The sequence below is a fragment of the Klebsiella sp. TF21-TM genome (genome assembly GCF_019753495.1).
GTDB classification, from domain to species: Bacteria; Pseudomonadota; Gammaproteobacteria; order Enterobacterales; family Enterobacteriaceae; genus Klebsiella; species Klebsiella quasipneumoniae.
Genome location: NZ_JAIJYL010000011.1, coordinates 55,924 through 113,110, shown reverse-complemented (window position 1 = coordinate 113,110; position 57,187 = coordinate 55,924). Strand labels below are relative to the sequence as shown.

The 57,187-nt window shown below is 58.2% G+C and carries 53 protein-coding genes, 3 pseudogenes and 1 riboswitch (1 of these 57 cut by a window edge); of the genes and pseudogenes, 27 read left to right on the top strand and 29 right to left on the bottom strand.

Annotated features, from left to right (window positions below; translation table 11 throughout):
* Positions 1-157 precede the first annotated feature (157 nt).
* The 9 genes and pseudogenes from K5R89_RS12875 to hpxU form a co-directional block, all read right to left on the bottom strand.
* A complete protein-coding gene (locus K5R89_RS12875) occupies positions 158-646 on the bottom strand; it encodes a hypothetical protein (protein WP_032452914.1) in 489 nt (162 codons plus the stop codon).
* Positions 647-734: 88 nt separating this feature from the next.
* Positions 735-887 (bottom strand): annotated as a pseudogene (locus K5R89_RS12870) (LysR family transcriptional regulator); the annotation flags it as partial.
* 63 nt (positions 888-950) lie between these two features.
* Positions 951-2,210 carry an allantoate amidohydrolase gene (gene hpxK, locus K5R89_RS12865; RefSeq protein ID WP_221853865.1) on the bottom strand — a complete coding sequence of 420 codons (1,260 nt, stop codon included), beginning with the start codon at positions 2,208-2,210 and terminating at the stop codon, positions 951-953.
* Positions 2,207-3,448: an alanine--glyoxylate aminotransferase family protein gene (locus K5R89_RS12860; RefSeq protein ID WP_044523339.1), complete on the bottom strand. Its 1,242-nt coding sequence runs from the start codon at positions 3,446-3,448 to the stop codon at positions 2,207-2,209. Before K5R89_RS12860 ends, hpxK begins: the two co-directional genes overlap by 4 nt.
* A gap of 15 nt (positions 3,449-3,463) precedes the next feature.
* Positions 3,464-4,201 (bottom strand): amino acid ABC transporter ATP-binding protein, encoded by a 738-nt coding sequence (locus K5R89_RS12855; RefSeq protein ID WP_002905293.1) that lies wholly within the window; start codon positions 4,199-4,201, stop codon positions 3,464-3,466.
* On the bottom strand, positions 4,182-4,838 hold the full coding sequence (locus K5R89_RS12850; protein ID WP_217259416.1) for an amino acid ABC transporter permease: 657 nt from the start codon (positions 4,836-4,838) through the stop codon (positions 4,182-4,184). The genes K5R89_RS12855 and K5R89_RS12850 overlap by 20 nt, the downstream gene beginning before the upstream one ends.
* Positions 4,838-5,503, bottom strand: coding sequence for an amino acid ABC transporter permease (locus K5R89_RS12845; protein ID WP_135733145.1), 666 nt, complete (start codon positions 5,501-5,503; stop codon positions 4,838-4,840). The genes K5R89_RS12850 and K5R89_RS12845 overlap by 1 nt, the downstream gene beginning before the upstream one ends.
* Positions 5,504-5,512: 9 nt before the next feature.
* Complete coding sequence (locus tag K5R89_RS12840; RefSeq protein WP_023289755.1) at positions 5,513-6,298, bottom strand: transporter substrate-binding domain-containing protein; 786 nt, start codon at positions 6,296-6,298, stop codon at positions 5,513-5,515.
* A gap of 214 nt (positions 6,299-6,512) precedes the next feature.
* Entirely contained in the window at positions 6,513-7,352 is an 840-nt protein-coding gene (gene hpxU / locus K5R89_RS12835; protein ID WP_124074051.1) for a MurR/RpiR family transcriptional regulator HpxU, read from the bottom strand.
* Between the two features lie 179 nt (positions 7,353-7,531).
* Between hpxU and hpxW the strand changes: the two genes are divergently transcribed.
* Genes hpxW through hpxZ form a run of 4 tightly spaced genes read left to right on the top strand, consistent with a single transcriptional unit; the run spans position 7,532 to position 11,091 of the window.
* The gene (hpxW, locus tag K5R89_RS12830; RefSeq protein ID WP_217259403.1) at positions 7,532-9,118 is read left to right on the top strand and encodes a gamma-glutamyltransferase family protein; all 1,587 of its coding nucleotides are present in this window, start codon (positions 7,532-7,534) and stop codon (positions 9,116-9,118) included.
* Positions 9,119-9,128: 10 nt separating this feature from the next.
* On the top strand, positions 9,129-9,314 hold the full coding sequence (gene hpxX / locus K5R89_RS12825) for an oxalurate catabolism protein HpxX (RefSeq protein WP_023289758.1): 186 nt from the start codon (positions 9,129-9,131) through the stop codon (positions 9,312-9,314).
* Complete coding sequence (locus tag K5R89_RS12820; RefSeq protein ID WP_023289759.1) at positions 9,311-10,708, top strand: AtzE family amidohydrolase; 1,398 nt, start codon at positions 9,311-9,313, stop codon at positions 10,706-10,708. Before hpxX ends, K5R89_RS12820 begins: the two co-directional genes overlap by 4 nt.
* Entirely contained in the window at positions 10,705-11,091 is a 387-nt protein-coding gene (hpxZ, locus tag K5R89_RS12815; RefSeq protein ID WP_023289760.1) for an oxalurate catabolism protein HpxZ, read from the top strand. The genes K5R89_RS12820 and hpxZ overlap by 4 nt, the downstream gene beginning before the upstream one ends.
* A 172-nt stretch (positions 11,092-11,263) precedes the next feature.
* On the opposite strand, the gene asd is transcribed toward hpxZ, so the two are convergent.
* The gene (gene asd / locus K5R89_RS12810; RefSeq protein WP_072413229.1) at positions 11,264-12,382 is read right to left on the bottom strand and encodes an aspartate-semialdehyde dehydrogenase; all 1,119 of its coding nucleotides are present in this window, start codon (positions 12,380-12,382) and stop codon (positions 11,264-11,266) included.
* Between the two features lie 323 nt (positions 12,383-12,705).
* Here asd and K5R89_RS12805 point away from each other — a divergent pair, with 323 nt between their 5' ends.
* The 3 genes and pseudogenes from K5R89_RS12805 (at position 12,706) to fabF (ending at position 14,774) form a co-directional block, all read left to right on the top strand.
* Positions 12,706-13,263: a helix-turn-helix domain-containing protein gene (locus K5R89_RS12805; protein WP_049014063.1), complete on the top strand. Its 558-nt coding sequence runs from the start codon at positions 12,706-12,708 to the stop codon at positions 13,261-13,263.
* 24 nt (positions 13,264-13,287) lie between these two features.
* Positions 13,288-13,480 (top strand): annotated as a pseudogene (locus K5R89_RS12800) (EmrB/QacA family drug resistance transporter); the annotation flags it as partial.
* 19 nt (positions 13,481-13,499) lie between these two features.
* On the top strand, positions 13,500-14,774 hold the full coding sequence (gene fabF, locus K5R89_RS12795) for a beta-ketoacyl-ACP synthase II (protein ID WP_101989563.1): 1,275 nt from the start codon (positions 13,500-13,502) through the stop codon (positions 14,772-14,774).
* A gap of 261 nt (positions 14,775-15,035) precedes the next feature.
* On the opposite strand, the gene K5R89_RS12790 is transcribed toward fabF, so the two are convergent.
* Entirely contained in the window at positions 15,036-15,527 is a 492-nt protein-coding gene (locus K5R89_RS12790) for a DMT family transporter (protein ID WP_032452927.1), read from the bottom strand.
* Positions 15,528-15,536: 9 nt separating this feature from the next.
* The gene (locus K5R89_RS12785) at positions 15,537-15,971 is read right to left on the bottom strand and encodes a DMT family transporter (RefSeq protein WP_023289765.1); all 435 of its coding nucleotides are present in this window, start codon (positions 15,969-15,971) and stop codon (positions 15,537-15,539) included.
* Positions 15,972-16,070: 99 nt separating this feature from the next.
* Here K5R89_RS12785 and K5R89_RS12780 point away from each other — a divergent pair, with 99 nt between their 5' ends.
* The 3 genes from K5R89_RS12780 (at position 16,071) to K5R89_RS12770 (ending at position 18,717) form a co-directional block, all read left to right on the top strand.
* Positions 16,071-17,006, top strand: a complete 936-nt coding sequence (locus K5R89_RS12780; RefSeq protein ID WP_032456087.1) for a LysR family transcriptional regulator — start codon at positions 16,071-16,073, stop codon at positions 17,004-17,006.
* A gap of 251 nt (positions 17,007-17,257) precedes the next feature.
* A complete protein-coding gene (locus K5R89_RS12775) occupies positions 17,258-17,614 on the top strand; it encodes an ASCH domain-containing protein (protein WP_072199053.1) in 357 nt (118 codons plus the stop codon).
* Between the two features lie 203 nt (positions 17,615-17,817).
* Entirely contained in the window at positions 17,818-18,717 is a 900-nt protein-coding gene (locus K5R89_RS12770; protein ID WP_072013422.1) for a hypothetical protein, read from the top strand.
* A 461-nt stretch (positions 18,718-19,178) separates the two neighbouring features.
* On the opposite strand, the gene K5R89_RS12765 is transcribed toward K5R89_RS12770, so the two are convergent.
* A complete protein-coding gene (locus K5R89_RS12765) occupies positions 19,179-19,979 on the bottom strand; it encodes a helix-turn-helix domain-containing protein (RefSeq protein ID WP_171005070.1) in 801 nt (266 codons plus the stop codon).
* A gap of 92 nt (positions 19,980-20,071) precedes the next feature.
* Between K5R89_RS12765 and K5R89_RS12760 the strand changes: the two genes are divergently transcribed.
* The 4 genes from K5R89_RS12760 to K5R89_RS12745 all read left to right on the top strand — a co-directional run bounded on the left by K5R89_RS12760 (position 20,072) and on the right by K5R89_RS12745 (position 24,132).
* Positions 20,072-20,797 carry a type 1 glutamine amidotransferase gene (locus tag K5R89_RS12760; protein ID WP_044523381.1) on the top strand — a complete coding sequence of 242 codons (726 nt, stop codon included), beginning with the start codon at positions 20,072-20,074 and terminating at the stop codon, positions 20,795-20,797.
* 518 nt (positions 20,798-21,315) lie between these two features.
* Complete coding sequence (locus K5R89_RS12755) at positions 21,316-21,849, top strand: Pycsar system effector family protein (RefSeq protein WP_048297553.1); 534 nt, start codon at positions 21,316-21,318, stop codon at positions 21,847-21,849.
* Positions 21,850-21,858: 9 nt separating this feature from the next.
* Positions 21,859-23,226 (top strand): adenylate/guanylate cyclase domain-containing protein, encoded by a 1,368-nt coding sequence (locus K5R89_RS12750; protein ID WP_227523334.1) that lies wholly within the window; start codon positions 21,859-21,861, stop codon positions 23,224-23,226.
* A gap of 357 nt (positions 23,227-23,583) precedes the next feature.
* Positions 23,584-24,132 carry an AAA family ATPase gene (locus tag K5R89_RS12745; protein WP_048297554.1) on the top strand — a complete coding sequence of 183 codons (549 nt, stop codon included), beginning with the start codon at positions 23,584-23,586 and terminating at the stop codon, positions 24,130-24,132.
* 155 nt (positions 24,133-24,287) lie between these two features.
* Here K5R89_RS12745 and K5R89_RS12740 read toward each other — a convergent pair whose 3' ends face one another.
* The 5 genes from K5R89_RS12740 to K5R89_RS12720 all read right to left on the bottom strand — a co-directional run bounded on the left by K5R89_RS12740 (position 24,288) and on the right by K5R89_RS12720 (position 29,818).
* Positions 24,288-25,565, bottom strand: coding sequence for a DUF2254 domain-containing protein (locus K5R89_RS12740; RefSeq protein WP_087827294.1), 1,278 nt, complete (start codon positions 25,563-25,565; stop codon positions 24,288-24,290).
* Positions 25,566-25,627: 62 nt separating this feature from the next.
* Entirely contained in the window at positions 25,628-27,625 is a 1,998-nt protein-coding gene (locus K5R89_RS12735) for a choline BCCT transporter BetT (protein ID WP_137910588.1), read from the bottom strand.
* Positions 27,626-27,858: 233 nt separating this feature from the next.
* Positions 27,859-28,488 (bottom strand): histidine phosphatase family protein, encoded by a 630-nt coding sequence (locus K5R89_RS12730; RefSeq protein WP_217259417.1) that lies wholly within the window; start codon positions 28,486-28,488, stop codon positions 27,859-27,861.
* Positions 28,489-28,631: 143 nt separating this feature from the next.
* Positions 28,632-28,856 carry a hypothetical protein gene (locus K5R89_RS12725; RefSeq protein ID WP_086075864.1) on the bottom strand — a complete coding sequence of 75 codons (225 nt, stop codon included), beginning with the start codon at positions 28,854-28,856 and terminating at the stop codon, positions 28,632-28,634.
* Positions 28,857-29,050: 194 nt separating this feature from the next.
* Positions 29,051-29,818, bottom strand: coding sequence for a helix-turn-helix domain-containing protein (locus K5R89_RS12720; RefSeq protein WP_101867396.1), 768 nt, complete (start codon positions 29,816-29,818; stop codon positions 29,051-29,053).
* A 109-nt stretch (positions 29,819-29,927) separates the two neighbouring features.
* Between K5R89_RS12720 and K5R89_RS12715 the strand changes: the two genes are divergently transcribed.
* Positions 29,928-30,719, top strand: coding sequence for a sulfite exporter TauE/SafE family protein (locus K5R89_RS12715; protein WP_032452938.1), 792 nt, complete (start codon positions 29,928-29,930; stop codon positions 30,717-30,719).
* Positions 30,720-30,806: 87 nt separating this feature from the next.
* Here the strand turns inward: K5R89_RS12715 and puuE are convergent, their stop codons facing one another.
* The 3 genes and pseudogenes from puuE to K5R89_RS12700 all read right to left on the bottom strand — a co-directional run bounded on the left by puuE (position 30,807) and on the right by K5R89_RS12700 (position 33,211).
* On the bottom strand, positions 30,807-31,706 hold the full coding sequence (gene puuE / locus K5R89_RS12710) for an allantoinase PuuE (RefSeq protein ID WP_223171644.1): 900 nt from the start codon (positions 31,704-31,706) through the stop codon (positions 30,807-30,809).
* A pseudogene (gene hpxA, locus K5R89_RS12705) lies at positions 31,630-32,495 on the bottom strand (allantoin racemase). Before hpxA ends, puuE begins: the two are co-directional and overlap by 77 nt.
* Positions 32,495-33,211, bottom strand: coding sequence for a GntR family transcriptional regulator (locus K5R89_RS12700; RefSeq protein ID WP_002905523.1), 717 nt, complete (start codon positions 33,209-33,211; stop codon positions 32,495-32,497). The pseudogene hpxA and the gene K5R89_RS12700 overlap by 1 nt, the downstream one beginning before the upstream one ends.
* A 144-nt stretch (positions 33,212-33,355) precedes the next feature.
* Between K5R89_RS12700 and K5R89_RS12695 the strand changes: the two genes are divergently transcribed.
* A complete protein-coding gene (locus tag K5R89_RS12695; protein WP_023289774.1) occupies positions 33,356-34,852 on the top strand; it encodes an NCS1 family nucleobase:cation symporter-1 in 1,497 nt (498 codons plus the stop codon).
* Between the two features lie 101 nt (positions 34,853-34,953).
* Positions 34,954-36,264 (top strand): guanine deaminase, encoded by a 1,311-nt coding sequence (gene guaD, locus K5R89_RS12690; protein ID WP_217259404.1) that lies wholly within the window; start codon positions 34,954-34,956, stop codon positions 36,262-36,264.
* A 64-nt stretch (positions 36,265-36,328) separates the two neighbouring features.
* Here guaD and K5R89_RS12685 read toward each other — a convergent pair whose 3' ends face one another.
* Together K5R89_RS12685 and K5R89_RS12680 are read right to left on the bottom strand one after the other, a co-directional pair.
* Entirely contained in the window at positions 36,329-37,270 is a 942-nt protein-coding gene (locus tag K5R89_RS12685) for a hypothetical protein (protein WP_023289776.1), read from the bottom strand.
* Between the two features lie 89 nt (positions 37,271-37,359).
* A complete protein-coding gene (locus tag K5R89_RS12680; RefSeq protein ID WP_124074042.1) occupies positions 37,360-38,616 on the bottom strand; it encodes a sensor domain-containing diguanylate cyclase in 1,257 nt (418 codons plus the stop codon).
* A 396-nt stretch (positions 38,617-39,012) separates the two neighbouring features.
* Between K5R89_RS12680 and K5R89_RS12675 the strand changes: the two genes are divergently transcribed.
* The 3 genes from K5R89_RS12675 to K5R89_RS12665 all read left to right on the top strand — a co-directional run bounded on the left by K5R89_RS12675 (position 39,013) and on the right by K5R89_RS12665 (position 42,352).
* The gene (locus tag K5R89_RS12675; protein ID WP_032429163.1) at positions 39,013-40,053 is read left to right on the top strand and encodes a LacI family DNA-binding transcriptional regulator; all 1,041 of its coding nucleotides are present in this window, start codon (positions 39,013-39,015) and stop codon (positions 40,051-40,053) included.
* Positions 40,054-40,243: 190 nt separating this feature from the next.
* The gene (locus K5R89_RS12670; RefSeq protein ID WP_217259405.1) at positions 40,244-41,167 is read left to right on the top strand and encodes a TIM barrel protein; all 924 of its coding nucleotides are present in this window, start codon (positions 40,244-40,246) and stop codon (positions 41,165-41,167) included.
* 12 nt (positions 41,168-41,179) lie between these two features.
* Positions 41,180-42,352 carry a Gfo/Idh/MocA family protein gene (locus K5R89_RS12665; protein ID WP_023289780.1) on the top strand — a complete coding sequence of 391 codons (1,173 nt, stop codon included), beginning with the start codon at positions 41,180-41,182 and terminating at the stop codon, positions 42,350-42,352.
* 36 nt (positions 42,353-42,388) lie between these two features.
* Here the strand turns inward: K5R89_RS12665 and K5R89_RS12660 are convergent, their stop codons facing one another.
* From K5R89_RS12660 to K5R89_RS12650, 3 genes are all read right to left on the bottom strand, one after another.
* Positions 42,389-43,495 (bottom strand): DUF4056 domain-containing protein, encoded by a 1,107-nt coding sequence (locus K5R89_RS12660; protein WP_023289781.1) that lies wholly within the window; start codon positions 43,493-43,495, stop codon positions 42,389-42,391.
* Between the two features lie 65 nt (positions 43,496-43,560).
* Complete coding sequence (locus K5R89_RS12655; RefSeq protein ID WP_217259406.1) at positions 43,561-44,505, bottom strand: hypothetical protein; 945 nt, start codon at positions 44,503-44,505, stop codon at positions 43,561-43,563.
* A gap of 18 nt (positions 44,506-44,523) precedes the next feature.
* The gene (locus K5R89_RS12650; RefSeq protein ID WP_124074039.1) at positions 44,524-45,645 is read right to left on the bottom strand and encodes a BamA/TamA family outer membrane protein; all 1,122 of its coding nucleotides are present in this window, start codon (positions 45,643-45,645) and stop codon (positions 44,524-44,526) included.
* Positions 45,646-45,865: 220 nt separating this feature from the next.
* Positions 45,866-45,967: riboswitch (TPP riboswitch) on the top strand.
* Between the two features lie 68 nt (positions 45,968-46,035).
* On the opposite strand from K5R89_RS12650, the gene tenA reads away from it, so the two are divergent.
* The 7 genes from tenA (at position 46,036) to K5R89_RS12615 (ending at position 53,433) form a co-directional block, all read left to right on the top strand.
* Positions 46,036-46,731 (top strand): thiaminase II, encoded by a 696-nt coding sequence (gene tenA, locus K5R89_RS12645; protein ID WP_217259407.1) that lies wholly within the window; start codon positions 46,036-46,038, stop codon positions 46,729-46,731.
* Positions 46,728-47,456: an ABC transporter ATP-binding protein gene (locus K5R89_RS12640; protein ID WP_043519611.1), complete on the top strand. Its 729-nt coding sequence runs from the start codon at positions 46,728-46,730 to the stop codon at positions 47,454-47,456. Before tenA ends, K5R89_RS12640 begins: the two co-directional genes overlap by 4 nt.
* Positions 47,453-48,193 (top strand): ABC transporter permease, encoded by a 741-nt coding sequence (locus K5R89_RS12635; RefSeq protein ID WP_032452953.1) that lies wholly within the window; start codon positions 47,453-47,455, stop codon positions 48,191-48,193. The genes K5R89_RS12640 and K5R89_RS12635 overlap by 4 nt, the downstream gene beginning before the upstream one ends.
* Positions 48,194-48,217: 24 nt before the next feature.
* The gene (locus K5R89_RS12630) at positions 48,218-49,153 is read left to right on the top strand and encodes an ABC transporter substrate-binding protein (RefSeq protein WP_032452954.1); all 936 of its coding nucleotides are present in this window, start codon (positions 48,218-48,220) and stop codon (positions 49,151-49,153) included.
* Positions 49,154-49,459: 306 nt separating this feature from the next.
* A complete protein-coding gene (locus tag K5R89_RS12625; RefSeq protein WP_072096675.1) occupies positions 49,460-50,845 on the top strand; it encodes a diaminobutyrate--2-oxoglutarate transaminase in 1,386 nt (461 codons plus the stop codon).
* 9 nt (positions 50,846-50,854) lie between these two features.
* Positions 50,855-52,336, top strand: coding sequence for an aspartate aminotransferase family protein (locus tag K5R89_RS12620; RefSeq protein ID WP_072413243.1), 1,482 nt, complete (start codon positions 50,855-50,857; stop codon positions 52,334-52,336).
* Between the two features lie 203 nt (positions 52,337-52,539).
* Positions 52,540-53,433, top strand: a complete 894-nt coding sequence (locus K5R89_RS12615; protein ID WP_135718651.1) for a LysR substrate-binding domain-containing protein — start codon at positions 52,540-52,542, stop codon at positions 53,431-53,433.
* Between the two features lie 706 nt (positions 53,434-54,139).
* Here the strand turns inward: K5R89_RS12615 and K5R89_RS12610 are convergent.
* The 3 genes from K5R89_RS12610 to K5R89_RS12600 all read right to left on the bottom strand — a co-directional run.
* Complete coding sequence (locus tag K5R89_RS12610) at positions 54,140-55,330, bottom strand: cytochrome c biogenesis protein/redoxin (RefSeq protein WP_217259408.1); 1,191 nt, start codon at positions 55,328-55,330, stop codon at positions 54,140-54,142.
* A gap of 102 nt (positions 55,331-55,432) precedes the next feature.
* Entirely contained in the window at positions 55,433-56,776 is a 1,344-nt protein-coding gene (locus K5R89_RS12605) for a HAMP domain-containing sensor histidine kinase (protein ID WP_023289792.1), read from the bottom strand.
* Positions 56,773-57,187 carry the 3' portion of a response regulator gene (locus tag K5R89_RS12600; protein WP_017900551.1) on the bottom strand. The gene runs 326 nt beyond the window's last position, so 415 of the gene's 741 nt are visible here — the last part of the coding sequence; its start codon lies beyond the right edge, outside the window; its stop codon occupies positions 56,773-56,775. The genes K5R89_RS12605 and K5R89_RS12600 overlap by 4 nt, the downstream gene beginning before the upstream one ends.

Genomic DNA, 57,187 nt, shown 5'->3' with positions numbered 1-57,187 from the left:
GGGCGGCGGCAACGCCTTGCCCGGCCTACAATACCCGATCATTGCGCAGCCAACTCGCCCCGCTTGCAGGCCCGCGCAAGCGCAGCGCCGTCGGGCGCGATATCAGGCTCCACGCTCTGTTTTTACGGATGGCGGCTGGCCAGGCAAACACCGCGAGTTACTGCTGGGCGGCCGGTGGCGTAGCGTTCTGTTTATCCTTCGCGATACTGTCCTGAATGGCTTTGGTTTTGCTCGCCGCTTCCGCTGAAAGCTGATTGGCGTCGCCGATGGCGTTGTCTTTGATCTGACCCGCCTCTTTGACGATGCGGTCACTTTCCTGCTTTGCGTTCTGCTTCACCGCATCGGCCTGGGCTTTCGCCTGCTCGGCGATGGCATCCGCTTTCTTGTCCGCCTCCGCCTTGATGGCGCTGGCCTGATCCTTCAGGCGATCGGCCTCGGCGTCGGCCTGGCTTTTCAGCGTATCAATTTGCTTATCCGCATCCTGCTTAATCGCCTGGGCTTTGTCCGCCGCGGCATCCTTCATCTGCTCCGCATTATCTTTCGCCTTATCCAGTTTGTTATCTACTTTCGACGCATCGTCGCAGCCAAACAGGGTCAGGCACAGTGCGGAAGCGAGCAGTGTTTTATTCCAGAGTTTCATCAGCATTCCCTTACAGGTTGAGTCATTATCCAGCCTTGTGATTTATTGCTTTAATAGCATTCACATTTTATATATAAACGCTCAGCCAGCAGAGTCAAGCCGGCGGCGTCCGCTCCAGGGTCGCCACCAGCCCCTGCAGCCAGTCGGCAAAGACCCGCACCTTGTGCGAAAGATGCCGGTGCGGATAGAGCAGCGACAGCGGCCGACGCGGCGCCGGGAAGTCCGGCAGAATTTCCACCAGCTGGCCGGGAATGGCGGCCCGCCGGGGTCTGGAATCGCCAGGGCATAATCTGAACGGCAACCGGCGCGATCAGGCGTCGGCCACCTGCTCTACCGCCCGGGAGAACGCGTCGATGGCCAGCCCGACGTCGGCAGTGGTGACCGATTCCGCCGGGTGATGGCTGACGCCCCCCAGGCAGCGCACAAACAGCATGGCCGATGGCCAGCGCTCGGCGATGGCGATGGCGTCATGCCCTGCGCCGCTCGGCAGCGTCAGCGACCGCCCCTGCACTGCCACCACCGCCTCGCTCAGCACCGCCTGCAGCTGGCTGTCGCAGGCGGTGGCGGGGATGCGATAATACTCCTCGGCGCTGAAGCTCAGCTGGCGGCGCCCGGCAATGGCCTGCGCCTCCGCCAGCAACTCCTCCAGCAGCGCCGCCAGCGGCGCATCCTGCGGGCCGCGAATATCCAGCGTCAGCTGCACCTCGCCCGGTATCACGTTCACCGCGCCCGGCGCACAGCGCAGGGTGCCGACCGTCGCCACCAGATTGCCGCCGCGCTGCCGGGTCAGGCTTTCCACCTGCACCATCCATTCCGCCGCCGCGGCGAGCGCGTCCTTACGATGGAGCATCGGCACCGTGCCGGCATGGCCGGCTTCGCCGGTAAAGCGGCAGTTCAGGCGGCGGGCGCCATTAATCGCCTCCACTACGCCGAGCGCCAGACCCGCCTGCTCCAGGCACGGCCCCTGCTCGATATGCAGTTCCAGATAGGCGGCGATATCCTGCGGGCGGCGGGCGGCATGGGCGATCCGCGCCGGATCGAGTCCGGCATTCACCAGCGCCTGGGCGACGCTCACCCCGCCGGCATCGCACTGCGACAGCCAGCTTTCGGGCCAGGTGCCGGTGACGCCGCGGCTGCCAAGCAGGGTGATGCCGAAGCGGGTGCCCTCTTCATCGCCAAAACCGACGATCTCGATAGCCTTTGCCAGCCGTCGCCCCTGCTGGTGCAGACGCTGCACCACCTCAATCGCCGTCAGCACGCCGAGCATGCCGTCGTAGCGCCCGGCGTTGCGCACGGTGTCAAGATGAGAGCCCAGCAGCACCGCCGGCGCGCCCTCCTGCACGCCTTCATAGCGACCGCAGATGTTGCCGACGCTGTCCTGCCACACCATCATACCGGCGGCCTGCATCCACTGACCCACCAGCTGGTTGGCCTGCAGATGCTCCGGCGACAGATAGACCCGGGTCAGGGCGTCGGCGGTTTCGCTGAGGGCGGCCAGCTGGTCGGCGCGCGCCATTACCCGGCTGGCGGCCGCCTCTCTCTCCGCCTGCTGGCGGATGGTATCACTCATAGGTTGCCCTCGGTGCGGTAGTGATCCCAGGCCGCCTGCATCGCCGCGCCCTGGGTGGTGGTGAACTTGAGGTAGTTCAGCACCGCCTCCAGCGCACTGAGGGTCTGCATCACACAGTCTTTACGCGCGTTATAGCCCATGGTGCCAATGCGCCAGACTTTACCGTGCAGCGGGCCGAACGAGGTGCCAATCTCAATGCCGAAATCTTCCAGCATCAGCTTACGCACCTGGTCGCCGTTGACCCCGTTGGGGATCACCACCCCCAGCACGTTGTTCATTTTGTGCCGCAGGTCGCCAAAGGTCTCGAGACCCATCGCCTGGATCCCTTTCAGCAGCGCGTCGCCGTGCAGCTTGTGGCGGGCGATGCCGTTGTCGAGTCCCTCCTGAAGGATCAGGCGCGCGCACTCCCGGGCGGCGAACAGCGCCGAGGTCGCTTCGGTGTGGTGGTTAAGGCGCTCCGGCCCCCAGTAATCCATCACCATGCCGAGATCGAAATAGTTGGAGTAGATCATCTCGTCGACGCCATCGTGGTGGGCGTCGGTGCGGATCCCCTGCTCAATGCAGCGGCGGCGGCGGATCGCCTCTTCCATCCGCGGGCTGAGGGTGATGGGCGAGGTGCCGGAGGGGCCGCCCAGGCACTTCTGCATCCCGGCGGACACCGCGTCCAGCTGCCAGGCGTCGGTTTCCAGCGGGTTGCCGCCGAGCGACGCGGTGGCGTCAGTATAGAACAGCACGTCGTGGCGACGACAAATCTCCCCCAGCTCCGCCAGCGGCTGCAGCATGGTGGTCGAGGTATCGCCCTGCACGGTAAGCAGCAGGCGCGGGCGCACGCGCTTGATCGCGTCCTCAACCTGGTCCGGGCTAAAGACTTCCCCCCACGGCACCTCGATGGTGTGTACCTCTGCCCGGCAACGGCGCGCAATCTCGCACAGCAGGTGGCCAAACCGGCCGAACACTGGCACCAGCACCTTGTCGCCCGGACGGATCGCCGACACCAGGATCGCTTCGATACCGGCGCGGGAGGTACCGTCCACCAGCATCGTCCAGCGGTTTTCGGTGCGAAACACGCCGCGGTAGAGCGCCATCACTTCATTCATATAGTGGGTCATCGCCGGATCGTACTGCCCCACCAGCTGGCTCGCCATGGCGCGCAGCACGCGCGGGTCGGCGTTGATCGGCCCCGGACCCATCAGCAGGCGCTGCGGCGGGTTAATTTGCGAAAACTGAGTGATATCCATCTGCCATTCCTTACGTTAGTTAAGACCGCGCACCGAGGAGATAAACTGTTTCAGTTCGGTTGTCTGCGGACTGGCGAACAGCGTTTTGCTGTCACCCTGCTCCCAGACGCGCCCCTGATGCATAAACACCACGCGGTCGCCCACTTCGCGGGCAAAATTCATTTCATGGGTGACGAGGATCAGCGTCATGCCTTCCGCCGCCAGCTGCTCCAGCACCTTCAGTACTTCGCCCACCAGTTCAGGGTCGAGCGCCGAGGTGATTTCGTCACAAAGTAAAACCTTTGGCGACATGGCCAGCGCCCGGGCGATGGCCACGCGCTGCTGCTGGCCGCCGGAGAGGTTGGCCGGGTAGTAATCCAGACGGTCGCCGAGCCCGACCTTCTCCAGCATCCGCTGCGCCAGCTCGCGGCATTCGGCCTGGGACTTCTTCAGCACCCGCCGCGGGGCCAGCATGACGTTCTCCAGCGCCGTCATGTGCGGAAAGAGATTGAAGTTCTGGAACACCATGCCGATGGAGCGGCTGATCTCCCGGGCCTGGGAATCGCGGTCGGTGATGGTCATGCCCCCGAGCTTGATGCTCCCCTCCTGGTACCCCTCCAGGCCATTGATGCAGCGCAGCAGAGTGCTTTTGCCCGAGCCGCTGCGGCCGATGATCGAGATCACTTCCCCCATGTCGATATCCAGATCGACGCCCTTCAACACATGGTTGTCGCCGTAGTACTTCTGCATCTGATTAATGGTGATGAGAGGCATTGAATTTGTTCTCCAGATAACGGCTGTAGCGGGACAGCGGATAGCACAGAATGAAATAGCCCAGCGCCACCAGGGCAAACACTTTAAACGGCTGGTAAGTGACGTTGGTCAGCATGGTTCCCGCCTTGGTCAGCTCCACAAAGCCAATAATCGAGGCCAGCGCCGTACCTTTGATCACCTGCACGGCGAACCCCACCGTCGGCGCGATGGCGATGCGCAGCGCCTGCGGCGCCACCACCCGGTACAGGGTCTGGCCGAAGCTCAGCCCGAGACAGCGCGAGGCTTCCCACTGGCCTTTCGGCAGCGCGCGAATGCTGCCGAACCAGATATCCAGCAGAAAGGCGCTGGTGTAGAGCGTCAGGGCCACCGACGCCGCGGTCCATGCCGAGACGTCCATGCCGAACAGCGCCACGCCGAAAAATGCCAGAAACAGCTGCATCAGCAGCGGCGTCCCCTGAAACAGTTCGACGTAGCCGCGGATCAGTCGTTTTACCTGCCGTCCGCCGGTCAGGCGCAGCAGCAGCAACGGTAAGGTCACCAGCGCCCCGCCGGTAAACGCGACCAGCGACAGCAGCACCGTCCAGCGACCGGCCAGCAGCAGGTTGCGGATAATGTCCCAGTCGGTAAAGGTGGTCATCATGCCTGCACTCCCAGCCATTTACGCCCCGCCGCCATCAGCAGCTGACGCATCGCTATCGATAACGCTAAGTAGATCCCGGTGGTCACCAGATAGACCTCAAAGCTCAAAAATGTCCGCGACTGGATCAGGTTGGCGGCGAAGGTCAACTCCTCATAGGAGACCTGCGACACCACCGACGAGCCGAGCATCACGATGATGCACTGGCTGACCAGCGCCGGATAAATCCGCTGCAGCGCCGGGGGCAGCACGACGCGAATGAAGGTTTGCGTCCGGCTGAGTCCGAGCACGCGTCCGGCCTCCCACTGGCCTTTCGGCGTCACCTGAATGCCGGCGCGCACGATCTCGGTGCTGTAGGCCCCAAGGTTAACCACCATCGCCAGCAGCGCCGCTTCGCCGGCGGTCATCTTCAGTCCCAGGTTCGGTAAACCAAAGACGATAAAAAAGAGCTGCACCACGAACGGCGTGTTACGAATGATTTCCACATATCCGCCCCACACCCGGCTGAGGGCGCCCGGGCGGCCGCTGCGGATCGCCGCCCCGAGGATGCCGATCGCCAGTCCGCCGATCGTCGCCAGCACCGTCAGCTGCACCGTCACCCACAGGCCGGCCAGCAGCTCCGGCCAGTGCGGCCAGAGCTCAGAAAAATGAAGTTGCTCCGTCATCCACAGACCTTACGCGCCGAGGCTGGCAGGCAGCGGCGCTTTCAGCCACTTCTCAGACAGACCGTTGAGGGTGCCGTCCTTAATGCCCTGCTCAATGAGGGTATCCACTTTCGCCTTCAGCGCTGGTTCGTTCTTTTTCAGCCCGATAAAGCACGGCGAGTCCTTCAGCATAAAGCTCGGCACCGGCGCTTTGTCGGCGTTCTGCCGGGCGATGGCCGCCACCACCAGGTTCCCGGTGGCGACATACTGCACCTGGCCTGACAGGTAGGCCGACAGGGTGGTGTTATTGTCCTCGTAGCGCTTAATCTGCGCCGCCTGCGGCGCCACGCTGGTCAGCACCATGTCTTCCACCGCCCCGCGGGTCACGCCGACGCTTTTACCGCTCAGCGCGGCCGCGTCCTTCAGCTCCGCCCCTTTCGGGCCAAACACCCCGAGGAAGAACGGCGCGTAGGCGCGGCTGAAGTCGATCACTTTCTCACGCTCAGCGTTTTTGCCGAGGCTGGAGATCACCAGGTCCACCTTATCCGTCTGCAGATACGGCACGCGGTTGGCGCTGGTTACCGGGACCAGCTGCAGCTTGAGCTTCATCGACTTCGCCAGATAGCGCGCCATGTCGATGTCATACCCCTGCGGCTGCAGGTCGGTCCCCACCGAGCCGAATGGCGGAAAATCCTGGGGTACGGCAATGCGGATGACGCCGCGTTTTTCAATATCCTGGAGCTGGTCAGCCTGAGCGGCGGAAACAGACGAAAGGAGACAAGCGGCCCCGGCCAGTGCGATCAACAGTTTCTTCATGATGTTTACCCGTTACGTTAGCATGAAACAAAAGATTCTTTGAATCTGTTTTTGCAACTAATGTGCCAGATACGGTCGATGCGCGGGTTGGCGAGGAATTAAGGCAAAAAGTGAGAACGGACAGGGAGTAAGGAGCAGAAGAGTAAAAATCGACGGCGCCAGAACGCGGAACCAAATGCACCATATTGATGCACAGCACCACGCTGGCGCCCCATCAGCGTTGTTCCAGCTCGTCCAGCTGCTGATAAAGCGTAGCGATATCGTGGATCCGCGGACGACCGCTGTCGAGCGTTTCATGCAGAAAGGCATTGGCCAGCAGATTGATCAGACTGTTGACCGAGGCATAGCTGTCGTAAGCCGAGACGCTGTCCAGCGGCGCGCAGAGCTGCCAGCGAGAGAGCGGGAACAGGCTGTGGGCCTGCGGCTCGCACATTAACAGAACCGGCACCCCGTCGCGCTGCAGCTGCTGCAGCAGCGGGCGCACGATCCGCGGCCGCCGGCGAAACGCCATCATCACCACCAGGTCATCGGCGGTCAGGTCGACCAGCTCTTCGCTGAGGCTCTGCCCCGGCTGGGGCAGCACCAGCACCTGACCGCGAGCCTGCAGCAGCTGCTGGCGCAGGTGCAGCGCCGCCGGATAGGCATTGCGCATGCCAATCACCACAATGCGGCGCGCGGCCACCATCGCCGTCAGCGCCTCGGCGAACTGGTGAGCGTCAAGGGTATTGACCCATTGGGTGAGGTTCGCCATCTCCTGCTTATAATGACGCGCCAGCAGCGTGTTACCCTGCACCGCGTCGCGCTGGTCGGTCAGCGGCATTCCGCTCTGGCGCAGGGTGCGCAGTTCATCGCGCATGTCCTTATATTTGTCATAGCCCAGGCGCTTGAACAGCCGGCTGACGGTGGCTTTCGACACGCCGCTCAGCTGCGCCAGCTCGGCGCTGTTGTAGCTTATCAGGTCATCAAAGTGGTCAAAGATGAAATCCGCCACCCGCTGCTCCTGCGGCGACAGCGAGGCATATTGCCCTTTCAGTCGTTCATCGAGTTGTTGCATAGCGCCCCTGTAACTTTCGTTTCATCATCCATCCCTCATCATACTGTATCTGCTATGCCTTACACATAGCGTGCCAGCGGGAAAATTCCGGTCATTGTTTTTATCAATGAAACGAAACGTTCAGAGATGGAACAGCTTTTGCAGTGTTCTGCGGGTGATTCGTTCAGAAAGGATAATTTATGCACAGTAGCAACGTTTCGACCCACGGCATGGCGGTCGCTCCTCACCACCTCGCCAGCCAGAGCGCGCTGGCCATCCTGCGCGAGGGCGGCAGCGCCATTGAAGCGATGGTGGCTGCCGCCGCGGCCATCGCCGTCGTCTATCCGCACATGAACGGCCTGGGCGGGGATGGTTTCTGGTTGATCGTGCCTCCCGGGGGGGATCCCATCGCCCTTGACGCCAGCGGGGCGGCCGGCTCGCTGGCCACCCTCGAGGCCTATGCCGGTCAGCGGCATATCCCCCACCGGGGGCCGCAGGCTGCGCTGACCGTCGCCGGCACCGTCAGCGGCTGGGACGAGGCGCTGCGAATTTCACGGGACTTAACCGGCCGCGCGCTGCCGGTGGCGCGCCTGCTGGCCGATGCTATCGGTTATGCCGAAGACGGCATTCCGGTCACCGCCTCGCAGGCCCATGCCACCGCCAGCAAACTGGAAGAGCTGCGCCACCAGCCGGGCTTCAGCGAAACCTGGCTGGCGGCAGGCGAGCCCCCCCGGGCCGGCAGCCGCTTTCGCCAGCCCGCCCTCGCCGGAACCCTGCGCATGCTGGCCAGCGACGGTCTCGACAGTTTCTATCGCGGCCCGCTGGCCGAACGTCTCGCCCAGGGGATGGCCGCGCTGGGGATGCCCGTCACCCTCGGCGACCTGCAGGCCCACCGCGCCCGGCGCCCGGCGCCGCTGACGCTCCAGCACCGACAGGGCACGCTGTGGAACCTCGCCCCGCCGACGCAGGGGCTGGTGTCGCTGGCGATCCTCGGCATCACTGACCGTCTGAACATGGCCGACGCCGACGAGGCGCAAACGGTGCATCGCATCGTCGAAGCCACCAAGCGGGCATTTGCCCTGCGCGATGCGCATATCACCGATCCGCGCCATCTGGATGTCGACGTTCAGCAACTGCTGACTCCGGAGGCGCTGCAGCCGCTGGCCGACAGCATCGACGACGCCAGCGCTTCGCCCTGGGGCGGCGGCAAAGGCCCGGGCGATACCGTCTGGATGGGCGTCGTGGATAACAGCGGCCTGGCGGTGTCATTCATTCAGAGCATCTATCACGAGTTTGGCAGCGGCGTGGTGATCCCGGACACCGGGATCGTCTGGCAAAACCGCGGGGCGGCCTTCAGCCTCGATCCGCAGCATCTTCTGGCGCTGGCGCCAGGCAAACAGCCGTTCCATACCCTCAACCCCGCCGCGGCGCGCCTGAACGATGGCCGGGTGATGGTCTATGGCTCGATGGGCGGCGACGGTCAGCCGCAGACCCAGGCGGCGCTGTTTACCCGCTATATCCTGCAGGGGGCGCCGCTGCAGGAGAGCATCTCCCAGCCGCGCTGGCTGCTGGGCCGCACCTGGGGCCAGTCCTCGGATTCACTGAAGCTGGAGGGACGCTTTGCCCCCGCCTGCATCGCTCGCCTGCGCGAGCTGGGGCACGAGGTGGAAGTGCTGGCCGATTTCAGCGAGGCGATGGGCCACGCCGGGGCCATTGTCCGCCATCCCAACGGCCTGCTTGAAGGGGCTACCGATCCACGCAGCAACGGCGCCGCCGCCGGATACTAAGGAGCAGACCATGACCACACAGCCAGACTGGAGCGAGTATCTGACGCAGATGACCCACCTGTTGCGCCTGGAGCTGGATGCGCCGCGCCGTGAGGAGCTGGAGCGCCAGTTTGCCCGCATCGCCGCCATGGCGCAGCCGCTGATGGACTATCCCCTCGGGCCGCGCGACGACATTGCGGGGGTGTATAAAGCATGACACTTCACCATTTCACCATCGCCGAGATCCAGCGTGCGCTGCACGAGGGCGAACTGAGCGCCCGGGAGATCGCCCGCCAGACGCTGGACGATATCGCCCGCGTGAATCCGCAGATCAACGCCTGGACCGAGGTCACCGCCCAGCGCATGCTGGCGGAGGCCGACAGCATCGACGCCCTGCGCCGGGAAAAGCGCCCCCTGCCGCCGCTGGCGGGCATTCCCTACGCGGTGAAAAATCTGTTTGATGTCGCCGGGCACACCACCCTCGCCGGCGCGGAACTGCTGAGCGACCGGCCGCCGGCAGCCAGCGACAGCTGGGCGGTGCGCCAGCTGCATAGCGCCGGCGCCCTGCTCAGCGGGATGCTCAATATGGACGCCTACGCCTACGGCTTCACCACCGAAAACAGCCACTATGGCGCGACGCATAACCCGCACGATCTGTCGCGGATCGCCGGCGGATCTTCCGGCGGTTCGGCCGCGGCGGTGGCGGCCGGGCTGGTCCATTTCAGCCTCGGCAGCGATACCAACGGCTCGATCCGCGTCCCCGCGTCGCTGTGCGGGATCTTTGGCCTGAAACCCACTTTCGGCCGCCTCTCCCGCTCCGGCAGCCATCCGTTTGTCGCCAGTCTGGATCATATTGGTCCCTTTGCCCGCCGGGTGGCCGACCTCGCCGCGGTGTATGACGCCCTGCAGGGGCGCGACCCGGCCGATGACTTTCAGGCCGATAAAGCCAGCGAGCGCACCGGCAACCTGCTGGAGCGCGGGCTGGACGGTCTGCGCTGCGCGCGGCTGGGGGGCTATTTCACCACCTGGTGCGATGACGACGCCCGGGCGGCCGTGGATCGGGTCGCCCACGCGCTGGGCGCCGACAGCGAGCTGCAGTTCGCGGATGCCGCCCTGGCCCGCTCGGCGGCCTTTATCATCAGCGCCAGCGAAGGCGGCAATCAGTATCTGCCGGATCTTCGCCACTCGCCCGAGCGCTTTGAGCCTCACTCCCGCGAGCGGCTGCTGGCCGGGGCGATGATCCCCTCCGCATGGTATCTGCAGGCCCAGCGCTTCCGCCGCCATGCCCGTCAGGCGATGAAATCCCTGTTCAGTCAGGCCGATGTGCTGATCGCCCCGGCCACCCCATGCAGCGCCACGCCGATTGGCGCCGAGGAGATGGTGATTAACGGCCAGCCGCTGCCGGTGCGCGCCAGCATGGGAATGCTGACGCAGCCGATCTCCTTCCTCGGGCTGCCGGTGGCGACCGTGCCCCTGCGTACCGCCAGCGGCAAGCCGATTGGCCTGCAGCTGATTGCCGCGCCGTTTAACGAACAAGCCTGTCTTCGCGCCGCGCGGGCGCTGGAAGCGATGGGCATTACCGATGCCCGAGTGGCGGAGAGTGCAGCATGATCAATCTGGATAATGTAGACCGCCCGGCGATCCTCGCCGAGGTGACGGCGGCGTTTTATCAGTATGAAGAGGCGCTGGTCAGCAATAACATCGAGGCGCTGGATGCGCTGTTCTGGCACGATCCGCGTACCGTGCGGCTGGGGGCCGGTGAAAATCTGTATGGCATCGAGGCGATCCGCGCCTTTCGCGCCGCCCGCCCCGCCGCCGGTCTGGCCCGCGACCTGCGCCATACCACCATCACCACCTTTGGCGCGGACATGGCGGTGTGCAGCACCGAGTTCACCCGCGAAGGCAGCGCCCGCCCTGGCCGCCAGCAGCAGACGTGGGTGCGCTTTCCCTATGGCTGGCGAATTGTCGCCGCCCAGGTCAGTCTGATGGACTGAGGGTAACAATACCGATTATGGCCAGGTGGATACCGTCTCCCCTGGCCATTCCCGAACCGGTAAAAATGGAGTTATTGACGATGGTCAGGATGATTGAGGGCTGCTGAATCAGCAGATAGTCTTGCGCTGAAAAGGTCATTTCTGCCGCAGGGCTATCAGGCAGCAACAGTCATTACACTTTGCCAAGCAGGATATTTAACATACGGCGCAAGGGTTCCGCCGCACCCCATAACAGCTGATCGCCCACCGTCAACACCGAGTAGATCGGCTCATTATTTAGCGACATTTTCTTGTAGCGGCCAATACCCACCTGCAGCGAACCGCTAATAGCAGCCGGGGTCAGTTTACTGACACTCTCTGGCTTATTATTGGGGATATAGTTTACCCACGGATGGGAATGGGTCACTAACTCTGCGAATTCCGTTTCGCTGACCTCACGTTTAAGTTTAAGGGTAATGGCAGCGCTGTGGCAGCGGATTACGCCGACCCGAATACATAAACCATTAACCGGTATGGTGCCGGGCGCAAGGCCAAGTATTTTATTGGTTTCCGCCTCACCCTTCCATTCTTCGCGGCTATTTCCATCGCCTAAATCGCTGTCGATCCATGGAATAATGCTGCCCATCAGCGGGACGCCAAAACTCTCCACCGGCATACCGGCGCTATTAATCAGCTCACTCACTTTATTGACTAAAGGCAGCACGGAACCTGATGCCGCCAGTTCATCAGCGGACAAATGCTGGCTGATATACGCGCTTTGCGCGATCAATTCCCGCACCTGTTTAGCGCCCGCCCCGGAGGCAGACTGATAGGTCATGACGCTCATCCATTCGATCAGATCAGCCTTGATCAGCCCGGCCAGCCCCATCAGGCTCAGCGTAATGGAGCAGTTGCCGCCGACAAACAGTTTCACTCCCGCTTTCACCGCACGATCGATATTATCGCGATTGACCGGGTCGAGAATAATGCAGGCGTTCTCATCCATTCGCAGCGCCGAAGCGGCGTCGATCCAGTACCCTTGCCAGCCAGAGTGAATTAACGCCGGATAGATGGCTTTGGTATAATCCCCGCCCTGACAGGTAATAATAATATCCATTTCGGCGAGGGCGCTAAGGGAATTCGCATCTTTCAGTCTGTCGCTTTTACCATTAATAACCGGGCCCGCGGCACCCGCACTGGAGGTACTAAAAAAATGCGCTGAAATATCGTCGAAATCATTCTCTTCGATCATTCGCTGCAACAATACTGAGCCAACCATGCCTCGCCAGCCAACAATACCCACCTGCTTCATTTATTTAACCTTAAAAAGTTATGAGAATATTAATTTTTGTTCGCCATACCTTATATCGTATCCCCCAATAAAGGTCATTACCCACCACATCGATTTCTATGATTATTAAAATGTTTCATCTGCCATCAGCGGTTTTTATCTCTTATTACGGTAAAGCAGAAATAAGCAGGCGGCGGTGACTGTCCCGCTTTCAGCATTCAAAGGAAGAAATGACGTAGCGGAACGCCAGCGGTTGCTCCCCTGACAGTTATCAATAGTAACTTGCATTTTGATAGTGACTATGTCAGTTTGCTGGCAACAGCCACCTGCTCCCTGGACCGCCCATGAAAAATGAACCGCTTTGCCACGCTCCCTGCCCCATCGCCCGTAGCCTGGGCCGCATCGGCGACAGCTGGAGCATCATGATCCTGCGCGACGCCTTTGCGGGCTTTACCCGCTTCGACGAATTTCAGAAAAGCAGCAACGTCGCGCCCAATATTCTGTCGCGCCGCCTGAAGGCGCTGGTCGACGACGGGCTGCTGGAGAAGGTCTGCTATAGCAGCACGCCGCCGCGCTACGAATACCATCTCACCCCGCGCGGCCGCGATTTTCGCATGGTGCTGCTGGCGCTGGCGGAATGGGGTAATCGCCACTTCGCTCCCGAAGGCCGTCAGATGCAGCTGGTGGAAACCGCCACCCAGCGACGGGTGGAGCCAGTCATGGTGGATAAAGCGACCGGGGAAGAGATTATTCCGGGTAAATACGCCATGGTGCCGGGTCCCGCCGCCTCGCCGCTGATGCAATATCGTCATGAATATCTGCTGCGCAAACGCGAAGGCGATAACGGGCAAAAATTCCAGCCTGAACCCTACAGAGATGCCGGCAATGAATCCGGCCAGTAAGCAAAGCGTCCACGTTCTGGCGGCCATCTGAATAACGCCAGGATTTTGTTCAGCGCAGCGCGGCAAACTTCGCCACGCGGGGATCTCGCCGGATGCCGCGCTGGCGCGGCGGGAGGCGCGAACCCAGGCATTTTCCGATGCGTTCTACCTCATCATGATTGGTTTTTTGCTTGCCGCGCAGCTGGTTCCCTTGATGAAAAAGCCGCCGGCACACTGATACTACAGGAGAGTTAACTATGGGCGTTTCCGTTAAACGCATTGTCGTCACCGGGATGGGGATTGTCAGCCCGCTGGGCTGCGGCGTACAGCACGTCTGGCAGTCGCTGCTGGCAGGAAAATCAGGGATTACCCGGCTCAGCGAGCAGCTGGTCGCGGATATTCCCTGCAAAGTGGCCGGCCAGGTGCCGTCCATTGAAAGCGATCCGCTGCACGGCTTCGACCCGCTGGCGACCATCCCGGCGAAAGAGCGCAAAAAGATGGATCGTTTTATCGAGTTTGCGCTGGTCGCCGCGCGTGAAGCGCTGACTCAGGCCGGTTGGTCGCCGGCATCAGCGGCCGAACAGGAACGCACCGCCACGGTGATCGCCACCGGGATCGGCGGGTTCAGCGAGATCGCCAATGCGGTACATACCACCGATGAGCGCGGGCCGCGTCGCCTCTCCCCGTTCACCATTCCCTCTTTTCTGGCCAACCTGGCCGCCGGGCATGTGTCTATCGCTCACGGTTTCCGGGGCCCCATCGGCGCGCCGGTCACCGCCTGCGCGGCGGGCGCCCAGGCCATTGGCGATGCGGCGCGGATGATCCGCAGCGGCGAGGCGGATATCGCCCTCTGCGGCGGCGCGGAAGCGGCAATACATCGCGTTAGCCTTGCCGGGTTCGCCGCGGCAAGGGCGCTCTCCAGCGCCTCCAGCGACCAGCCGGAAGCCGCTTCCCGCCCCTTTGACCGCGACCGCGATGGATTTGTGATGGGAGAAGGCGCCGGGCTTATCGTGATCGAGTCGCTGGAGCACGCGCTGGCGCGCGGCGCCACGCCGCTGGCCGAGCTGGTGGGCTACGGCACCAGCGCAGATGCTTATCACCTGACCGCGGGCCCGGAAGATGGTAACGGCGCGCGTCGGGCCATGGAAACCGCCCTTCGCCAGGCCGGAGTGACCGCTGAAGAGGTTGACCATATTAACGCCCACGCCACCTCGACCCAGGTCGGCGATAAAGGCGAGCTGGCGGCGATTAAAACGCTGTTTGGCACCCATCCCGTCGCCATTACCTCGACGAAATCCGCCACCGGCCATCTGTTAGGCGCGGCAGGTGGGATTGAGGCCATCTTCACCATTCAGGCGCTGCGTGACCAGGTAGTGCCGCCGACGCTGAACCTGCATCACCCCGATGAAGAGGCGGCAGGTCTTAACCTGGTGGCGCTGGAGGCCCGCCCGCAGAAGATGCGCTATGCGCTGTCGAACGGTTTTGGCTTTGGCGGGGTTAACGCCAGCCTGCTGCTGAAACGCTGGGAATAATCGTCAACTCCCCCGCCGGCGCTGGCTGGCGGGGGAGCTCCACCCGGACAGCATACGCTGTCGCGGGTATCACTTGTCCACCTTGCTCCTGTGTTCTCTGCTGAAGCTGAAAAATTCGCTACCAACGCTGAAGCCGGGTGAGCGGCCCCTTTCTCTTAAGGTCAAAAAATGGGAGCCACTGACGCGTTGCTGCGAAAACGGGTGCGTTAGGGTTTTGGCGTCCTGCAGACCAAAACCGATGTTAATGACGAAGACCTGAGCTTATGTGTTAGCGTTTTCCTGCTGCCGGGGGGGTGTCGCCGTTGCGGCTTTTGACCTGCTGCTGGCGTAAATGAAGAACAGCGCGATACCCAAGCAGACAATGGCGCCGATTCGGCTCAGCGAGAATGGAATCGACGCATTGCCCAGCCAGCCGAAGTTATCGATCAGCATGCTCATGGTTAACTGGCCAAAAATGACGGCGACCGTAGCCACTGCAGCGCCAATACGCTGGACGGCCAGTACCATAATGACGATATACGGTACGCCAAACATTGCGCCCAGCAGCTGCCATTTAGGCACGTCCATCAGCGTCAGGGTGTGTTTGGGTTCGAAGAAGAAGATCAGCAATCCCGTCACCAGCGCGCCGACAGAAAATGTCAGGAACGCGCTTTTGAATACGCCGACCTTGCTGCCCAGCTGGCCATTGATAGCCGCCTGGATACTCAGCATGGCGCCACCGGCGACGGCGAGCAGAATCATGATAATAGTCATAATGTTACTTTACCCCTGGGCAACCATAACCAGCGCTGCAATGATAAAAATCAGCGCAATGATACGCTTACTGTCAATTTTCCGGCGCGACGTACCGAGCAGGCCGAAGTGATCAATCATCAGGCTCTTGAACACCTGGCCTGCCAGAATGCCGATCATCGTCATGGCGATGCCGATTGCAGGCGTTACCACGGTGAGGATGATGACGTAGATCGGCCCAAGCACACCGCCAAGCAGCTGCCACGCAGGTTGCGCAAAGAATGACGGGCTGTTGCGCGGGCTGAAAAAAAGCATCAGCAGAAAGGTCAGCGCCGCACCGACGCCGAATATGCTAAAGGTAGCCCAGAGGTCACCGACCTCCCCACCCAGTGGCCCGAGCAATCCTGCCTCTATGGACAGTCCCATGCCTCCGGCAATGACGATAAAAATCAATATGAGTTGCATAGCAATCAGTCTCCCGTAGTTCAGGCGGAGAAGATTACGACTTAACATGGATGAGAAAAATGCCATAATGAGATAAACACTTGTGCAGGATATGCATTAATGAATGAGCTCGGGAACATCAGTATTCGCGCCCTGCTGATTTTTATAGACGTTTATGAGACGCAGAATTTCTCTGTGGTAGCTCGGCGGGAAGGGATATCTGCCTCTCAGGTTTCGCGCGTCATCCATCAGATGGAGGATGTGCTCGGGCAGCAGCTTTTTTACCGCAATACCCGGGCGATAATTCCGACGGAAAGCGGCCATCTTTTTATCCGCTATGCGCGAGCCATGACTGGCAGCATGGAGGAGGCGCGGCGGGAACTCAACGAGAGAACGCTTGAGCCTTCCGGAATGGTGCGCATAAACGCACCGGTATTCTTTGGACAGCGCCATGTCGCCCCCGCGTTACCCGGTCTGACGGCGCGATATCCGAAGCTCAGCATTGAGCTTACCCTGACTGATGATTACATCGATCCGCACCGCGAGCCGGCTGACGTAATTTTCCGCATTGGCGTGCTGACGGATTCCGCATTTCATGCGCGCGTGTTTGGCCAGCAGTTCTATCATCTTGCCGCGTCACCGGATTACATCCGCCGGCACGGCATGTTGGGATCACCCGAAGAGCTGGCGCGGCATAAATGCCTGGTCTATCGCGGTTCGTCAGGACCAAACCAATGGCTGCTGCGCAGGCACGGAGAGGAATGGGTGCACTACCCCGTCTCGCCCCTGATGTCATCGAATAATGCTGAAACCCTGCTGATTGCCGCGCTCGGGGGGATGGGGATTGTGCTGTTTCCTGACTGGCTGATTGGAGACCGGCTGAAGCGCGGCGAGCTTGTCGAACTGCTGCCGGAGCTGGATACGTCCATAAAAACGGAGCCACAGCATATCGCAGCAATCTATCCGAATGCCCGCCACCCTCCTCTGAACGTTCGGGCGATTATCGATTACTACCTTGACGCGTTTGGTTCACCGCTTTACTGGCAGTCTGAATAAGACAGGCGATGTTATTGCACGTCCTGAAGTTAATTTCCGTTTCTGGCACAGAGCCAACGAGTTAAATGCCCTTGAGGTCCGTTTTGAGCGAAGACCGGACCACACTATCTAAAGAAAGATATCGCTGATAATGTTGGGACCGCTCAGGTTAAAAAAGGTATAACTTTCTTTTCATTGACGATAACGAAGGAATTTTCATGGTTGAGGTTGAGGAAATAAAAAGGAAATATCCAGGCGCAGGGGCCTGGCAAATGGGTGACAGTCCGGAACTGGCAAGCGAGCTTGCGGAGCTGATTAAAAAAGGGATCAAAACGGCTTCTTGCGGATCTTTTGCCTCTTATCAGCAGGAAGAGTCTGCCCCGAGGATTGGGGATTATAACATTATTCTTGATGGCCAGAATGTTCCAGTTTGCGTGATCAGACTGGTTTCGATGCAGCTGGTGCGTTTTTGTGATGTGACTGAAGCGTTCGCCCGCAAAGAGGGTGAAGGCGATTTAAGCCTTGAATACTGGCAGAAAGAGCATCAGCGTTTTTTCATTCGTGAAGGTCATTTTTCTGAGGATATGGAGTTGATCGCAGAAGAGTTTGAAGTGGTTGAGGTGCTGTGAGACAAGGTTAACGGGCTGACGTTTTATCAATCGCCACTGATAACACTGTTCGCTTCTGGCGCGGAGCGGACAAGCTATCGAACTAAAGGTTCGCATTGAGCAAGGAGCGGACGTGCCAGCTATAATTGGTAATAAAATGAGAGGAAAGCTATTCTGATTTGTTTATAAAGAACATTTTTACATCCAAGGGCGAAATATTTTTTATGCTATCTTACATGCTATCTCAATATGCCAGGCTACCTGTGCCTGAATTTACCCTACGTTCATGGCTAAAACAATGGTTGTCAGAGCAGGAGTCGAGGTGTACAGACAGAAGTTTCTCGGCGCGATTTCCCTGGAGAGAAACTGGATTATGTCAGGAATATTTTTTACAACGAAAACTCAAAATTGATGGAAAGCAATTTCTTACTGGCCCCCGTTATCAGGGCGGAAATATTAACAAACCTTTTATTGATATTGTAGGTATGGATTCTGACCTAAATCATACTGCATTAGAACTCATTAGTAAGGAATGGTCACAACTCAGAGCTCAGTATGTCCGCATTCTTGTACCCGGCCAGTCCTTCCCACAGGGTATTCCCGACCAGTATATATACGCCACCTCTTTTTCTGAACCCCCTGAATTTAATGATAAATCTCTTACTTTGCAAGTGGCGACATACGAAGATTTTGACTGGTGTTGTCAGGCTCTGGGCGATGCCTATAAGCATACATGGCAGACAGTTCGCGAACTGTCTGCAAACAATTTGGTAGCAGTTGATGACGAAGAGTTGTGTGACCATATTTCTGAGAGAGAAGTATATATTATCTATGAAAACGACGTTCGCGCCGGGTTGCTAATATGCCAGAAAGGAAACATCGCTTTTCTGAGAGGATATCGTATTACTGACAAAGTAATACTTCCTGCTTTTCGTGGTCGATCATTGTCAGCCCGAGCGCAACGCCTGCTGTACCGATTATTAACTCATTCCGATTCTGAACTATCTTTGTATATGGGCACAATTATTCCGGAGAATATCCCCTCGATGAAAACTGCAGAAAGAGCGGGACGAACTTGCATCCTAAGTTATCAATTTCTACCCATCTGCAGAACCCACGGCTAACAGCAATGCTAATTTATCTTCAGCCTACTTCCGCTTTTGGCACACACGGGACGTCAAGGGCCCGGGTGTACTCCCCTGGACGCATTAATGGGCGGTATGTGATTGTTGTGCAGGCTATCATATGGCCTGAGGTACAGCAGAATCAGGCTTCGTAGAAATGAGTCGGCTCACAGCGTCCGGAATCCACCCGGTGCCGTAAATCACCGCAAGGTCTGTCATAAGGTAATTTCATAACGTATCGCGACACCTTTTTTCTTCACGCAGGCCTTCTCTTTCACGGTTTGTCAGAACTGTGGACCGCAGTAATCTCCACTCCGTGCTTTAATCAATGAGAGTGTGTCGGGTGCAAATTAAACTACCTTTCTCAACAGCAAAAGCGGGATACGCCTACCCTCGCAGGGTTTCTGCGTCTGGTAATATGCCCATGACAGTCTCAAAGACCGCTTTGAGGGTTTCCCGGTTTAAGGCACATAATCGCGCGGCGTTGCCCCCAAAATGCAGCGAAAAGCAGCGGTAAAGGCCGCCGGGCATGAGAAACCAAGCTGGTAAGCGACCTGTTTGATTGGAACGCCGTTCGCAAGAAGATCCAACGAAGCATAAATTCTGGCTCTCTGCTTCCATGTTCGAAAACTAAAGCCTGTATCCTTCATAAACAATCGGGAAAAGGTCCGTTCCGACATGGCCGACATAAAAGCCAGCTCGCTCAGCGATGCTTCCCAGCGCTGATTGACCAGTAGCGATCTGGCCGCGCTGAATAATCGCTCATCATTCGGCATGGGTAGCGCCATCGTTAAAGGTGGCGCCTCGCTGAGAATTTCCAGAAGCAACAACGCTATCTTCCGTTGAATCGGTCTGGCGTAGTCCTCACTGAACAGCCCTGCGATAAGTTCTTTGACTAACGACGTAGCCGTGATCACATGCACCTGTTGACTCTTCGTAAAGCTCGTACATTCTGCGATAAGGCTACTGCTTAAATAGATCGCCCTGAGATCGGTTTGTGAAAGCAGATGGTAACTATGGATATGCAGAGGCGGTAGCCATAATGCCCGCTGAGGAGGGATCACCCAACGGTCACTCTCTGTTTGCACCAGCATCACCCCTCTGGTGGCGAAGAGTAGCTGCCCCTCAACATGATGATGGGGAGGATCTACCTCACCGCGTTGATAGCTTATCGCAGTACTGGACCAGCCTGTGGATTCATCATGTCTTGGCGCTTTATCTATACTACCTGGCATTTCAGATTTAGCCCCTGCATTTATCATATCGAAACTGGAACCACCCGGAGTAGAGCCTTAGGCAATGGGTGCGTGACTTATCATTCTGATCGTCAAAGATATTACAGGAGCTTAACCTCATGCGTGTACACTTTATCGTACATGAAAGTTTTGAAGCCCCGGGCGCATATGAAACCTGGGCAATAAACCAAGGTCATGATGTAACTTACTCACACGTCTATGCAGGCGATCGGCTACCTGCTGACGCCGAAGGCATCGATTTTCTTATCGTGATGGGCGGTCCGCAAGATCCGGACACAACGCTTGAAGCGTGCCCGCACTTTAATGCTAAAGCGGAACAGGCGCTGATTGCTTCCGCGGTTAAAACCGGTAAGGCGGTGATCGGTATCTGCCTGGGTTCACAGCTCATTGGTGAAGCGCTGGGCGCGCCTTTCTCTCATAGCCCGGAAAAAGAGATTGGTAAATTCCCGATCACATTGACCGAAGACGGCAGAAAGGATGAGATGTTCTCTCACTTTGGGAAAACACTGGAAGTGGGTCACTGGCATAACGATATGCCAGGCTTGACGCCGGAGGCCAAAATTATCGCTTACAGCGAAGGCTGTCCCCGGCAGATCGTTGCCTATTCAGACCGCGTCTTTGGTTTCCAGTGCCATATGGAGCTCACATTGGACGTTGTAGAACGGCTGATCGCCCATTCTGAGCAAGAGCTGAGCCGTGCAGCAGACTACCGTTTCGTTGACACGCCTGCAGCGCTCCGGGCCCACGATTACAGTGAAATGAATCAAGTGCTTTTTGGCTTTCTGGATAAGCTGGAAGCGCGTTACAACGCCGCTCAAGCATAATGTCATGCCCGGTGAGCTTGCCATCGGGTTGAGATTGTCATGTCCGCTCCTGGTACAGAGCGGACGAACTAACTGATTTGAAGGTCCGCTATGAGCGAGGAGCGGACCTTCGTGATTGGCAGCTTGGTGATTCACTAGTATGAATATTTGTTAATCATTTGGGAGCAGATCGCGGTCAGTGCAGGAATGGAAGCCTGAGTAATACCGAAACCAATTCCTGAGACATTTCCCTCAAAAGAACCAGTCTCGATACATCCATTTGATAGTGCGAACAGTTTGGTTACTGCTGATCTTGTATGGCTAAAGAATAGAAATACAGCCAATGTGGGCGCATTGTGTGATTTTTACGCTATGGGATTACTAGAAAAAAAAATCTGTTTTAGGTAGGATGTCGATAAGAAAAGTCGCAAAAACCTCACTATGCGTCAACCCAGTCACTAAGACAGACTACCCAGCGTATGACAAGACTTATGTCAAAACAACCGGGCCAGGTACTTTGATGCTAAAAGGAAAACAGCATGCCTTTAGATGAAAAAGATAAGTTTGATAATGATCTGATCCAGAAGATGATTACCCGCACAGACGGGTTTCATAATTATGCCAATACTAAATCCACTATAATCATTACCTTTATTACAGCCATACTGGCAGCAATAGGCACTAATGCTGGAAGTGCATTATCTTACTTAGATTCAAAAGGCTGTCATGAGTTGACAGTTATTTTCAAGGTCTTATTACTAGTTTCCTTGGCCTTACTTTTATCTGGATACTTTTTTATTGGTCAAACCGTTATTCCCTATATTAAGACGAGCTCGAAGAGAAATTTTTACTCGTTTATTGATACAGTAAAGCAGTTTACTTCGGAGAAGGAGTTTGAACAAGAAATAAAACAAACTCCAATCAATGAAATAACCAGCACCATGATTTCTCTACAATACAACCTTTCTCAAGGTCTGGTAGAAAAATACCGCCTTCAACGTCTTTCTATATTTTTAATTCTTTTCGCCGCAATACCATTAATGATTAACACATTGATTATCTTATTCGTATAAGGACATATAATGAGCACTCAATTTAAAGATCTTTTTAGTAAAGCCCGAATCGATGTCAGCAGTCGTATGAAAACGGGTAACCTAAGAAAGTCAAATGTATATGCGGATTCGCAGCAGAAAGTAATTTCTGAAAGTGTGAAGAAAGGGATGCGCAATGATAGTACAGATGATTATTTGAAAGCAAGCCTTGAAGGTTATGCGGAAGATGGTATGCCAACCATCTTCCGAGATGTAAAAGCTGAATTAAGGAAAGTTTTTTATAAAAAACCTGAAGTCAATGAAGCTATCGGCTGCCATCCGGACTTTGACGATCTCAGATTAAACGATGAGCTTCGTAACGGCTATGCCGTAACGATGTTTTTTGATATAGCCGGATCGACAAAACTTGGAAAAACGTATCCACCTGATATGGTTTTCAATATAAAGAACACAATTATAAGATATGTTATTGAAATAATTCAGGCTTTTGATGGCCACGTTCATCGTATTATGGGCGATGCTGTGATGGCATTTTTCCGCAGTGAAGTGAAGTCTATAGAAGGAAAAAAAATAGACAGCGCGATTGATGCTATTAACGCTGCTGTATACATACTTGAATTTATGGAACAGGTTATCCGGCCAGAGTTGGGAGATCAGGGTTCGGAAGAACGTATAGGCGTCAGACTGGGAATCGACTACGCTAAAGATGATGATATCGTGTGGGGAAACTATGGTGTTTCAGGTGCATTTGAAGTAACGGCGACTTCATATCATGTTGATGTTGCGGCCAAACTTCAGCAAGCGGCAGAAACTGATACGATCATGATTGGCGAAAATCTCAAGTCGCTGCTTGGCTTAGGGATGGAGTACCTGTCCACCAAATGGAAATGGGTGAAGAATGAAGATGGTACAGAATTTAAGCGCTATTATCGGTATGTAAAGCCTAACTATAGAGTCAGAGGATCACAGATAAACTATTCGCAATATGTTTTTGACAGTGCATCATATTTTAAGTTTTTGCCGTATGGTATAGAAAGTAAAAGAACGTCAGTGGTACTGACCGCAACAGCAAATAACGTTGAAAAAATATTTTATTGCCCTTGTTCTGAAAGCCTCGATAAAGGAATGTCGTTAAACTTCCATGTGACATTCACTGCTCCTGCAGGGCAGCCGTATACGGTCAAAGCTGTTAAGAGGAACACTGGCCCTGACGCTGAAAGAAATTCAGCGTTAAAGGAAGAGAAAAAGGACAGAACTATGACTTTTTACGCAGGCCAGTGGCATGCCGACATTTCTGAAAATGCTAGTTATCACGGTTTGCATCATATGGAAATTAAAATTTATGATAGCTATGACACAGAAATCGATAGGACAATATTTAGCATTTTTATTAGCTGAATATATACTGAAACATACTTTTGTAAATATACTACGATGCAGAATAAAGAAAAACCGGACGACATTATCATAAGGTGCTAATCATTCAAAAATGATTAATTGGATAAGAGGTTTATGTTCAAGACAGGAGCTATGAGTTGCGCCTGTACTCCTGCTAATACTGACATTGGAAAAGTCCGCTCCTGGCGCAGTGCGGACGTTTTAACGAGCTGAAGGTCCCCTGTGCGCAAGGAGCAGGCATACAGACCAGGATAGAATGTAGTTAGTCAGACTTTCAACAGGTAATCTGGCGACACGGGAAAAGTACGCCATCAGTATTGCTGCTTCATCGCGTCTATAAATGCTCAGGAGGGTTCAATGTCTTCCGCTTTTCAACATCGTTTCATTCTTACAGGTGGCCCAGGGTCAGGCAAAAGCACGATAATTGATACGATTATGAAACGAGGATTTTGGTGTTCTAAAGAATCTGGAAGAGGTGTTATACAAGACCAGGTTAACATCGGTGGTGATGCATTGCCGTGGGCCAATCAGACTGCATTTGCAGAGCTCATGCTATCCTGGGAAATGCGTTCGTGGCACGAAGCGGAAGGGCAAACACAACCATGCTTCTTCGACCGTGGAGTTCCTGATATTGTAGGCTATTTACTTCTTTCAGCGCTTACCATACCGAGGCATCTAGAAAACGCCATCGAGAAATTTCGCTATAACCGAACCGTATTTATTGCACCGCCCTGGAAGGATATATATGTACAGGATACAGAGCGCAAGCAATCTTTCGATATCGCCGTTGCGACATATCACGCAATGGTGAAAACATACCGTATGTATGACTATCAGTTGATTGAATTGCCATGCGTTTCTGTAGAGGAGCGTGTCGATTTTATCCTTTCCAGGATAGTACGTTGATAAAACGGTAACTACGCGTAATGGTGAACCTCGATGCCTGAATCTGCTGTATTCTAGTGAACATACAACTTCCGCTCCTGGCACAAAGCAGACGCCCATTCTCACGCGAATGCTTTGCCCTTTACTTGCCAACAACCGAATCGCTTGCTCCGCAACTATGGTTTTTTATTAGAATCTTCGCCACCAAATAAATTATAATAAATTGATTTTATTAGACATCTGTCAGAATCTATATGGTCAGCACGTGTTGCATGCTCTAATGTTTCAAATGCTAAATTATGCGCGGCCTCAGAAAATATTCCAGGCCAACCCTTACTCAGCATAGACAGTCCTTTAAGGACTCTTATCTGAATCTCCCTCATACTGGCACCATCGCGCGCGACAGGTGAGAAAAAGTCTTCCAGTAGATCGTTATTCTGAAGTGGTGCAACATGAACTGAAGGATATTTCACTTCTATTTCATCAGATTTATTCTGCGCGTAAGTGGAAAGTATACGAACACCTCTGCCAATGACATCAATGGCGGTTCCAGGATCGTTCACTGCGGGGGAAAGGGCCCGGCAGGCTATTTCGGCCATGACGCTAAGACAAAATCGGGGATCCTGAGCAAATGAACGTACATCCGAGACAATAATCGTCTCAAGTAAATCGGCGCTGATTGATGACTCCTGGCCTTGACTCAGGTACAAAACTGGCATGGATGGATGTATGAAACTGCCTGGCTGTGCCACGAGGTATACATGACGGGGATCATTGGTCAGCAGCTTGCTAAGTTGCACCATATCAATATATTCAACATAGCCAATCTTCTTCGGATAAACTGCAACCGTTCCTTTCGGCTGTTCATTGTTCTCAAGCCATGGATATCCGCCGAGAAAGGGATTTCTTGCTCTCGCAATAAATGATTCGATGGCCGCCTGTTCTACTTTTGCCGTTGTCTCACCTACCCTCCCCAGAGAGGTCAAATGCTGTATCCAGCGAAGCAATGTGATGAGGATTAAGGCAATGACAACCAGTGTGACAATGAATAAAATGACTCTCCCCCTTTCTCCATAAGCTCCCATATTGAGCGCAATAATCCCTACCAGACTGAAGAGAAAAGAACCGATGAAGGTGGCCAGTACATTTTGTGTGGTTACGTCTTCAACAACTAAACGCGTAGCTCTGGGAGTCACATTAGTAGTGGCTGAACCGTAGGCTGTGACCATGATACTCAACGAAAAAGTGGTCACTGCCAGCATACTCGATGCCAGTATGTTCAGAATGTTATCGACTGCTTCCGCACCAACCTTCACGGAAACCGACTCAGGTATCATTGATTTAAAAAGAATTGATAAAAGGGCCGTTATTATCGCGACAATGGCGAATAACGTTGCCCTGAACCATAGCTTTTTAAATGTCTGCTTCAGAATCCATTTCCAGCGTGAAATCATTCTGCATTCCTCATATTGCGGCCGGGATAAATAATTGCCGCCCCCAGGACGGCATGTTGCTATTAACGAACCAGGTGCAGGAAGTGCAGATGTTTTTCGTACTGGTCCAGTATGTCATTAATCAGCTGCTCCTGGTTCCAGCCCATCACATCATAATTTTGACCGCCTTCTTTGAGATAAACCTCAGCGCGATAATATCTATGTTGTTCAGTCTGCTGCTCATTATTATCCATCGCGGCGAGCGCGAAGGTCGGTGAGCTATACCCGCGAAGCCTCACTTCATATATAAAATTCAGCTCGTTACCCAAATCGACTTCAAGACGAATACGATCCTCGACAGTGTCACTGATGTGGCTTATCGTCCCCTGCTTGTTCAGCTCTTCCTGAACCAGCGTCATGGCGGGCTGGATGACGTCGTCCATAAAACGTTTCACAAGAGATCGCTTCGGCAGATACGCGATATTGCGTAACCTTCTCTGCCAGGGAATTGGGTTACGTGCAGCCGTAGGAGCAATTGTCGCCATGCTCAGGCTTTCACGCTTGGTCAAATCCCGGCGCAAAGCTTTTAAAAGTCCGTATATGGATATCAGTAAGATCACTGAGAAAGGCAATGCACTCGCTATTGTCACTGTTTGCAGCGCACTTAGCCCTCCGGCAAGGAGAAGCGCAATTGCGACAATGCCCATGAGCGAGGCCCAAAATATTCGCTGCCAGACGGGTGTGTTTGCCACTCCACCTGATGCCAGAGAATCAACTACCATTGCCCCCGAATCAGCAGACGTGACAAAGAAGACGATGACCATCGCCATTGCGATGAATGACAGCACGGAAGAGAACGGGAAATGCTCGAGGAAATTAAACAGGGCCAGCGCCACATCCTGCTGAACAGTATTGGCGAGGTCTGTGGCCCCCTGGTTCATAATGAGATAGATCGCGCTGTTACCAAACACCGTCATCCACATTAGCGTAAAACCCGCGGGAACAAACAGCACGCCGGTGACAAACTCGCAAATGGTTCGCCCGCGGGAGACCCGGGCGATGAACATTCCTACAAACGGCGACCATGAAAGCCACCATCCCCAGTACAGTAATGTCCAGCCCCCCAGCCAGTTGCTCGACTTAGGCTCATACGCGTAAAGGTTGAACGTTTTACTCACCAGTTCCGAAAGATAACCGCCCGTATTTTCCACAAATGACTTCAGCAGAAGCACGGTTGGTCCCAGACACAGAACCAGCGCCAGGAGCAACAACGCCAGACCCAGATTGAGCTCAGACAGGATACGTATTCCCTTATCCAGGCCGGACACCACTGAAATCGTCGCTAACCCCGTGATGACCACGATCAGAATGACCTGCACCGTTTCATTGATGGGCACCCCGAAAAGATGGTTCAAACCGGCATTCACCTGCAAAACACCGTAACCCAGCGATGTCGCGACGCCAAAGACCGTGCCTATAACAGCGAAAATATCAACCGCATGGCCTACAGGCCCGTATATGCGATCGCCAATAATGGGATAGAGTGCGGAGCGCAGAGTTAAAGGCAGACCGTGACGGTAACTGAAGAACGCCAGAATCAGCGCCACAATGGCATAAATTGCCCATGCGTGCAGTCCCCAGTGGAAGAAGGTCAGACGCATTGCTTCCTTGGCTGCCGCAACGGTTTCTGGCGTGCCAACGGGAGGCGAAAGATAATGCATTACAGGTTCGGCAACGCCAAAGAACATCAGGCCGATCCCCATCCCTGCCGAAAAAAGCATCGCAAACCAGGAGTGGTAGCTGAAATCAGGCTGCGCATGGTCCGGGCCCAGCTTGATATCACCGTAGCGTGAGAGTCCAAGGAAGGTGACACTTAGTAAAATCAGGGCCACAGCAAGGATGTAGAACCAGCTGGCATTCGTGAAGATTTGTTGCTGTAGTAGTTTAAAATTTTTGTCGGCGACATCCGGGAATACGGCGGCAAAGGCGACAAGAAGGAAAATTAGCAAAGCAGATGTAAAGAATACCGCTTTGTTAATCTGGCTTGTAGACTTCTTCGGGGTTGTATCATTATCACTCATAATCATTTATTCCATTAATTAAATCCGCACTGGATAGACGGCACTACCTTTCACAGAGTAGCAAAGTTCAACTGGCTATGCGGCGTTAATCGGAACGCATGGTGTAATAAGTGCCGATACAAATCATCCTGTATTCTAAGGGGTCCTGGTTACTCAGCCTGCCGCTTCGTGGGGCATTTATTTGTATCAAAGCTGGGATATACGTGAAGTGAAGTATATTAATTTGGGGTAAGTCAGACTGTTCCATCCAGGTGACGTAAATGTGTCGCGATCCCCCATCTAAGGGCGGTACACCTTCCATTAACCAACTCGAAAACGGAGTAACTCGCGTTGGGTTGCGCATACCTGTGAAAATCATCCACAGCTCCGCTTGTTAGCATCGCAAGCACGCCCTGAATGACCTGCCCGTGAGACACAAGACATATTGTTCGATGATGATGTTTTTTTTCCAGATTGGATAAAAAATGCATAATTCGCTGCGAAGCATGTGAGAGAGACTCCCCCCCTGGCGGACAATACTCTGCATCAAGGTTGAATAACGCTTCTGCGGCGTCTGGATTATTCTGCAGGAGCTCTACGCTTGTCATGCCCTCAAACTGACCAAAAGCCTGTTCTTTCAGAGCTGGTTCAGCTATCAGTGAACAATAAAAACTCTCCGCCAGGCGCTGTCCCATTTGCCAGGCCCGGCCAAGCGGAGAAGCGTAAACACATTCTACCCGGTAATCACTCGCTACAAACGCTGCCAGCAAGGCTGCTGTTTGACGCTCCCCACGAAGCGTCAAGGCGCTATCACTGTGTCCCTGAATAATACTTTTTACATTCCACTCTGTTTCCGCGTGTCGAACCAGTATTACTTGCATCATTGAAGGGTCACATATGCTGTTGTTTAAAATGTTACAAACTAAAAACACCCCGTTTATATGCAGGCAAGTTCTTAGCTCTCGGCGAAAAACAGGAACACGTGTCGCTGACAAGGGTTATATTCAGTCGCCCCTGCCGGCGGCCTCTATCTCAGTAAAACCTGAATCAGCTGTACGAAGATATACACTCCCGCTACCACTTGTATGATCCGAAAACCCCATCTGAAATAACGCCATTGATAACGTTCTCTGGCATCAGCCGCTTCAATGGCAGGATCAAAACGTTTTCTTTTCCTGGTTCTGAATGTATCGAATCCCCACAGGATGAGAAGAAAGATGATGATAACTTTTTCAACGATAAGATGGTTCACAAAGAGAGACTCCGGTCTTCTCACGGTTACAGGCAGAATAGAGAAACCGCCTGGAGGTAGCCACCACTAAATGTTGGGGTACCTGAAGACGCAAGCCAGGTGTCTGTCTTATGACTGCGTTAACGCATAGCAACGCCATATAAAGTGACATTCATTTCCGACCCATGCTGCCGGGAGCCCCCTTCCCCGACGCATCAGGCTGGGTGATAAAACGATGGCGGCTGCCCGGTCACGCGGCGGAACATGGTGGCGAAAGAGGACGCATTGTCGTATCCAAGAGATAATGCCACTTCGTTCACCGGTTTCCCTGCTATCAACCATGCCATGGCACTCACCACACAGGCTCGCTGTCGCCAGGCGGAAAATGACAGGCCCAGCTGCTTCAGGAAATGGCGGCGAAAGGTACTAGGACTCATAAACAGCGCCCTGGCCCAGCGCGCCGCAGGATCATGGATAGAGGGGTTAAGCAAAAAAGCCTGACAAAGCGCCAGCAGCGCCGGATGCTGCGGCAACGGAATGTCAAATTCGCGGACCGGCATGGCAGCCAGTTCCAGCAACATCAACTGTATCAGCATGCGATTGCGTGGGCTGTCGTACAACGGTGGCAAATCCACAGCCTCAAGCAGTAGCTGGCGCAACAGCGGCGAGACGCTGATCACTTCGCAACGACGGTGTTTAATGAAAGCGGCCACATAATCTGGCTCAATATATAAGCTACGCGTGGTCACCCCCACAAATCTGACGGCGTGCACAGTTTCAGGAGGGATCCAGACAGCATGTTGCGGAGGAACCACCCATTCTCCGTCCTGAGTGGTGACATACATCAGTCCGGTCGCGCCATACAGCAGCTGTGCGCGACGATGCTGGTGCGGTGGCAGGATAAACCCTTGCGCATAGTCATTACCTAACGCCACCACTTCGCGATCGAGCCGATCGACTTCGTCAATTTTTACGTTGCGCACACCTGCCTCCCTTTGACCGATTTACAAAGGTAATTGAGCGCTACGCAAATGGGAAGCCGTACGCGACCGGTATAAGCTGCTCGCTCATTTTCAGGTCGGGGATACTCTCTTGAATGAGATCGTTATTATTGCGCTGGCTGGCTTTACGACCGGCATTACCACAGTCCTGTTCGGCTTCGGGGGCGGCTTTGTGGTGGTGCCATTTGTCTATCAACTGATGCTTCGGCAGCCGGAACTCACGGGAAACGCCATGCATGTCGCGGTGGCTACCTCAACGGCGGTGATGATATTTAACGCCGGCTGGGTCAGCTATCGAAACTGGCGGGCTGGCAAGCTTGCCGCGCAGACGCTGTTCCCGTTGTTATGGTTTATTGCCATTGGGGCGGTGGTCGGCTCATGTCTGGCAGGGATATTGAGCGAGAAGATCGTTCGCGCGCTGTTTATTCTCTATATGCTGGCAACCATCAGCGATTGTTTGTTGCGCAAAGGTTTTTTCACGGGCAGCGCTCGGCGTCGCCTGTCCCTGCCAGTGGTCACTGGCGGCGGTATGGTTATCGGCATGATTGCCGCATTGCTGGGCGTGGGTGGCAGCGTCATGACGGTGCCCCTGCTACGGCGACACGGGTATGCGATGCAGGAGTGCGTTAGCGCATCCAACCCGCTTTCTTTGCCCGTGGCGCTATGCGGGGCTGTGACCTATGCCGTCATTGGCTGGCACAGCATTCCGCTGAACGGATTTCTTGGGTTTATCAGCCTGAAAATTTTGGTCCTGCTCGTCCTGACCGGCTGGGCCGGGATAATGTTTAGCCGCCGGGCTATCCCTGCAGTACCAGATGTATGGTATGCACGCATCTATGTGCTGCTGTTGTGCCTGGTACTCCTCGCCATGCTTATTCAATAATCAAAATACATCCTGGTGAACCGGTTCAACAGACGCGTTCGGGCGATGCCCTCTCCCTGGGGAGAGGGCCTGATGAGTGGCAGCAAGTTACCCGCGATACGGATGGACCTCGCGCCAGTGGTCGGCGATCTGCTGCCGGGTGCAGACCCATACCTTGTCGTGCTGCTGGATATAGTCAAGGAAACGCTGCAGCGCGCGGAAACGGCCCGGACGCCCCAGCAGCCGGCAGTGCATCCCCACGGACATCATCTTCGGCGCGGTTTCCCCCTCGGCGTACAGCACGTCAAAGCTGTCTTTCAGGTAGGTATAAAACTGCTCCGCGGTGTTGAACCCCTGGGCGGTGGCAAAGCGCATGTCGTTGGCGTCGAGGGTGTAAGGCACGATCAGGTGCGGTCGGCGGCTGCCGTCGCTGCAGGCCACTTCGCTCCAGAAAGGTAAATCATCGCCGTAATAATCGCTGTCGTAGTCAAAGCCGCCGTGCTCCACCACCAGCTGGCGGGTGTTGGGGCTATCGCGGCCGGTATACCAGCCGGTGGGCGGCTTGCCGAACAGATCGGTCAGCACCTGCACCGCTTTGTGCAGATGCTCGCGCTCCTCGGCGATATCCATGTGCTGATAGTGGATCCAGCGCCAGCCGTGGCTGACCACATCGTAATCCGCGGCCTTGATTGCCGCCACAATCTCCGGATGCCGCGCCAGCGCCATCGCCACGCCGAAGACCGTCAGCGGCAGCCCGCGCTGGCTAAACTCGCGATGGATGCGCCAGAACCCGGCCCGACTGCCGTATTCATAGAGAGAGTCCATCGACATATGGCGCGCCGGGTAGCTGGCGGCGCCGATAATATCGGACAGGAACTGTTCCGAACCCGCATCGCCATGCAGGACGTGGTTCTCAGCGCCTTCCTCATAGTTAAGGACGAACTGCACCGCGATCCGCGCCCCGCCCGGCCAGCGCGCGTGCGGCGGCTGCCCTGCATAACCTCGCAGATCGCGAGGATAGTGTTCCTGGTTCTCAACCATCACCTGCCCCTTTTAAAATGGATTTAACGACTGAAACTGTCCGCTTAACGCTTTTTTCTCCGGGAACGCTAAGTCCCCGTGCTTGCTGGTCGCCAGCCCCAGCGCGACCAGCGACTCGACCATCTTCACCGCCGCGCTGACGCCGTCGATCACCGGCACCCGCAGCTCGCGGGTCAGCTCCTGCGCCAGCGTCGCCATCCCGCCGCAGCCAAGGACAATCGCCCCGCTGCCATCCTCGTTCAGCGCGCGGATGCAGCGCTCACGCACTTTCTCCTGCGCCAGGCCGCTGCCGTCTTCCAGCGCCAGCACCGGTAAATCAATGGCGTGCAGCGCCGCGCAGTGTTGATGAAAGCCGTACTGGTGCAGCAAATGGCGGGCGATGATCAGCGTGCGCGGCAGCGTGGTCACAATGGAGAACCGGGTGGCGACCATCGTCGCCATATGCATCGCCGCTTCCGCAATGCCGATCACCGGCCCCTGAGCCAGCTCGCGCGCCGCCAGCAGCCCCGGGTCGCCGAAGCAGGCGATCACATGCCCATCCACTCCCTGCTCGCGTCCGGCCCTGATCTGCTCCAGCACGCCGACCGCCGCGATGGCTTCGTCAAAGTGGCCCTCTATTGACGGCACGCCGGCGCGGGGACAGACCGCAAGGATCTCGGTGCCCGGCGCGGCGACCGCACGCGCGGCGGCGCCTATCGTTTCGGTCATCGCCAGGCTGGTGTTGGGGTTGATCACTTGTATACAAACCGAAGACATCACGACTCCTTGTGGCCGGCGAACAGCCGGGAAAAATCGGGCAGACTGACGCCATCGCGCTCGAAGCACAGGCTGGCGACAATATGATCAAAATGGTGCATCAGCGCCTCGCTAAGCGGCTGCAGGGCTTTATCCCGCAGCAAACCGACCAGCTGCTGGTGATCGTCACAGCGGCAGCCCTGGCGCCAGGGTGCGCCCCAGGCGGCAATCACTAACGAGGAGCGCTGGCTGAGGCGGGTCACCATCTCGGTGAGTACCGGGTTGCCGGAGATAGCCTGCAGCTGAATATGAAAGTCAGCGGAGTGGCGGATCGCCGCCGGGCCGTCGTGCGCCTCATGGGCCTGCTGTTCACGCTGGATAATGTTCTCCAGCGCCGCCAGATGCGGCGGCTGACAGCGCGCGATCACATCGGGCAGATTAGCGACCTCAAGCAGCGCCCGGGTGCGAAAGATCGCCTGGGACTCTTCCACGCTCGGGCTGGTGACGTGTGCACCACGTTTGGGCGTTAACGTGACCAGTTGCACAGCGGCGAGTCGTTGCAGCACCTTTCTGATGCCGGTGCGGCTCACGGCGAACACTTCCGCCAGCGCCTCTTCCGGCAGTTTGCTGCCCGGCGGCAGCTGATGTTCGACGATAGCCGTCATCAGCGCCTGGTAAATGCTTTCGTCCTTATCCTGCAGCGCTGGCGCGGCCTGGAGACGATGTTCATTATTCATTAACCCACTCCGGTTTCACTTATCGATAGGAGATCGTATACATAAAATTTATTTTTTGTATACAAGATTCATCATTCTGGCCTGGATCCTGCAATAGCCTCAGCAATCCATATCAAAGGGTTTTCATTCAGAGGAGCAGGTTTCATGCCACATTCATCCCACACGCAGCAGACGAAGACTCACGAGGCGGCCGCCGGCTACAGTCCGCGGCTATGTAATGACGATCTGGCGCCCACCCGCGACCAGAACTGGAGCTGGTACAATATCTTTTCATTCTGGATGTCGGACGTGCACAGCATGGGCGGCTACGTGGTGGCGGCAAGCTTCTTTACGCTTGGGCTGGCCAGCTGGCAGGTTCTGCTCTGCCTGCTGGTGGGCATCTGTATTGTGCAGCTGTGCGCTAACCTGGTGGCGAAGCCCAGCCAGATGGCCGGGGTGCCTTACGCGGTGATCTGTCGCCAGGCGTTCGGTGTCTTCGGCGCCAATATCCCGGCGGTGATCCGCGGGCTGATCGCCTTCGCCTGGTACGGCATTCAGACCTATCTGGCGGCAAACGCCCTGATGCTGGTCCTGCTCAAGTTCTGGCCCTCCCTTGCCTCGCTGACCGGCAGCAGTTTCCTCGGGCTGTCGACGCTCGGCTGGCTGTGCTTCGCCACCATGTGGCTGCTGCAGGCGATGGTTTTCTGGCACGGCATGAACGCCATCAAGCGTTTTATCGACATCGCCGGTCCGGCGGTCTATGTGGTAATGCTGGCCCTGGCGGGCTGGATTGTATACAAGACCGGTCTCGACGGGATCTCCTTTACCCTCGCCAGTAAATCCCTGAGCGCCGGAGAGCAGACCTGGCAGATGATCACCGCCACGGCCCTGGTCGTCTCCTACTTCTCCGGGCCGCTGCTTAACTTCGGCGACTTTTCCCGCTACGGCAAAAGCATGGGCGAGATCCGCCGCGGCAACCGCTGGGGACTGCCGTTTAACTTCCTGCTGTTCTCGGTGGTCACCGTGGTGATTGTCTCCGGCACCCAGTCGCTGTTCGGCAAAATGATCACCGACCCGATTGAAACCGTCAGCCGCGTGGGCAACGATCTGGCGGTGGCCATCGGCCTGCTGACTATGATCACCGCCACCATCGGCATCAATATCGTGGCTAACTTCGTCTCGCCGGCCTTCGATTTTTCCAACTGCGCGCCGCAGAAAATCAGCTTCCGCGCCGGCGGGATGATCGCCGCGGTGGGGTCGATACTTCTGACGCCGTGGAACCTGTTTAACTCACCGGAACTGATCCACTATACCCTCGACGTGCTGGGCGCCTTTATTGGCCCGCTGTTTGGCATCCTGATCGCCGACTTCTATTTGATCAAACGCGGTCGGGTGTCGGTGGACGACCTGTTTGACGATACGCCGAAGGGTAAATACTGGTACCGCAACGGCTTTAACCCGAAAGCCATTGCCGCCCTGCTGCCGTCGGTGGGCCTGGGGCTGATTATCAGCTTTATTCCGGCCCTGCACGAAGTGGCGAACTTCAGCTGGTTTATCGGCGTCTTCCTCGGCGCGACCACCTACCGCTGGCTGGCTCGCGACGAGCGTGAAGTGGCGGCGAAAGCCGCCTTCCGCTCCGGCGCGGTGGCGCAAAAAGAGTAACCTTCCCCTTCTGCCGCGGCGACTGGCCGCGGCAGGCTGCAAACTGGCACCAATCTTGCTGTTTATCACTATTCCCTGAGCGTTAAGAGAAGGCAGGTTCGATGATGGATTACCAGACCGCGGTGCGCGGTGCATTTTTTGATATCGCCGGCGTGGCGGAGACGCCGGATGAGGTGGCCGCCCAGGCCCGCTATCTCAATGATGGCCTGTTGTTCTTGCAGGACGGGAAAATTGTTACGTTGCTGCCATGGCAGGAGGGTGAAGCCTTTCTGCATCCGCTGAAGGGCTATGTTGACCTGCGGGGTAAGCTGCTGTTGCCGGGGTTCGTCGATGCCCATGTCCACTATCCGCAGACTGAGATGATCGGCGCCTTTGGCGAACAGCTGCTGGAGTGGCTTACCACTTACACCTTCCCGGTGGAGAGCCAGTTTGCCGATGCGGAGTATGCCCAGGAGATAGCGCAGTTTTTTGTCAATCAGCTGATTAGCCATGGCACCACCACCGCGCTGGTGTTTTGTACCCTTCATCCGGCCTCGGTGGAGGCGTTGTTCAGCGAAGCGCTGCGCCTCAATATGCGCCTGATCGCCGGAAAGGTGATGATGGATCGCCATGTGCCCGACTATCTGTGCGAAACCGCCGGGGAAAGCTACGAGCAGACCCGGGCGCTGATCCGCCGCTGGCATCAGCGCGGCAGGCTGGGGTATGCCATTACCCCGCGCTTTGCCCCCACCTCGACGCCGGCGTTGCTGGAGGCGGTGCAGCGTCTGCGGGCCGAGTATCCCGATACCTGGCTGCAGACGCATCTCAGTGAAAACCGGGAGGAGATCGCCTGGGTTAAACAGCTGTGGCCGGAGCATGCACGCTATCTGGATGTCTATCATCACTACCAGCTCACCGGCGAACGCAGCGTATTTGCTCACGGGATCCATCTTGATGATGCCGAATGGCAGTGCCTGCATGACACCGGGTCCGCCGTTGCCTTCTGTCCGACCTCGAATCTGTTCCTCGGCAGCGGGCTGTTCCGCCTGCCCGCCTGCTGGCAGAACCGGGTGCGGATGGGCATCGGCAGCGACGTCGGGGCCGGGACCACCTTCAGCATGCTGCGAACGCTGGGTGAGGCCTACAAGGTAGGACAACTACAGAGCTATCGCCTGCGCGCCAGCGAGGCTTTCTATCACGCCACTCTCGGCGGGGCGCGCGCCCTGCGGCTGGAAGAGAAGATTGGCAATTTTCAGCCGGGCAAAGAGGCCGACTTTGTGGTCATTGACCCGGCAGTCACTCCGCTGCAGCGTCTGCGGATGGGCCGCTGCCATGATATTTATGAGCAGCTGTTCGTACTGATGACCCTGGGCGATGAGCGCAATATCAGCGAGACGTGGGTGAACGGCGAGCGGGTGTGGTGTCAGGATTGATCCTCGCCCTGGCCCTCTCCAACAGGGAGATGGCGCTGGCCGGCGGCGGCTGGGTTAATGGCATTCAAAAACTCATCGCCAGGCCGAGGCCATAGCCCGTGGTGTTATTGCCGAACATATAGCGCGCCACCAGCCGGGTGCGGGTGATAAAGACCGGGTATTTACTGCTGTCCAGTTCGAGACCAACCCCCAGGGAGGTCAAACCGGTAAAACCCAGCGCCCCTCGCTGGTCGCCGATAAATTCAGTATGCGCGCCCTCCAGCACGTAGCGCAACGGGTTGCCCAGCAGCGTCCAGTCAGCGATCGGCGCGCGGCGGCGCAGATACAGGCCGAGGTTCTCCGCGCTGGCTTCGCCCTGCACCACCTCGGCGCTGCTGCCGAAACTTTGCAGACGCATATAGGAGTAACGCAGTTCGGCATCAATATCCTGGGTGGCGGAGAAGCGTTCATAATCCAGCATCAGCGCCCCGCCCAACCCCCAGGCGTTGAAGCGTCCGCCATCAAGAAACTGCAGATCGGCGTTGGTTTTTCGCTCTATGACCCAGCGGCCAAGGCGTACATCGCTGGCCAGGGTGCCGAGCATCACATTGACGATCGGTCGCAGCACCAGGTTACCTCCGAGGCTGTCCCGGTGCAGCGAAAAATCCCAGCCGACGCCGCCGGTGGTGGTCAGACTGTTCCATTTGGTCGGCACATTCCGCGTCTGTTGGCCATTGCTGACGACGAATCGCGGGTCGTAACGGCTGTAGCCCATTGTGCCTTCGAGGTAAAGAGGAAACGACTCGCTCAGGGTCGCTCCGCCGCCAAACTGGGTGATGGTCAGGTTGTGTTTATCGTTGCTCCCGGAACCGATGTTGAGATCGCTGGCGGTCACGTCGGGAACCACGGTATAGCTCATCAAGGTCAATACCGCATCGGCACGTTGTTTAATCGCGTGCCCGTCCGCCGCCAGCGTCGTCGGCGCAGAAAGAGAGACTACCGACAGCAGAACGAGAAGACGCACCATACGTTGTTTGCCACCTCAAGCACAGGCTAATCTTATTACCACCCGTTACAGCAGGCTGGCTCATCCTCAGTATAGTCGGCGAGCGCGAATCAGGCTGCGCCACCGCTATTGCGCAACAGTTCCGCACTGTCAAAAGGCATGCGCGTTACCCGGTTGCGCCCGTCATTTTTCGCCGCATACAGCGCTTTATCGACGCGGTAAAACAGCTGATCAATCGCTTCACCATCATGATGCTCGGCGACGCCGATGCTGACGGTGACCGACAGCGTCTGATATTCGCTGACCGCCTGGCGGATCGCCTCCGCCACCATCAGCGCGCGGGCGATCGGCGAATGGGGCAAAAAGAGCAGAAACTCCTCGCCTCCCCAGCGATATATCTTATCTTCACGGTCCACCGAGGTTTCCAGAATGCGGGAGATCACCAGCAGAACTTCATCGCCTTTTTGATGACCGTGAATATCATTAATACTCTTGAAATGATCGATATCGATTAACAACAGACAAAAACCATGGGCGATAAACGACGGCGCGTCGACGAGCCGGTAAAATTCGCGACGATTTAACAGTCCGGTTAAGGGATCGTGGGCGGCGGAAAATTCCAGCTCTTTTTTCAGATGCACTTCTTCGGTGATATCGTGAATGATGCATAACATCAGCCGGATATTATACAGCACCACCGGCCCGGCATAGGTTTGAACATGGCGCAGCGAGCCGTCAGCCAGAATATGAGTAAAATTAAGCGGCTTATGCCCGCCGGGCATATTGGCAATGTTATTCATAATGGGGATCACATCCCGGCCCAGGGTATTAATTTGCCAGGTATGTTTAGTGCGCATTTCCTCATCGGAATAATGATAAAAGCGCAGCGCGGCAATATTGGCATCGACAATCCGGCCCTCTTTCTGAGGATCGATCAACAGCATCGGCGCGGTATTGGTCATAAAAAAGCGGGCAAAAAAGCCATTGTTCCGCCGCTGGTAGCGGCGGGAGCCGGTATGAATCGACTGATTTTGCGCGAGCAGCTTCACCGCTTCGAATAACAGTAAGGTGCCGCAGTCCTCGGTCTCCACCAGGGTGGTTTTACAATATACCGACTGCAACCCTTTGGCGGTCTGCAGCGTCCAGACTTCAAATATCTCAGTCATGGCGTCGAGATAGCGCAAATAATGCTGCAGCTGCGTTTCCGGGCAGGTGGAATAGATACCGTTGCGCATCTCATTCAGCGACATATCGCCGCTCAGCGTCCGGGAAGCCTGATTGGCATAGACCACACACTCTGTAAAAGGATGGACTACCCAGATCGGGGTGCTTAATACATCAAAAACAGCCAGTTCTTTTAATAACATACAGGCCCCAAACCGACCCACTCCCGGCGCGGAACGGCACATCATTCAGTGCAGCTCTGACGCTGGCATAAAGTGATAGCAAAAATAATCGAGTAACCGTCATTACGCGCGTGCGCGGCAAGTATAGTCGGTTCCTGGCCCAGCGACGCCCACCCGGAGCGACTTTGCGCACGGTTTAACCGACAGAGGAGACACTGCCTTTATTATTAATTTTATTTCAATAGCATAGCAGCAATGCCAGAACGGGTAGTCGCTTTTGATCACAGACTGCGTATACCCGTCACACTTTACGCTGCAGGGGCGCAGGCTTGTGCCGTGGCACACAGATGGCCGTTGTTCTGCTCAGCGTTACCATGATAGTTTCTATCATAACGCTCATTTTCAATGGTCATCACAGTGAAAAAATCCGCCAGCAAAATCACGCTTACCGACATTGCGCGCGAAGCCAACGTCGGCGTGGCCACCGTCGACCGGGTACTCAACAAACGCGCGGCGGTGAAAGAATCTACCGCGTACCGCGTGCTGGAGGCCGCCCGGCGGCTGGGGTTTACGCTCGAACAGCCGCACTATCGCCTGGCCGCCGGCAAAGCGCCGGTTACCGTCAGGATGGGCTTTATTCTGCTGCAGGAGACCCACTCCTTCTACCTGCCGCTGGCGAGGGCGCTCGCAAGAGAGGCCGCGCCGTGGCTGCCGGCGGGCGAGACGCCGACGATCCTGCATTTTGCCATTGATGCGGTGGAAGCGATGGCCCAGGCCATTCACCGGCTCAGCGATGAGGTGGAGGTGCTCGGCCTGGTGGCGCTGGATCACCCGCTGATTCGCCATGCGGTGGGCCGGGCTGCCGCCCGCGGCGTTCGCGTATTCACCCTGCTTTCGGATCTGTCGGTTCCCCAGCGCAGCGGCTATATCGGCCTTGATAACCAAAAAGCCGGGCGCACCGCCGCCTGGTTTATCGACCGTTTATGCCGTGGCGAAGGCGAAATAGCCATTATCATTGGCGATAATCGTTTTACCTGTCAGGAAAGCTGTGAGATCAGCTTCCGCTCCTGTCTGCGCGAGCAGGGTAAAGGGCAGCAGATCCTTGAGCCGGTTCGCAGCCATGAACGGGCGGATGTCGCCAGAAGCGTAACGGAACAGCTGCTCAGCCAGTACCCGGCCCTGCAGGCGATCTATGCTCCCTGCGGCGGCATTGAAGGGATTGTCGGGGCGCTGCGCGACAGCGGCCGCCAGCAGGCCGTCACCCTGGTCTGCCATGGCCCGCTAAGCGACAGTGAACTGGCGCTGATCGATGGCACCATCGATGTCATTCTCAACCACCGGCTGGATGACTTTGCCGCCGCCACCCTGCGCGCCATGACGGAAGCCGTTTCGCGGCCGCCCAGCGAAGTGATTTCGCACCCTCAGCCTTTCGATATCATCACCAAAGAAAATATGTAAACGCCCGCCCCGTCGCCGACGGGGCGGCCTCACGCCTGGACCACGCCTGGACTCATTTTGATAAATAACTATCAAAAACAACCTCAATACAAATCATGACGGCCATCATAAAATTATCATTCCAACATTGTTGGCTATGAAATTTTCATTCAATACTCAGCGGCATCCCCTGTGATAAAAGGAAGCCGACATGACCTATCCTATCGCCAACGCCCCCTGCAGCTGGGGCGTGGATGACCCGAAAAACCCTGACCTTCCCGCCTGGACTACCGTGCTGAAGGAGGCGGCGCAGGCCGGCTATCGCAGCATCGAGCTCGGCCCGTGGGGCTACCTGCCCACCGACCCGAGCAGCCTGCGCGCGGCGCTGGAAAAGCATCAGCTGTCGCTGGTCGCCGGGACGATCTTTGACGATCTGGTGAGCGAAGACCATTATCCCACTCTGGAGGCGCTGACCCATCAAATCTGCCGCAATCTGTCGCAGGTTCCGACCGCCGCCCCCATCCCGGGGCACCCTTTCCAGCCGCCCTATCTGGTGATTATCGACTTCGGCAACCCCGAGCGGGCGCGCTTTGCCGGACGCAGCGCGCTGGCTCCGCGCCTCAATGACGCAGACTGGCAGCGGATGATGGCGCACATTACCGCCCTCAGCACCCTCGCCTGGCGGGAGTACGGCGTGCGGGCGGTTATCCATCCCCACGCCGGGGGCTGCATCGAATTTGCCGATGAAATCGAGCGGCTGGCCAACGCTATCCCGCACGACGTGGCAGGGTTGTGTCTGGATACCGGGCATCTCTACTACGCCGGAATGGATCCGCTCACCTGGCTGGATCGCTATTACGCGCGGCTCGACTACCTGCACTTCAAGGATGTGGATCCGCAGGTTTACCAGCGCGCCGTCGCCGAAGGCATCGACTTTTTCACCGCCTGCGCCGAAGGGGTGATGTGCCCGCTCGGCAGCGGCGCCATTGACTACCCGGCCATTAACGATTTTCTTGCCCGCCGCGGCTATCAGGGCTGGATAACCATTGAACAAGAGCGTGATCCGCGCCATGCCGCAGGCAGCCTGCAGGCGGTCACGGAGAGCCTGCGCTATCTGCGCGGCGTTGGATTCTGACAGGAGAACCCCATGATTAACGGTTTAAGACCGCTCGACCGCACCCTGCGCTGGGGCATGGTCGGCGGCGGCGGCAGCAGCCAAATCGGCTATATTCACCGCTCTGCCGCCCTGCGCGATAACACCTTTGCGCTGCTGGCCGGCGCCTTTGATATTGATGCCGATCGCGGGCGCCAGTTCGGCCAACAGCTGGGGGTGGATCCCGCACGCTGTTACGCCGATTACCAGAGTCTGTTTCGCGGTGAGGCTGCCCGCCCGGACGGTATTCAGGCCGTATCGATTGCCACGCCGAATAACACCCACTATGCCATCTGTCGGGCGGCGCTGGAGGCCGGGCTGCACGTGGTGTGTGAAAAGCCGCTGTGCTTCAGCAGCGAAGAGGCGGACGAACTGGTGGCCCTCAGCCAGCGGCAGCGTAAGATCATCGGCGTGACCTACGGCTATGCCGGCCATCAGATGATCCTGCAGGCCCGGCAGATGATCGCCGACGGACTGCTGGGCGACATCCGTATCGTCAATATGCAGTTTGCTCATGGCTTCCACGCCCAGCCGGTGGAGCAGGAAAACGCCAGTACCCGCTGGCGGGTCGATCCCCGCTTCGTCGGCCCCAGCTATGTGCTGGGGGATCTTGCCACTCACCCGCTGTTTCTGGTCGAAACCATGGCCCCGCAGTTGAAGATCGCCCGGCTGATGTGCGCCAGACAAAGCTTCGTCAAAAGCCGCGCCCCGCTGGAAGATAACGCGCATGTGCTGATGGAGTATGACAACGGCGCCGTCGGCTCGCTGTGGAGCTCCGCCGTTAACTGCGGCTCCATGCACGGGCAAAAGGTGCGCATCGTGGGGGAAAAAGCCAGTCTTGAATGGTGGGATGAACAGCCCAACCAGCTGCGCTACGAGGTGCAGGGCGAACCGGCGCGCGTTCTGGAGCGCGGCATGGGCTATCTTGATCCGCTGGCGCGCCAGGACGATCGCATCGGCGGTGGCCACCCGGAGGGGCTGTTCGACGCCTGGTCGAATCTCTATCGCCGCTTCGCCATCGCCATGGACGCCGCTGACCGGCGTGACGAGGCGCTGTTGGCGGACTTCTGGTATCCGGACGCTCGCGCCGGGGCGTTCGGCGTCCGCTGGGTGGAAAACTGCGTACGCTCTGCCGACAACGGCGCCTGTTGGGTCAACTTCCGCTAATTCGCCGGCTCAGGGCCTCGCCCTGAGCCTTTCTCGCTACTTCTCAATGCGCGCCAGCTGGGTTTTATCGGCCTCGCGGGCGCGATCGGCCAGCCCCTGAAACGCGGCAGCGCCATAGTATTGCTCAGGAACCGGCAGCGCCTGCATATCGTGCCCCGGATAGATCTGCAGCTCGCCGAGGTCGCGCAAGCGGAATCCCCCCACCTGCGCCGGCATGGTCAGGCGATATGGCGGCATGGTTTCGAAAGGGACCGGCGTCGGCAGCCGGTTTTCCTGTAGATCGTAATTACGCTTCAGCACCAGAAACTTATCCGGCACCCGGCGGCGACTGTTCCACCAGTCGCCATCGATCCGCTGGAACATCGCTTCCGTCTCCCCTCGCGTGGCCACCATCAGCCGGGTCAGCGCCTTTTTCAGCGCCGCCTCCATGGCCCGGTTATACGCTTCCACTGACCCGCCGTGGCCGCTAAGGATGACGTTAATCGCCAGCCTGGCGCCCAGTAAGTTGGAGTAGAGATCCTCCGGCGAAAACGCGGAGATCTCCTCTGAAAACCCGGGCACTGACTGGAAGCCATACCACTGGGCGATCTCATGCCACTGGGCGATTTCGAAGGCCAGATGCCCGGCGAGCCAGGCCGCCAGCTGATAGCGCTGCCTGACCCCCGCCGGCGGCGTAAAGGCATTGAGCTGAACGCGGCGCACGCCAAGTTCTTCGCTGTAGAATATGCGCCCCGCCTGGCCCAGCGTCGGCGAAATGCGATTGAACAGATAAAAGGTGTAATCCGCCGTGTCGCGCACATGGGCAATATCGATAAACCCGCCGCGACGGGTATAGATAAGCCCGTTCTGCTCCTCGCTCAGCCCCAGCAGATTTTTCACCGCGCCGAGCGCGCTGTCGTTGTAATGGTGCTTGCCCAGGGTATCCAGGGTCAGCACGTTACCAATCTGATACACCGGGATCGGAATGCCCACCGCCCGCACGTGCAGGTCGTAGCCAAAGGCGCAGCATGGCCGCAGCGATTCCGGCGGCGACAGCTCGCCCAGGGTGGGCGCAGGATGGATCGCCGTCACGGCGGGCAACACCGGGTCCTGCGCCAGCGCCGGCAGCGCCAGCGCGAATAACAGCCATAAGGCTTTACGCATCAACAGCCTCTCCACAGCAACAAAAGAGCGCGCATCTTACCGGCAGACGGCGCCTGCAGTTTTAGTTAAAAACGGTATTCACCGGAGACAAAGAAGCTGTTGCGGTCGTTAAAACCGAATTCAGTCAGCACGTTAAAGTTTTTGGTGACCTCATACTGGGCGCCAATCAGCATATTCCACGGCGAGGTCAGCTTCTGCTTAACGTCGAATTTGCCCTCGCCGTCTTTATTGACTGCGGCAATAAGGGGCTGCAGCTCTGGCGGCATGTGCAGGTCGGCGAGATCGCCCTTAAACTCCTGCTGCACGTCCTGATACATGCTGCCGACCCACAGGCTGAGATGGGACGGCCCGTCGATCCCCTGAAAACTGAACCGATAGCCGACGCGCGGCGAAACGGTGACCGCCGAAATGCTGCCGTCGAGGATATCGAAGTCGGTGCGGGTATAGTTAGTATCCACTAACCCAAACCAGTTGCCGTAGCCGCCGGCGAGCGTAAAGCCGGCCCCCCAGGTGGTGCCTTTAAAATCAAGCTTAAAATCAATATCCTGCAACTTCCCGCTCTGATAAAGCTGGTGAACCGCGCCGGCGATGGCCCGATCCAGGCCGCGAAACTGCGACGGGTCTGAATCCACTGATACCTGGGAGACGGACGACCCGCGGGTATGCCCCACCAGTCCGTATACGTTGAGGAACGGAAAGACCCACATATCCAGGCGCAGGTTTTCGGTTTTGCTTTTCTCGCGGGTGTGTCCGGCATCGATGGCGAACATATCGCTGGGAATGGGATGATTGCCGAGCTTAAGCCCGGAAAAGGTAATACTGCCGACCATGATATCCTGGCCGATATTCATATAGCTCAGGTTGACGCCGTAGGGTAACGGAATGGAATATCCTCTGGCGCGAGCCTCCTCGCCCCAGATCGGAAAATAGCTGTCGCTCTCGTCCGGCTCCGCAGCCGACGTGCCCCAGGCTGCTAACAGTAGCGTTAACACCGCGCCGGATGATCTCATTTTTGTTCTCATGTGTAGTTATAAACCCGAACCGACATTGAAGTAGACCGCCTGTTCATGCTCGCTGAACGCCACGTCAATCCCGGTACGTAAACCGTACTGTCGCGCGATCAGGTATCGAAAACCGGCCCCCCATGCCACCTCTGACTGTTCCCATAGCGTATCCGCCGCGTCAGCGGCGCTCCCGGCGCCAACGAATCCCTGCAGGATCCAGCGCGGAGTAACCGCCCAGGCCAGCTGGGTTTGCGCCGTGGCCACGTAGTCGCCCTGATAGCGGTAGCGCGAAATCCCACGCAGCGCGATGTAAGGACGCGCCATCGGCATCAGATGCTTATCATGGTGGGTTAAGGACTGATAATTGCCCGCGACCGCCAGGGTCAGCGTCTGGCTGAGCGGAATAAACACCTTTCCGTCCAGCGAAAAAGTGTTGTAGTGATAATCGCCCCCGAGCAGCGAACGGAAAAACCGATATTCCCCCTTCAGCGCTAACCCACTCTGAGGATAGAAAATATTATCGGTAGTGTCATATTCCGCCACCACCCCCAGCGCCGAAGAGGTGCTGTTTTGCCCGAGCACCTGCTGCCACACCCGGTTGAGCCGTGGATTATCGGTAGAGACATCCGCCCGGGCATACACCTGGGAGGCCCCGAGGAACACCGGCGTGTCGCCCAGGCGAAACAGCAGCTTTTGCAGCGCGGCGACGCCTTTGGTCTGCGTCTGCACCGGTTTAGCATGGCTGAAGCCGCCAGTATCGCCGGAATAGATATCCAGATTGACGTTAGCGTAGCCGGCGCCCGCCAGGTAACGAATGCGATCATGCTGCCAGGTGTGACGATGACCGCCGCCAATAAACCAGGTGCCATTCTGCGTGGCGGCCCCGCCAAAAGCGGTGAGCGGCGGAGGAATAAACTGCCCGCCCTCCCGGCTACCTTTGCCGTGTAAAAACAGGCCAAACAGTCCGCCGCCATAGCCGATCGCCGGCTCGGTTATCGCCAGCGGCACCGGCAGAAAACCGTAACGGTTTTCCGCCAGATACTGACTCATGTCGAGCATGCCATCTTCCGCATCGAACAGATCGGCGGCATCGCCAGGCGGGCACAACAGGAACAGAAGCGCCAGCGTGGACAGCGGGAATTTCATGCTCACTCCAGGGCGTTGGGGCGCGCACGACACGCGTGGCGAACAGGATTATTACAACGGAATAAGGAAAATATAACGTAACCGGAGAACCCCCACCAACGCGCAGTGGCCTGTTTTTTGGGTATTTTTGGATAAAAAAGAGCTGGCCGTCACAGAAAGCCGCCTTCGCTCCGCCGGACGGCGCGATGATTGTATTCATAAGGTGAATGTCGTATAACATAGCGCTACCGAGGGGTGTCCCGTGAGGGCTGAGATGGCGCAAGCCGAACCCTTTGAACCTGATCTGGGTCATGCCAGCGAAGGGACGGGTCGGCAATTTTGCCAGCATTACCGCCATTGCCTGTTCACACCCCTGCACGCCCGGATCTCCCCTGCACAACTGGAGGTCCTGTGATTGTTCCCGCGTTTAGCCAAGGTCTTTATGGCCGTTTACGCCAGCTGGCCGCCGCTGACTGGCAGCACTATGTGGCGCACCCTTTCGTTCAGCAGCTCGCCGAAGGTACCCTTGCTGAAAGCGCATTTCGTCGCTATCTGACCCAGGATTATCTGTTTCTGATCCATTTCGCCCGCAGCTACGCGCTGCTGGTGAGTAAACTGCGCACGCTGCCGGAGATGCGCGCCGCGGCCGCCTCCATGAACGCCATTCTTAACGAAGTGCCGCTGCACGTCGGCTACTGTGCCCAGTGGGGCATTAGCGAACCGGAGATGGCCGCCCAGCCCGAAGCGCCGGAAACCATCAACTATACCCGCTACGTGCTGGATATCGGCCATTCAGGCGACGCGCTGGATCTGCTGGTCGCTCTAATGCCCTGCGTAGCGGGTTACGCCGAAATCGGTCTGGGCCTGCTGCATCACCCCACCACCCGACTGGACGACAGTCCTTACGCCTCATGGATCCGCAACTACGGCGATGAAGGCTATCTGCAGGGCGTCAGCGCCGCGCTGGCGCTGCTGGAGACCTTGTGGCAACAGCGTGGAAGCGAGTCCCGAATCACTGAACTGAGCGACATCTTCACCACCGCCACCCGCCTGGAGGCGCAGTTCTGGCAGATGGGGCTCAACGCCGCGGTGGAGTCCCGGGCGTGACGGCGCCAGGTATCGAGGTCCGCAATCTGAGCCTCCATTTCGGCGACCGCCGCCTGTTCGACAATCTGTCGCTGACGGTCCCCGGCGGCCAGTGGGTGTCGCTGCTCGGCGCCAGCGGGGCCGGAAAAACCAGCCTGCTGCGGGTCATGGCCGGCCTGGCCCCCGCCACCTGCGGGGAAGTGGTCGCCAGCGACGGCAAGCCGATACCCGGCCGCCTGGCGTGGATGGGGCAGAAAGATCTGCTTTATCCCTGGCTGAGCGTTCGGGAGAACGTCGCCCTCGGCGCGCGGCTGCGCGGTGAGAAAGTGGATCACGCCCGGGTCGCCACCCTGCTGGAACAGGTGGAGCTCGCCTCGTGCGCCGACGCCCGGCCGGCGACGCTCTCCGGCGGGATGCGTCAGCGCGCCGCGCTGGCCCGCACCCTGTATGAGGACCGGCCCATCGTGCTCATGGATGAGCCTTTCTCGGCGCTGGACACCCTCACCCGCACGCGCATTCAGACCCTCGCGGCCACTCTGCTGGCGGGGCGCACGGTGGTGCTGATCACCCACGATCCGCTGGAAGCCTGCCGGCTGAGCCACCGTCTGCTGGTCCTCTCGGCCGCCGACGGGGAGATCGACGACAGCCATCACCTCACCGGCGCGCCTCCGCGCGCGCCGGATGCGCCCGAGCTGTTGAACGCCCAGGCGGCGCTGCTGCAGCAGCTGATGAGGGCCCACTCATGACTGGACGTCTCTGGCGCGGCGGCATGGTGTTCTGCGGACTGATGCTTCTCTGGGGTCTGGCCAGCCGCAGCGGCATTCCGCACTTTCTTTTACCCTCCCCGGCGGCGGTCGCCGAGGCGCTGTGGGTCAATCGCGCCTATCTCGGCTGGCACACGCTGATTACCCTCAGCGAGATCCTCAGCGGCCTGGCGCTGGGGGTGGCGCTCGGCGTCACGCTGGCGCTGGGCATGATCCTCTCCCCGCGCCTGCAGCGCTGGCTGATGCCGCTGGTGCTCACCAGCCAGGCGATCCCGGTCTTTGCCCTCGCCCCGCTGCTGGTGCTGTGGCTGGGGTTTGGCATGAGCGCCAAAGTGGCGATGGCGGTGCTGGTGATTTTCTTTCCCGTCACGTCCGCCTTCTTTGACGGCTTGCGACGGGTCAACCACGAGTATCTCGATCTGGCGCGCAGCATGAACGCCTCCTTCGGCGCTCAGCTGCGGCATGTCCGCCTGATGGCCGCCCTGCCGGCGCTGGGCTCGGGCCTGCGCATGGCGGCGGCGGTGGCTCCCATCGGCGCCATTATCGGCGAATGGGTCGGCTCCGCCGAGGGGCTGGGCTACGTCATGCTCAATGCCAACGCGCGGCTGCAAACCGATATCTGCTTCGCCGCGCTGTTTATTTTAGTACTGCTGACCCTCTTCCTGTGGCTGGCGGTAGACACCCTGCTGCACCGGCTGATCGACTGGTCGCCGGAATAATCATGAAGTAATTAAGGAAAACAGATGAAAACGTCGCTTTTCGCCGGAGCAACCCTGACGGCGCTGCTCAGCGGTCACGCGCTGGCCAATGAACCGCTCACCCTGGTGCTGGACTGGTATATTAACCCCGACCATGCGCCGATTATGGTGGCCGAGCAGATCGGCGCCTTTAAGGCCCAGGGTCTGGACGTCAAGATTGTCCCCCCGTCGGATCCGGCGCTGCCGCCCCGCATGGTGGCCGCCCGTCAGGCGGACCTGGCCATCACCTACCAGCCGCAGGTGCACTTCTTCGCTGACGAAGGGTTACCGCTGGTGCGCGTGGGCACCCTGATCGGCTCGCCGCTGAACACGGTGATCGCCCTGGATAAGCAGATCAAAACCCCGGCGGATCTGCAAGGCAAGAAGGTGGGTTACTCGGTCAGCGGCATTGAGCAGGCCACCCTGTCGACCATGGCGCAGCATGCGGGGATCGATCCGGCCAGTATCAAGCTGGTCAACGTCAATTTTCAGCTGACCAGCGCTCTGCTGGCGGGCCAGGTGGACGCGGTCATCGGCGGCTATCGTAATATAGAAGCGCAGGAGCTGAAGCTGCAGGGCAAAGCCCCGGTGGTGATGAACGTTGAGGATTATGGCGTACCGGCCTATGACGAGCTGGTGATTGTCGCCCACCGCGACGCGATTCATGAGGCGAAAATCCGTAAATTCCTCACCGCCCTGCAGGCCGGGGTCAGCTACCTGCGCGCGCATCCGCAGGAGAGCTGGGAGGCGTTCGCCGCCGCGCATCCGGAGCTGAAGACCGAGCTTAACCATCAGGCGTGGCTGCAAACCGTGCCCCTGTTCGCCGCCGATCCGGCGGCGCTGGATAAAGCGCGCTACGACACTTACGAACAGTTTTTATATAACAATAAGTTGGTGAAAAAAGTTACACCTTTAACAAATTATGCGGTTGAGCTGCATTGACTCTTGCTATCGCTGACGGAAGGCTTTCCGTCAGCGCTTTAACGCAGCGGCAATAAAAATATAGAGACTTTCTCACTAATAATTACACTTTAAAGGGTTATCGTTACTCAGGGTTGTTTTATTATAATTCAGCAGGTTACGTTAATTTTTACCCCGGTAAGAATAACGTCAAAATAACGCAATCAATAAAACGTTGAATGCGGATTTAAAAAGCCATATATTGTGCGCGCTTTATGAATGCCAATTCAATTCCTTACACCAATTATTCAACCAGCGTTCAACCGCAATGCTGGTTGTGGGAGTGATATGATGACGGATAAAGTCCGTATTGATACTTTACGTGCCGATTTATTAGACGCAAACAACGAAACCTTTTTGGCCCGTCAGGCCGAATTCGAATCGAATGTCAGGAGTTACCCGCGTAAGTTACCGCTGGCTATCACTAAAGCTGAAGGCGTGTGGCTGACGGATGCGGATAACAAACAGTACCTGGACTGCCTCGCCGGCGCCGGTACTCTCGCTCTGGGCCACAACCACCCTGATGTATTGCAGAGCATCCAAAGTGTCATTACCAGCGGCTTGCCGTTACATACTCTCGATCTGACTACCCCGTTAAAAGATCGTTTCTCCGAATACCTGCTCTCTTGCCTGCCGGGCGAAGGGAAAGAGTATTGCCTGCAGTTCACCGGTCCTTCCGGCGCTGACGCCGTGGAAGCGGCGCTGAAGCTGGCGAAAAAATACACCGGTCGTACGTCGGTGATCAGCTTCTCCGGCGGCTATCACGGGATGACCCACGGCGCGCTGTCGGTCACCGGCAACCTGTCGCCGAAAGCGGCGGTCAACGGCATGATGCCGGAAGTGCAGTTTATGCCTTACCCGCACCTGTACCGCTGCCCGCTGGGCATCGGCGGCGAAGCCGGCGTCAAAGCGCTGACCTACTACTTCGAAAACCTGATCAACGACGTGGAGAGCGGCGTCCGTAAACCGGCGGCCGTGATCCTCGAAGCCGTTCAGGGCGAAGGCGGCGTGAACCCGGCGCCGGTCGAGTGGCTGCAGCGCATCCGCAAAGTGACCGAAGAGCACGGTATTCTGCTGATCGTCGATGAAGTGCAGGCCGGCTTTGCCCGTACCGGTAAATTCTTCGCCTTCGAACACGCCGGTATTCAGCCGGACATCATCGTGATGTCGAAAGCGGTTGGCGGCGGTCTGCCGCTGGCGGTGCTGGGCATTAAAAAGCAGTTCGACGCCTGGGAACCGGGTCACCACACCGGCACCTTCCGCGGCAACCAGCTGGCGATGGCTACCGGGCTGACCACCCTGCGTCACCTGCGCGACAACAACATTGCCGACAAAGTCGCCGCCCAGGGCGAGTGGCTGAAAGGCAAACTGGCGGAGCTGCAGAAGCGCTACCCGGTCATTGGCCACGTTCGCGGTCTCGGTCTGATGATCGGTATCGAAATCGTCAAGCCGAACGACGCGCAGGATCACATGGGCTGCTACCCGGCTGACGGCGAACTCTCTGCCCTGCTGCAGAAGAAATGCTTCGAAGCGGGCCTGATTCTGGAGCGCGGTGGCCGTCACGGCTGCGTGCTGCGCCTGCTGCCGTCCCTGCTGATCAGCGACGCGGAACTGAATGTGTTCCTCGACAAATTTGAACAGGCCCTGCTGGCCGCCGGTGTGAAACCGGTCTGAGTGGAGTCAGTGACCACCATGTCCACATTGAATCCGATTCTTGCTGGTTCGGCGCAGAGCGTTGAGGCCTATCAGCAGGTTATCGAGCAGACCAGTCAGGCCGTTGTGCAGTGGCTGAAGCAACCTGAGATGTATCAGGGGAAAAGCGTTGACGAACTGCGTGAGCGTATCTCCCTTGAATTTAACGAACAGGGGTTGGGTAACCAGGCGGCGATTGATCGTGCGATCGAGTACTTCCTGAAAGACAGCCTGTCGGTGCATCACCCACAGTGCGTGGCGCACCTGCACTGCCCGAGCCTGGTGATTAGCCAGGCGGCGGAAGTGCTGATCAACGCCACCAACCAGAGCATGGACTCCTGGGATCAGAGCCCGTCGGCGACCATCATTGAGATGAAGCTGATCGAGTGGTTGCGCGCCCGGGTCGGCTATCCGGCAGGCGACGCCGGCGTCTTCACCAGCGGCGGCACCCAGAGCAACCTGATGGGCCTGATGTTGGCGCGCGACGCCTTCTTCGCCCGTCAGGGACACTCCATCCAGCAGGATGGACTGCCGGGGGATATCCGCCAGTACAAAGTGCTGTGCTCGGAAAACGCCCACTTCTCGGTGCAGAAGAACATGGCGCTGATGGGTCTCGGCTACCGCTCGGTTACGCTGGTGAAAACCGACGAATTCGCGCGGATGGACGTGGCCGACCTGAAGGCGAAGATTGCGCAGGCGCAGGCTAACGGCGAACAGATCATGGCGATCGTCGCCACCGCCGGGACGACCGACGCGGGGGCTATCGACCCGCTGCGCGACATCGCCGGTATCGCCGCGGAGCATCAGATCTGGCTGCACGTTGACGCGGCCTGGGGCGGCGCGCTGCTGCTGTCTGAGCAGTATCGCGACTATCTTGACGGTCTGGAGCTGGTGGATTCCGTTACCCTGGACTTCCACAAGCAGTTCTTCCAGACCATCAGCTGCGGTGCCTTCCTGCTGAAGGATGCCCGCCATTACGAGCTGATGCGTTATCAGGCGGCCTATCTGAACTCCGAGTTCGATGAAGAACACGGCGTGCCGAACCTGGTTTCTAAATCGCTGCAGACCACCCGCCGCTTCGATGCCCTGAAGCTGTGGATGGGCCTCGAAGCGCTGGGGCAGAAACAGTATGCGGCGATCATCGATCACGGCGTCACCATGGCGAAAAACGTCGCGGAGTACGTGAAGTCGCAGCCGACGCTGGAGCTGGTGATGCAGCCGCAGCTGGCGAGCGTGCTGTTCCGTTCTCGTCCGGCGCAGATGGCGCAGAGCGACGCGGCGGCTATCGCCCTGCTCAACCAGCGCGTCGGCGACGCCCTGCTGGCTTCCGGCCGCGCCAACGTTGGCGTGACCGAGCACAACGGCGTTACCTGCCTGAAGCTGACCCTGCTGAACCCGGTGGTGACGCTGGATGATGTGAAGGTCCTGCTGAGCCTGGTGGAGCGCACCGCTCAGGAGCTGCTGGCGCAATAATCTGCCTGAGTGAGGCGGCGCCTGTCGCCCCGCTCAGCGGCCAGCCCTGCCTGCACTAAGCCGATAAGTTCCCTTATCGGCTTTTTTTATGCCTGCCTGCGCGACTTCTACGCTTCTCGCCGCAGGGTCCGTTGACGCCTTCCCGCCGCGATGCCACAGTAAGGTCCCGATAATGGCAATCGCCAGAATCCAACGTCCCGGTAATAAGGATGATAATGGAGAAACGCTTACCCGGCCTCGATCTCGACGCCCTGCGCAGCTTTGTGACCGGCATGGAGTGCGGCAGCTTCGCCCTGGCGGCGCAGCGTCTGGCGCGCTCCACCTCCGCCGTCAGCGCCCAGCTCAAAAAGCTGGAGAGTCAGTGCGGCGCCGCGCTGGTGGTTAAACAGGGGCGTCACCTGGCGCTGACCGCGGAGGGCGAAAAGCTAATGAGCTACGCCAGACGGCTGCTGGCGCTCAATGATGAAACCCTGCGCGCGCTGCAGGGCGAACGGCTCACTGGCGAAATTCACCTTGGCATGCAGGAAGATTTTGGCGAATCGCTAATGCCGGGGATCCTTGGGCAGTTTACCCGCCACCATCCGCAGGTGCGGATCGTCGCCAGGGTGGATCGCAATGGCCCGCTGCGCCAGGCGCTGGCGGAGCAGACGCTGGATCTGGCGCTGCTGTGGCAAACCGAAGATCAGGGCCCCGGGCTGGGCCGCTGCCCGCTGGCGTGGATTGCGCATCCTGACTTTGACGTTCGCGCGCGGCTGGCGTCCGGCGAGCCGCTGCCGCTGGTGATGTTCGACAGCCCGTGCCTGATGCGTTCCCGCGCTATTGCCTGTCTCGATGCCGCAGGGATCCCCTGGCAGGTGGTGTTCGTCAGCCACAGCCTGAGCGGCATCTGGGCGGCGGTGCAGGCCGGCCTGGGGCTGACGGTACGCAGCCGCATCGGCATGCCAGGCAATCTGCGCCCCGCCGGCGGATCACTGCCATCCCCCGGCAACCTGGCCGTCAGTCTGCAACAAACCCCGCGTCAGGAACCCCATTCCGCCGCGGTCACGCTGCTCGGCGAACTGATGTCCGAGGCCCTGCAGGAGTGGGTTGTTCGGTGACAGTGTCACGCCAGTTTCCCTCACCCTAACCCTCTCCCGGAGGGAGAGGGAACCGTTCGGCAACGTCTGTTACCCCGGCCAAGATTCTGTCTCCACCCGCTACGTAACCCGCCTTACCGGGCCTACACGCGGCTTCGTAACCCCCCAGGCCGGGCAAGCGTAGCGCCGCCCGGCAACAGGCATTCAGCACCCTTCCCGTTTCAACGCCCGGTGGCGGCTGCGCCTTACCTGGCCTGCACGCGGCTCCGTAACCCGCCTGGCCGGGCCTACACGCGGCTCCGTAACCCCGTAGGCCGGGCAAGCGCAGCGCCGCCCGGCAACAGGCATCCAGCACCCTTCCCGTTTCAACGCCCGGTGGCGGCTGCGCCTTACCGGGCCTACATTCTCCCTGCGCACTCCTGTAGGCCGGGCAAGCGTAGCGCCGCCCGGCAATGAGCATCCAGCACCGTTCCCGCTTCGATGCCCGGTGGCGGCTGCGCCTTACCGGGCCTACATTCTCCCTGCGCGCTCCTGTAGGCCGGGCAAGTGCAGCACCGCCCGGCAACAGGCATCCAGTCCCCTTCCCGTTTCAATGCCCGGTGGCGGCTGCGCCTTACCGGGCCTACATTCTCCCTGCGCGCTCCTGTAGGCCGGGCAAGCGTAGCGCCGCCCGGCAATGAGCATAAGGGATAAAGGGAACCGTCCGGCAGTCACCGACGTCCGCGGGTCAGGCTTTGCTCTCCTGCAGCAGCTGCTGGATCACCTGCTCCTGGCGGGCATAATCCCCTTCGCCGAAGGCGGTATAGCGCAGTTGCCCACGTGCGTCGAAAATGTAATGCGCCGGCCAGTACTGATTGCCGAAGGCGTTCCAGAGGGCGTACTCATTATCCGCCACCACAGGGTAGGTTATCCGCCAGTCCTTCACCGCCTGGCGCAGCAGCGGTAGCGAACGCTCCCAGGGATATTCCGGGGTATGAACGCCAATCACCACCAGCCCGGCCGCGCGGTATTTGTTCGCCCAGTCGCGCACGTAAGGCAGGGTATGCTGACAGTTGATGCACTCCCGGGTCCAGAAGTCCACCAGCACCACTTTGCCTTTCAGACTCTCCGGGGTTAACGCCGGGCTATTGAGCCATGCGCTGCCCCCCGCCAGCGAAGGCATCGCGCTGCTGGGCTCGGGCGTCGCGATCGGTTGCAGAACCGTTTTCTGCGTTGGCTGCGGCAGACGGGCGGCCAGCCGCTGCTCCAGCGCCTGACTCCATCCTCCCGCGCTTTGCAAATAGCGGTCGCCGCCGCTGACGATCAGCGCCACCGAGGCCAGCATCGCTACCCCCGCCAGCCGGCGCAGTCGTTCGCCGAACGCCAGCCCGCGACGCAGACGGGCAATCAACGCCGCACCGCACCACCCGAGCAGGAATAACATCAGCGCCCCGCCGCCGCCGTAGGCTAACAGCAACCCGCCGGTGGTCGCCTGGCCCGGCTGCACAAAGCCCAGGCTCAGTATCGCCCCCAGTACCGGCCCGGCGCATGGCGCCCACAGCAGACCCACCGCCAGCCCGGCCAGCAGCGAACCGATCCAGCCGCGCTGGCGTGAGCTGGCGTCGTTAAGCTGATTCCCCAACGCCACCAGGGGTGACGTCAGCCGCTGCGCGACGCGCGGCGAAAGCAGGCTCAGCCCGACAAGAGCGAAGAACGCCAGCGCCAGGCCGCGCCCAGCCAGCGTCAGATTCACGACCCAACCGCTGGCGACCGTTACCAGCCACGACACAGCGCCGAACATCAGCGCCATGCCCGCCAGCATGATCGCCAGTTGCCCCCGGCGGCCCCGGACGCTGGCGAACAGCAGCGGGATCACCGGCAGCGTGCAGGGGCTTAGCAGGGTTAACATCCCGCCCAAAAATGCAATCAATATCGACATCGCCTTCTCCTCATTATGCCATCGCTGCCGAAGGTGGCAGCCGCGACATTACAGCAAGGGGATGTAGGGCGGATGTGTCGGGAAAGCGGGAGAATTGTCGGCTTAGTTTTCTATCTGCGCCGGTGATACAGCAGGATACAATCCCTGCGCGGCGAGACGCACGCTGGCATCCAGACCGCCCTGCGGGCGATTGGCCAGGCGCAGCGTGCCGTTCATCTGGCTGACCAGCTGCGCGGCGATCGCCAGCCCCAGGCCGGTGCCGCCGGTATCGCGATTGCGCGAGTCCTCCAGGCGAAAAAAGGGCTGTAGCACCGCCTGCAGCGACGCCTCAGGGATCCCCGGCCCCTCATCCAGCACATGAATGATGATATCCCCGGCGGCGTCGCGGTTCAGGGCGACCGTTACCGTGGCGCCGAATTTCAGCCCGTTATCGATAAGGTTGGTCATCACCCGGCGCAGGGCCTGCGGTGGGATCCACACCACTCCGGCGCGCGCCTCGGGGCAAAACCGCACCGGCCGGCCGACATCGGCATAATCGCAGGCGATGCTGTCGAGAAAGGCGTCAAGGTTCAGCCGCTGGCGCGCCTCCTCCAGCGGCTGCGAGGTGCGGGCGAAGGCGATACCTTCGCGTACCAGGCGGGTCATATTGTCGAGATCCTGCAGCAGTTTGTCGCGCAGTTCAGGCTGGTCGGCCATCTCCACCCGCAGCTTCATCCGAGTGATCGGGGTTTGCAGATCGTGGGAGATGGCGGCGAGGATCCGCGCCCGCTCCTGCAGATGATCGTGGATGCGGGTCTGCATCGCGTTAAACGCGCGGGCGGCACGGCGCACCTCCTCCGGCCCCTGCTCGGCCATGGTTCCCGCCGTGTCGCTGGCCGGCTCAAGCGCATTCACCGCATGGGTAAAGCGAGTAATGGGCTGCAGTACCTGGCGAACCGCGTACCAGGCGCAGGCCAGCAGGAGGACAAACTGAGCGATCAGCACCACCGGCAGCCAGCGGGCGATGGGCGGTAGTTTCGGCCACAGGTCGAGGGTTAAGGGGGCGCCATCGTGGAGGGTAATATGGGCCTGGATATGCTGCCGCGGACCGGGGATCGCCACAATACTCACCGGATACTGCGCGCTCAACGCCTCCTGCAGGGATCGCGCCGCGTCCCGGGCGCGCCAGCTGTCCGGGTAGTCGCCGCGTTCGCCGGCGTCCAGCTGATAGCGGTAGTTGCCGCGCGCCAGCTTCGGCAGCCACTGCGGGCGTTCAGCGGGCGGCAGACGGTCGAGGATCGCCACGCTGGTGGCGACATCAGAGGCCAGATTGCCCAGCATCACGCTGCGGGCGCTGCTCATACGCTCATAAAACAGCAGCGACAGGGTTAAGGTATTCGCCAGCAGCAGCGCCAGAAACAGCAGCGCCATCAGCCTCGACTGCAGCGAGGCGGGCCAGAACCTCATTCATGCCTCTCGCGGATGGAGACCGGGACCGACAGCACATAGCCTTCGCTGCGCACCGTCTTAATGTAGGCTGGCTCGCGGGCATCCTCCCGCAGGCGCTGTCGCAGCCGGCTCACCAGCAGGTCAATTGACCGCTCAAACAGTTCGGCGTCGCGTCCCTGGGTCAGATTCAGCAGCTGATCGCGGTTCAGCACCCGCTGGGGATGGTCGAGAAACACCCGCAGCAGTCGATACTCCGCCCCGCTGAGGGCGACAATCGCCCCGCTGTCGTCCAGCAGATGGCGGGCGGCGGTATCGAGCAGCCAGTCGCCAAACGCGATCAGCCTGCCCGCCTCGGTGATCTGCAGGTTGGGCGGCAGCGCCCGGGTGCGGCGTAAAATGGCTTTGATGCGCGCCAGCAGTTCGCGGGCC

Bases quoted from the DNA above. Each gene is read 5' to 3' on its own strand.
- K5R89_RS12605 (WP_023289792.1), bottom strand. From the start codon at position 56,776: ATGAGGTTCTGGCCCGCCTCGCTGCAGTCGAGGCTGATGGCGCTGCTG.
- K5R89_RS12630 (WP_032452954.1), top strand. From the start codon at position 48,218: ATGAAAACGTCGCTTTTCGCCGGAGCAACCCTGACGGCGCTGCTCAGC.
- K5R89_RS12745 (WP_048297554.1), top strand. From the start codon at position 23,584: ATGTCTTCCGCTTTTCAACATCGTTTCATTCTTACAGGTGGCCCAGGG.
- K5R89_RS12660 (WP_023289781.1), bottom strand. From the start codon at position 43,495: ATGCGTAAAGCCTTATGGCTGTTATTCGCGCTGGCGCTGCCGGCGCTG.
- K5R89_RS12770 (WP_072013422.1), top strand. From the start codon at position 17,818: ATGCTATCTTACATGCTATCTCAATATGCCAGGCTACCTGTGCCTGAA.
- K5R89_RS12875 (WP_032452914.1), bottom strand. From the start codon at position 646: ATGCTGATGAAACTCTGGAATAAAACACTGCTCGCTTCCGCACTGTGC.
- K5R89_RS12670 (WP_217259405.1), top strand. From the start codon at position 40,244: ATGACCTATCCTATCGCCAACGCCCCCTGCAGCTGGGGCGTGGATGAC.
- K5R89_RS12655 (WP_217259406.1), bottom strand. From the start codon at position 44,505: ATGAGATCATCCGGCGCGGTGTTAACGCTACTGTTAGCAGCCTGGGGC.
- K5R89_RS12750 (WP_227523334.1), top strand. From the start codon at position 21,859: ATGAGCACTCAATTTAAAGATCTTTTTAGTAAAGCCCGAATCGATGTC.
- K5R89_RS12700 (WP_002905523.1), bottom strand. From the start codon at position 33,211: ATGAATAATGAACATCGTCTCCAGGCCGCGCCAGCGCTGCAGGATAAG.
- guaD (WP_217259404.1), top strand. From the start codon at position 34,954: ATGATGGATTACCAGACCGCGGTGCGCGGTGCATTTTTTGATATCGCC.
- K5R89_RS12775 (WP_072199053.1), top strand. From the start codon at position 17,258: ATGGGTGACAGTCCGGAACTGGCAAGCGAGCTTGCGGAGCTGATTAAA.
- K5R89_RS12685 (WP_023289776.1), bottom strand. From the start codon at position 37,270: ATGGTGCGTCTTCTCGTTCTGCTGTCGGTAGTCTCTCTTTCTGCGCCG.
- K5R89_RS12740 (WP_087827294.1), bottom strand. From the start codon at position 25,565: ATGATTTCACGCTGGAAATGGATTCTGAAGCAGACATTTAAAAAGCTA.
- K5R89_RS12635 (WP_032452953.1), top strand. From the start codon at position 47,453: ATGACTGGACGTCTCTGGCGCGGCGGCATGGTGTTCTGCGGACTGATG.
- K5R89_RS12765 (WP_171005070.1), bottom strand. From the start codon at position 19,979: ATGATAAATGCAGGGGCTAAATCTGAAATGCCAGGTAGTATAGATAAA.
- K5R89_RS12850 (WP_217259416.1), bottom strand. From the start codon at position 4,838: ATGACCACCTTTACCGACTGGGACATTATCCGCAACCTGCTGCTGGCC.
- hpxU (WP_124074051.1), bottom strand. From the start codon at position 7,352: ATGCAACAACTCGATGAACGACTGAAAGGGCAATATGCCTCGCTGTCG.
- K5R89_RS12785 (WP_023289765.1), bottom strand. From the start codon at position 15,971: ATGCAACTCATATTGATTTTTATCGTCATTGCCGGAGGCATGGGACTG.
- K5R89_RS12755 (WP_048297553.1), top strand. From the start codon at position 21,316: ATGCCTTTAGATGAAAAAGATAAGTTTGATAATGATCTGATCCAGAAG.
- K5R89_RS12840 (WP_023289755.1), bottom strand. From the start codon at position 6,298: ATGAAGAAACTGTTGATCGCACTGGCCGGGGCCGCTTGTCTCCTTTCG.
- hpxX (WP_023289758.1), top strand. From the start codon at position 9,129: ATGACCACACAGCCAGACTGGAGCGAGTATCTGACGCAGATGACCCAC.
- K5R89_RS12665 (WP_023289780.1), top strand. From the start codon at position 41,180: ATGATTAACGGTTTAAGACCGCTCGACCGCACCCTGCGCTGGGGCATG.
- K5R89_RS12760 (WP_044523381.1), top strand. From the start codon at position 20,072: ATGCGTGTACACTTTATCGTACATGAAAGTTTTGAAGCCCCGGGCGCA.
- K5R89_RS12650 (WP_124074039.1), bottom strand. From the start codon at position 45,645: ATGAAATTCCCGCTGTCCACGCTGGCGCTTCTGTTCCTGTTGTGCCCG.
- K5R89_RS12820 (WP_023289759.1), top strand. From the start codon at position 9,311: ATGACACTTCACCATTTCACCATCGCCGAGATCCAGCGTGCGCTGCAC.
- K5R89_RS12845 (WP_135733145.1), bottom strand. From the start codon at position 5,503: ATGACGGAGCAACTTCATTTTTCTGAGCTCTGGCCGCACTGGCCGGAG.
- K5R89_RS12730 (WP_217259417.1), bottom strand. From the start codon at position 28,488: ATGATGCAAGTAATACTGGTTCGACACGCGGAAACAGAGTGGAATGTA.
- hpxW (WP_217259403.1), top strand. From the start codon at position 7,532: ATGCACAGTAGCAACGTTTCGACCCACGGCATGGCGGTCGCTCCTCAC.
- hpxK (WP_221853865.1), bottom strand. From the start codon at position 2,210: ATGAGTGATACCATCCGCCAGCAGGCGGAGAGAGAGGCGGCCGCCAGC.
- K5R89_RS12625 (WP_072096675.1), top strand. From the start codon at position 49,460: ATGATGACGGATAAAGTCCGTATTGATACTTTACGTGCCGATTTATTA.
- K5R89_RS12790 (WP_032452927.1), bottom strand. From the start codon at position 15,527: ATGACTATTATCATGATTCTGCTCGCCGTCGCCGGTGGCGCCATGCTG.
- K5R89_RS12855 (WP_002905293.1), bottom strand. From the start codon at position 4,201: ATGCCTCTCATCACCATTAATCAGATGCAGAAGTACTACGGCGACAAC.
- K5R89_RS12735 (WP_137910588.1), bottom strand. From the start codon at position 27,625: ATGAGTGATAATGATACAACCCCGAAGAAGTCTACAAGCCAGATTAAC.
- K5R89_RS12780 (WP_032456087.1), top strand. From the start codon at position 16,071: ATGAATGAGCTCGGGAACATCAGTATTCGCGCCCTGCTGATTTTTATA.
- K5R89_RS12610 (WP_217259408.1), bottom strand. From the start codon at position 55,330: ATGTCGATATTGATTGCATTTTTGGGCGGGATGTTAACCCTGCTAAGC.
- asd (WP_072413229.1), bottom strand. From the start codon at position 12,382: ATGAAGCAGGTGGGTATTGTTGGCTGGCGAGGCATGGTTGGCTCAGTA.
- K5R89_RS12805 (WP_049014063.1), top strand. From the start codon at position 12,706: ATGAAAAATGAACCGCTTTGCCACGCTCCCTGCCCCATCGCCCGTAGC.
- hpxZ (WP_023289760.1), top strand. From the start codon at position 10,705: ATGATCAATCTGGATAATGTAGACCGCCCGGCGATCCTCGCCGAGGTG.
- K5R89_RS12695 (WP_023289774.1), top strand. From the start codon at position 33,356: ATGCCACATTCATCCCACACGCAGCAGACGAAGACTCACGAGGCGGCC.
- K5R89_RS12680 (WP_124074042.1), bottom strand. From the start codon at position 38,616: ATGTTATTAAAAGAACTGGCTGTTTTTGATGTATTAAGCACCCCGATC.
- K5R89_RS12860 (WP_044523339.1), bottom strand. From the start codon at position 3,448: ATGGATATCACTCAGTTTTCGCAAATTAACCCGCCGCAGCGCCTGCTG.
- fabF (WP_101989563.1), top strand. From the start codon at position 13,500: ATGGGCGTTTCCGTTAAACGCATTGTCGTCACCGGGATGGGGATTGTC.